The following is a 57,671-nucleotide window of genomic DNA, read 5'->3' as shown; positions in this document are numbered from 1 at the left end:
TGTATTATTCCGTGTTGGTTTTGACTATATTAAGACATTTCTTTTTGCCTTTACTGCTCAGGAAATAGGCAAAGATGTTCGTGCTGATATGCTAAAAGGACTAATGAATACTGATATTGCTTATTTTAAGCAGGAAAAAGAAGGCGACATTATAAGCAGAGTATTAAATGAATCTGGAACTATAGAGAGTTTTTTATCTAATACATTACCAAATATGATAACTGTTCCTTTAACTTTAATACTAACATTAGCTGTATTACTCTTATTGAATGTAAAGCTTACTTTAGCTTGTTTTATAGCTGCTCCATTAATTGGATTAGGAATAGATAAAGTTTCTAAATTAATTAAAACAAGAGTTACAGCTCAGCAAAATTTATTAGGCAGTACAACTTCTGTTATACAAGAAGATATAAGAGGAATAGAGGTTATAAAAATATTTTCTAAAGAAGATCAAGAAGTAAAAAGATATAAATCTTTATATTCTGAATTAATTACTTTAATGAGAAAAATGATTTTGCTTACTTCTTTAAATAGACCTATGACAGAGCTTGTAATGATAGCTGCCATGCTTATAATACTTGCTTATGGCGGATTTTTAATTTTTAAAGGGGAGATGCCTTTTGAGTTTTTGTGGGGATTTTTGCTTTATATGCTTAATATTTCAACTCCTGTAAGAGATTTATCTGGAATATTTATAAATCTTCAAATGACAAAGGCAATAGCAGGAAGAGTATTTGAAATTATAGATTTACCACCTGAAAATGTAGATGATCCTACTAAAAAACAAATGAAACCAATAGAGCATTCTATAACTTTTGAAAATGTTAGTTTTGAATATCCAAAAAGAAGCGATGCCCAGCCTTTCCATTTGGGACCTATTAGTTTCAATGTAAAAAAAGGAGATGTAGTTGCTTTTGTTGGTAATAGCGGCGGAGGCAAAACTACTTTAATAAGTCTTATACCTAAATTATTTATACCTTCTGAAGGTGTTATTAGATTCGATGGTATAGATATTAATGAACTTAATACAAGAAGTGTAAGAAATCAAATTGGTGTGGTATCTCAAGAAAATATTTTATTCTATGGTACTGTAAGAGAAAATATACTTTATGCTAATCCTGATGCTACAGATGACGACTTAGTGAGAGCAGCAAAAATAGCGCATGCTGATGAATTTATACTTAAATTACCTAATGGCTATGATACTCATATAGGTCCAAGAGGAGTAATGCTTTCTGGCGGACAGCGTCAGCGTATAGCATTAGCAAGAGCCGTTTTAAAAAAGCCTTCTATATTAATACTTGATGAGGCTACAAGTGCATTAGACACAGAAAGTGAAATGTATGTGCAAAAGGCATTAAATGAAATTATTAACCTTCAAACTACATTCGTAATTGCTCATAGATTATCAACAATAAAAAATGCCACTTATATATGTGTTGTTGAAAATGGAAAGATTACAGAAGCTGGAACGCATGAGGAGCTTATGAAAAAAGGCGGAAAATATCAGTATTTGTATTCGCTTCAGTTTAGGGATTAGTATTTATGATAAATAAATTAGTAATAGCTACTGCTAATAAACATAAATTAATTGAAATACAAAATATATTTAAAGACTCTGCAAAAGAGATATTACCAATGCCTGCTGATATTGGTGAAATAATAGAAGATGGAAATAGCTTTATAGAAAACTCTTTAATAAAGGCAAGGGCGGTATATAATCATACAAAACTTCCCTCTTTGGCAGATGATTCTGGGATTTGTATAAATGCTCTTAATGGTGAACCTGGGATATATTCTGCAAGATACGGCGGAGAAAATTTAGGCTACAAAGAAAAGATGCAGATGATATTAGATAAATTAAAAAACAAAAAGGATAGAACTGCATATTTTATCACTTCTGCTGTATGTGTATTAGATGATAATTATTATATAGCTTTAGAAGGAATAGTTGATGGAGTTATAGTGGAAAACCCTAAAGGATTTGATGGATTTGGTTATGACCCTATATTTAAGCCTAATGGGTATAATATTACTTATGCTGAGATGACTTTAGAGCAAAAAAACTCCATGAGCCATAGAGCAATAGCTATGAATAAAATGAAAGAAATATTACATATTATAAACACATTTAATAATAAATAATAATTATTATTAAAAACTTATATTAAAAATATGTGAAAATAAAGTATTTAAAGCTTTCAAAAATGTCAAGAAAAACAATAATAAATAAATTGAATTATTCTTATTTTTTTATTATACTATACCCTATCTAAGCATATTATTTTAAGGAGTTTTTATAATGAAAGCAGAAAAAAGTAATCTTTTTACACCTTTACAAATAGGTAATATAGAAATAAAAAACAGAGTTGTAATGCCTCCAATGTGTATGTATAGCGCTGAAGATGGATATGTTAATGATTGGCATATACAGCATTATGTTACAAGGGCAATAGGAGGAACTGGTTTAATAATAGTAGAAGCTACTGGAGTTTTACCTTATGTAAGCAATATAACTGATAATGACTTAGCTATATGGGACGACAAATATATAGACGGTTTAAGTAAATTAGTAAATGCAGTTCATGCTAATGGAGCTAAAATCGGCATACAATTAGGACATGCTGGAAGAAAATGCGAATCGACCAAAATAGATAAAATATATGCTCCAAGTGCTATAGCATTCAATGAAAAATACAGAACTCCTGTAGAAATGACACAATCAGATATTAACGAAGTAATTGATGCTTTTGCTAATGCTGCATTAAGAGCTAAAAAGGCAGGATTTGACATCATAGAACTTCATGCTGCTCATGGCTATTTAATTTCTACTTTCTTATCACCATTATCAAATAAAAGAACAGATGAATACGACAAAAACAGAGCTAAGTTCTTAGAAGAGATACTAAGAAAATGCCGTGAAGCAGTAGGAAGCGACTACCCTATACAAATAAGAATATCTTCTTATGACTGGAAAGAAGGCGGAAACACTGTAAAAGATTTTGCTGAAATGCTAAAACCTTTGGAAGAAGCTAAATTAATAGATTCTATAGATGTTAGTACAGGAGCAGTTACAGCAGACGGTAAGATTATTCCTTATGAAGGTTATCAAGTACCTTTCTGCAGAGAATTAAAACAGTATATGACTGTGCCTTGTATAGGAGGAGGTCTTATATATGACCCTAAAATGGCTAATATGATGGTTAGAAATGGTGCTGCTGATGCAATATACATAGGCAGAGAATTATTAAGAAACCCTTATTGGGCATTACAAGCTGCAAGAACTTTAGGTATTGATGTACCATTCCCTAAACAGTATGAACAGGCTAAAAGATAATTAATAATATATAGTATTGTCCTTCAGAAGTTATTTCTATTGCTCTGAAGGACTTTTTTATTTAACTTAAAAAATTATTTATATGTATAAAAAAATAAATCTCAAATAAAAAGTTTTCAATATAGTTTTTCACAAACAATATTTATTATACAAAAAATATGCTAAATTAAAAAATCAATTATATTTTTTTAAACTTAAAATAGGAAATATTTTCAGCTATATGCTCTGTTTTATCTAATATTTCTCTACTAGATGTAGCACTATCATTTGCAAGAGAAGTATTTCTTTGTGTAATATTATTAATAGAAGAAACACTTATATTAATCTGTTCAATATTATCTTTCTCTTCCTCTGCTGCATTTGATATATTAACTAATGAATTTGATACTTCTGTAACAAAATTATTAATTTCCTCTAATATAGAAGATGATTCTGACACTGTTTCATAACCTGAATCTATTTTTTGAATCGTACTTTCTACTATATCTGTAATATCATCAGCAGCCTTGGCAGAAGTTTGTGCTAAATTTCTAACTTCACTTGCTACAACTGCAAATCCTTTACCTTGTTCACCAGCACGTGCCGCCTCAACAGCTGCATTAAGAGCCAATATATTAGTTTGAAAAGCTATAGACTGTATCATTTTAATAATTTCTGATATATTTTTACTTGCCTCAGATATTTCAGTCATATTTGATAATGTTCTTGATACGATATCAACTCCCCTACTAGTATACTCTAATGCTTTCTCACTTATCTCTTTAGCTTTATTTGTATTAGCATAAGTTTCTGTAATTGAAGAAGATAATGATTCTATAGAACTTGCTAATTCATTAACTGAAGATGATTGAGAAATAGTTTTGTTTGATAAATCATCATTGCCTAAAGATATTTTCTCCATTTCACTATTAATAGAATCAATATCAACTTTTAACTTATAAATTACAGAACTAATATTTTTCTGCATTTCATCTATAGAAGAAGACAGAGCATAAGCTATATTACCATGTTTTTTTGAAGCATTTTCTTTTATATCAAAATTACCTAAAGCCATATTATCTATATGATTTATAGCCTCATTTAAAGTATTAGTAATAGGTATAGTAATCAAAGTTACTAAAAGAGTTTCTAAAATAAGTGATAATAATATTATAAGTATCAAATAAAAAATTAATAGATTTGTTTTATCTCTTAATTCATTAATATTTCCTTTAGCTACTATATACCAAGGGAAACCTTCTATCTCTTTAATTCCATACCACTGATTGTTTATTATAGAAACAGCTCTTCCATTATCCATTTTATTTTTCATATCTGAAAACTCAGGCATATTAAATGCACTATAATTTTCATTTAATAAATAATTCGCATCACTATGGTTGAGATATTTTCCATCAGAAAGAACCACATAAAACTCATAACCTTTATCATTTTTTATTTCATTCATTATATTATTGATTTTTGAAAAGTATACATCTAAAGCGGCCACTCCTTTAATACCAGCCCCATTTCTAACAGCAATTGCCAAAGTAATAACTGTAGAAGATGTTGAAACATCTGTATATGGTTCGCTTATATAAACATCATTTGTATTTATAGAATTAATATACCAATCCCTAGTAGTTTGGTCATAATCATCTGGTATAGTATCAGGAATAGCTGTTACAAAAAAACCTCCATTAGCATAAGGAATATCTCCTCCAAAATAAATATCAACTAATTCTTTATCTAATGATTTCATTTTATAAACGGCTGACATCATATCATTAAATGACATATCCGTCTCAAAGAAATTATTTACTGTTTGTAATTGAGTTTTATATTCAAATATCCATCTTGATATATCTAATGAGACATTGTCCATCATATCATTAATATTATATAAGAAATTTTCTCTATACTGCTTATAATAAGTTATATATACTGGTATACAAATTAAAACAAAAAATATAAAATAAGGAATAAGAAATTTTAATATTATAGCCCTTCTACTAACTCTTAATTTATCCATATGAAAGCTCCATATATACAAATTATCTATAAATAATATAGAAATATAATATTATTGTCAATCAGTTTTTATAGATGATGTTAAATATTATAATTAATAAATAGATAAAATTAGTGTTTATTTTTAATTATGATTATATAAATGTATATTAATACTAAAAAATAGAGTCTTTTAATTTATATAAAATATGTTATATTATATGCAAGTTTTTTAACAAGTTTTTTTAAGTCTTTTAATAGGAACATTTATGAATAATAATAATCAATATGATGAAAATAAAAAATACTTATTTAAAGTAATAATTATAGCATTAGCAATTATTTTTATATTATTAATTGGTGCAGGAATACTTGTCGGCACATTTTTATTTATAACAAATAGAGCCAATTTAAATAAAATGGCAGAAAATTATGAGATATATGATGAAGCCATATACAATAAAAAATATGGAGATAGCGTTGTAAAAGAGTTTGTAAATAATTATGGTGCTGATGTTAATGAAACTGATATAGAAAATAGAACTCCTCTCTATCATGCTGTGGAAGCAAACAATATAAAGGCTGTTAAGTTTTTAATAGAAAATAAGGCAGACACAGAAATATCAAGCGATGAAGGAATTACTCCTCTCATATTAGCAATAAAAAATAATAATAAAAAAATAGCAGAACTTTTAATAAAAGAAGGAAGCGCTAATGTGTATGGTTCTTATACTGGAGATGATATAAAAAATTATCCTATGTATTATGCAATATCCCAAACAAATAAAAATATGATAAAATTATTATTAGATAATTCATTTGATTTAAAAAGAGAGCCTGCTATTTTAAGTTATGCTATTGAAAATAGTGATAGAAGCATAGTTAAATATTTAGTAGATAATGGTGCGGATATTAATTATCAAAATGCTGATGGAAGCACTGTATTATATAATTCTATAGTATCATTAGATTATGATTTATTTAAATACTTTTTAGACAAGGGTTCAAAAATAGAAAATAATAGCTTTAATAAAAAATATGGAAATATTATAATGGCTGCTGCGGGTTCTAAGTTTAATAATACTTCAAGCAAACAGCCTGTGGATTTGGTGCTTCTTCAAAATGGTTCGGGGAACAGTGCTAAAATAATGAATGATATTATAACTAACTTTAATAAAAATGATATTAACAGTTATATAAATGGAATGAATGCTTTAATAATAGCTTCAGGCAATTCATATATAGACACTGTGAGAATACTTTTAGAAAATGGTGCTGATGTTAATTCCTATGACAATGATGGTTGGACTTCTCTTATGTATGCTGCTAATAACGGAGATATAGAATTAGCTAAGTTGCTTATTTCTAATAATGCAAATGTTAATATTCAAAGTTATGATTATAGTACAGCGTTAATGTGTGCTATAAAAAGCCCTATTATAAAAAACAGAATACCTATGATAGAGTTATTAATAGCAAACAAAGCTGATATTAATACAACAGATGCTAATGGGCTTGGTGCTTTAAATATTGCTATAATGAATAACGACATGGAATTAACAAAATTCTTTATCACTAACAAAGCAGATTTAAATAAAACAACTATGGAAGATGGAAGCTCTTTAATAGAATATGCTATTAATACTGATAATATAGACTTGCTTCAGCTTTTAGTTGAAAATGGTGCTGATATTAACAGAGCAAATGATATATCAAGTTTAACGCCATTAATGAGAGCTTCAAGAACAGGACTTGAAAATATCGTGAGAATATTAATCTCAAGAAATGTAGAATTAAATACTGCAGATAAATATGGAAACACTGCTTTGCATATGGCAGCCGAAAACTCTCAATTAAATATTGTAAAACTTTTGCTTAATAAAAAACCAGAGCTAAACATACAAAATCAATATGGAGATACTCCTTTGCATAATGCTGTTAGAGCTGGAAGCGTTGATATAGTAAGCGAACTTGTTATAGCTGGTGCTGATATTAATATAAAAAACAACAATGGAAAATTGCCTATAGATATAGCAAGAGATAATAACAGTTTGGCTATATATGAAGTATTAAAGCAAGCTGAAGATAATAAATAAGAAAAATATATAGATTGTAAATTTTTTATAATATATTATAATTAACATAATATTTAAGGTAATAATATATATGTCAATTATATTAAAAGTAGAAAATCTCAAGATGTATTATCACACATCTAAAGGCAATGTAAAAGCTATTAACGATATTAGTTTCGATATAGAAGAAGGAGAAACTTTAGGCATTGTTGGAGAATCAGGCTGCGGAAAAACATCTCTTGCCACATCTCTTTTAAGAATGCCCTCCCCTCCCGGAAAATATGAAGGCGGAAAAATTATATTAGATGGTGAAGATATAATACCGCTTAAAGAAGAATATATAAGAAAAAATATAAGATGGTCAAAAATATCTATGGTTTTTCAAGGAGCTATGAACTCTCTCACTCCTGTATATACTATAGGATATCAAATGCTTGAAACATTAAATAGGCATATTGATATGAATAAAAATGATGCCTATAAACTTATAAAAGAATATTTAGGATATGTTGGTCTTCATCATAGCGTAATGGATAGATACCCTCATGAGCTTTCTGGAGGAATGAAGCAAAGAGTTGTAATAGCAGCTGCATTGTTTTTAAAACCTAAATTAATAATATTAGATGAACCTACCACTGCATTAGATGTTATAGTGCAGGCTCAAATAATAAATCTATTAAAAAAACTAAAAAAAGATTTTAATTTATCATTTATATTTATTACTCATGATTTAGCATTAGAAGCAGAGATATCTGATAGGGTTTGCGTAATGTATGGAGGAAAAATAGCAGAACTTGCAAAAAGTGAAGATATTTATAATAACCCAAAACACCCATACACAAAAAGATTATTAGCAGCAACTCCAAGACTTAAAACAACTGTTGCTAAATTAGATTTTATAGAAGGCACTCCTCCTGATTTACTTAATCCGCCAAAAGGATGCATGTTTTATGACCGATGTAAAGAAAAAATAGATAAATGCAAAAATGAAGAACCCATATTAAAAAATATGGGAAATAAACATTTATGTGCATGCCATTTGATTAATTAGTTATTTCTTCTTTGTATGTTATATATTGTTCATTACTATAAATTATAAACATACTATTATTGAAATTCGTGTCTCCAGGCTTTATTATACTATATTTAATATTTGAGTTAGTATCTAATATAAAATTAGGATTTTCAATTTTCATTAGTACATAAGAATATTTATCCGAATCATACAAATTAAAACAATTAGTATTTGAATCTTTAATTATGTTTTCTATATGCGGCTGCATAAAATTCCAGCCTATATCTTTTATATCCTTATATTCATTATATACTTGAAAATTAACAGCAAATAAATTCATTATTGCAAATATCACTATAAAATTAAAAAATCTTCTATTCTCTAACCTTTTTATCAAATAAATTATAGGAATAAAAGTAAAAGGGTATATATTGTAAAAATATCTAGGTCTTCCGGCACCTAAATTTAATATCATAAATATAGCTATAGTTGCTATAATATATACAAAATATATTATAGCAGATTCCTTAAATATTAAATCCTTATTAATTTTTTTTCTAAATAAATCCGCAATAAGAATGATAAAAGAAACCACCCCTATAAGAACAGATATAATATAAAATATAAAACTAAATACCAATTTAATATCACCATTAAACCAACGAGTAAATATAGCCGCTACTCCATTGCCATAATTATGATTGGGTTCATTTGTAGGAAAAAATAAAATAGACCATATTTGAGGAGGCTGTATTATAGGTTTTACAGAATTTTTTAAATTAACAACATTCATGAAATTAGGAAAACCATTTTGTATTTCATACACAATATAAGGCATATATAATAAAAATGATATTAAAACACCTATAGATAGAGGTACAATATATTGCTTTGTTCTTTTTCTTCGTATTATTAAATATATAATAAATGCCAGAACTATACTAAAAAATACCGCAATATGACACATAGATTCCAATGCTAAAATAGGAAATATAAAAATACTTGCAATATATGAAGCTTTATTATCTGATGATATATATATTAATATTAAAGTTATTGAAAGAAATGATAATATAAAAACGGTATCAGGGTTATATATTTCATTTTGAAAATGTAAAAAAGTAACATTCATAAATAATATTGAAGTTATTATCGACATTATTTTTAAGCCGAATTTTTTTAATATAAAAATTAAAAATACTAAAGGGGAAATAGTAATTAATATATAATTTAATAACCTTGCTATTTCAATATTATCACCCGATAAAAAATACAATAATATATACTGTAAATAAAATAGACTTCCAGGTACTCTTGGAACATTCTCTTCATACACATTTTCAGAACCTATTAATAATATAGGAGATACTAAATATACTCCCATAACAGGAAACTCCTTATTATCATAATTTTTTCTCATATGATAATAATGTTCCAAAGAATCACCGCTTGTAATATTATATTTATCATATAATTGAATTCTTGTTATTATACCTATAAATATTGATAAAATGATTATTAATATATAAATTAAAGAATTGTTTTTCATGTGCTACTCTACAAAAAGACAATATATAGTTATTCTAATATAACCTTATAAAATAAATAAAAAATCCATTTGTTTTATAAGATTCATAATTATACTATTATAAATATAAATAGTCAAATTAATACTTTATTTATTATTAAAAAAATAAATACTTGATTTCTACATTATAATATATTACTATTATAACTAATAAAAATATATGCCAAGGTATTTGATTCTAATGGATAATAATGTAATATTAAAACTTGAAAATGTAAAAAAATATTTTAGGCCTCATAGCAATATAATAGAAAGTTTAATAAAAAAAACAAAAGAAATTAAAGCGGTTGATGATGTAAGTTTAGAAATAAAAAGAGGAGAAATACTTGCCATTATAGGAGAATCAGGAAGCGGGAAAACAACTATTGGCAAATTGATAATGAAATTAATAGAACCTACTTTTGGAAATATTGTATTTGAAAATGAAAGCATTAATAATTTTGATAAAGAAAAAATAAAAAAATATAGACAAAATGTACAGATGATATTTCAAGACCCTTATGCATCAATGAATCCAAGATTTAAAATAAGAGATGTGTTAAAAGAGGCACTTTATATTCATAATATAGAAGGAAATGAAAAAGATTATGATGAAATGGTAATAAAGGCTTTGCAAGATGTAAAGATTAATCCTCCTGAAGAGTTTATGGATAGATATCCGCACATGCTTTCTGGAGGGCAGCGTCAAAGAATTGCAACTGCACGTGCTTTAATACTTAATCCGAAATTAATTGTAGCAGATGAGCCTGTATCTATGATAGATTTGTCTACAAGAGCAGAAATACTCTATATGATGAAAGAAGTGCAAATGCAAAAACAATTAAGCTATATTTATATTACTCATGATTTGTCAACTGCTAAATATTTTGCAGATAGAATAGCAGTAATGTATTTGGGAAGTATTGTAGAGATAGGAGAAGCTAATGAAATAATAGAAAACCCTAAACACCCATACACAAAAGCATTAATCTCGGCAGTGCCAGATGTTTCTACTGGAAGGGCAAATATTATTAAAGAACTTCCAATAAAAGGAGAAATTCCTAATGCATCAAACATACCAACTGGATGCAGATTTCACACAAGATGCATATATGCAAAACCTGAATGCCAAAATACAAAAGTGGTATTAAAAGACGTAAACAGCAATCATCAATCAGCTTGCCTATTTTTCGACAGCATATAAAACTTATACACCATTCCAAGAAGCAGCATTACCTTGATAAGCCCATTGATACGAATCATTAGCTCCTATTAACACTTTTACTAAACCAGTGCCATTATAAAATATATAAAGCCCATTAACTAAATACGGAGCATCATTATCAAAAGCATTCATATTAGTAACAACAACCACACTATTAAAATTAGTCTGATACCCAAAATATTGAACTTTCCAGGCACCAGCAACATCAATCATATTACCATTCCTTGTAGCAACAGTTCCAACTCCTGTAACATTTATATTATTGGCAGCGTCAATAGTTCCTGTGCCCTCCGGTCTTGGTATCACGGGTACCGCTGTATTAATCTTTGTCTCAATATATTTTTCTTCTATAAGTTCATTTGTACCGTATGCTGTTACTGTTATAAAATATTTTGTACCATTGACAAAACTATAATTTGGAATATCTATAACAAAATTAGTACGGGTATGATTTGTACCCTTTATAGTTGGAAGCATTTGTTCTGAATCTTTAATAGCATCATCTGGCTGATTCATATTTTCTGAAGTTTTGGCATATATATTAAATCCTGCAAAATCTGATGCTAATATTCCTGACCAAAAAGATATACTCACCTTACTATCTCCAGGTATAGCTTTTATTTCATAAGGCATATTATATTCATCTATTATAGTAACAAGCTCTTCAGCACAGGAACTGAAAAATATAGTAAATAGAATAAGCAAAAATATTTTCTTCATCTTTAATAACTTAATATGTCGGCACTAATTTGATAACAGTAATCTGCTACTATGCTATTAACACCGTTAACACTCCTTACAAATATCTTGGCATAATAATTTGCATTATTTTTATTAATCTTTATTAAATATAATCTATCAGCAATAACCTCCAAACTCTCTGTAGTATATCCTTCAGTTGGAGGAACTACAACATCATAAAGAGAAGTACCAGCCACTCGCTGCACAGACCATGTTTCATTTGCTGCTTGAGGACTAGAAAAATAAAGCTTATTATTATTTAATGTCAAATTGGCTAAATTACCCTCTGAAAAAACTATAGTAGTATTAGCTGTGACAGTTTGATTTAATGCTTCTGGCCTTGGTGTCGCCATCTTTACATAATTATCATAATAATAATAACTTTCATTTTGAGGCGTTATTTGATAAGAACTCACCCACACATATATAGGTATGCCGTTTCTTATCTCAGTTTCTGGAAGAAGTGAAATTTCTGTAACATTACTTCCTGTATAATAAATATTTTTTTCTATCGTAAAAGTAAATGTTTGCAAAGTTGTGCTTCTTGTACTTACTATAGTAGGAATTGTTTTTTGCTGGCTATAAACTCTATATATCCTCGGATTAACACTGTCTCCAAAATATATATTGTATCCGCTAAACGCTGGTTCATTATTTTGCGCTTGAAACTCTATAACTATTTTTCTATCCATTGGCGTGATTTTTGTTATAAAAGGCTGATTCATCTCTTGTGTAATGCTGGTAATATCCGGAAGTCCGCAAGAAACAAAAATAATTAAAAATAAAACATACACAATAACTTTAACAAAATAATTCATAATATGATTGTATAATTAATACAAAATAATATCAATATAAAACTTAAAAAGCTTTTCATTCTTATATCTTTCATAGCATACAATCTTAAAATTTCAATAAAGAAATTAAAAGTTTCAATATATAATTAATATTAAATCATACTAATTAATAAAAAAGCCCCATAGATAATTCTATAAGGCTTTTAATAAAATTATAAATTAATAATTATTTAGCAGTATAAGCAACCATAGTCATCCAAGATAATGGTTTGTTATAGTGAGGAAGGAAGAAGAAGTCAGAAAGAGCAAACTCTTGAACTGTCATACCTTTTTGTATAGCAAGTGAGAATGCATGTATTGCTTCAGCATGATTATGTTTAGAAGCGATCTGAGCTCCTAACATACGTCCAGTACCTTCTTCATATACGATTTTTACTAATACATCTTCATAAGTAGGCATAAACTCTGGTCTTTCAGCATCTCTAAAGAAATTAGATTTTACTTTTAATCCTTTCTTCTTAGCAGTCTCTTCAGACCAACCAGTAGAAGCCATGTTATATCCAAATACGCAAATAGCATTAGAACCCTGAGTACCGCAATATTCAACATGTCTGCCTAAAGCATTGTTAGCTGCCACTATACCCATTCTAACAGCATTAGTAGCTAAAGCAATATATTCTTGTTTTTCAGAAGCTCTTGAATATACTGTAGAACAGTCACCAATAGCAAACACATTAGGGTCTTTAGTTGTTTTCATAGTAGTATCTACAACTATAGCACCATTAGGTAAAGTTTCTAAATAATCTTTATAAAGTTCATTGTTAGGTCTGAAACCTACAGACATAACTACCATATCTACATCATAAGAACCTTTGTCAGTAATAACTTTTTTAACTCTGTCATCACCTTCAAATTTCTTAACAGTCTCACCTAAATGTACTTCTATACCAGCATCTTTAATTCTTTTTTCAGCTTCATCAGTAATCTCTTTATCAAAATAGTTAGCCATAACTCTAGGCATAGCTTCCATTAAGATAACTTCTTTACCATGATTTTTGAAAGCTTCTATAAGTTCAACACCTATATAACCAGCACCAACTACCATAACTCTTTTAATTTCTGGTTTAGCTATCTCATCAATAATTTCTTGTCCCTGCTGATAAAGTTTAGAGAAGAAAATACCTTTTTTAAGCCCATAAGTAGTGCCTTCTTGTTTTAAACCTTCAATAGGAGGTGTTACAGGCCAAGAACCAGTAGCAAGAATAAGTTTATCATAATTATCTTCAAACTCTTTACCAGTTTTTAATTCTTTAATAGTCATTTTTTTGTTAGCCCAATCTATTTTTGTTACTTCATGACCCATATGAACTTCTATTCCTTCGCTTTTCAAACCTTCAGGACTAGCATAAAATAAACCTTTAGGATCTTTTACTACACCGCCAACCCAAAGAGCGATACCGCAAGCTAAGAAAGATATATTATCATTTCTATCATAAGTTACTACTTGACAATTAGGATCTGTAGCTTTCAAAGTTTTTGCAGCCCATGTGCCGGCATGGTTACAACCTATTACTATTACTTTCATATAAATAACCCCTTTAATAATTAATTTAAATATCTTATAATTATAATACATTTATTATAATAAAAAAATTATTATTAGTCAAGTTATTGTATAAACAAAGATAAATTTCATTATTATATTGTATAATAATACGAACGAATTAAACATATTAATACCATAATAGTATAAAAAAAATATATATTAAATTACATAATATATTTTATATTTGACAAATATAATAATTCGAATATAATTATTAAAAAAACGGCTTTTAATATGAATAAAATTATAGCAATATCTGGAAATATATTAAATGAAAATAACAGCAAAAAAGCATTTGCAAATGATTCCTATATACAATCAGTTGTAAGGGCTAATGGAATACCTGTTATAATACCAATAATAAAAGATAAAGACATAATAAAAAAAACGATAGAAAATGTATCAGGCGTCCTTATGACAGGCGGGGTTGACATTCACCCATTCTATTTTAATCAAGAACCGCACCCTAAAATTGGAACTATATCAAAAGAAAGAGATGAGTTTGATTTTGCAGTACTCGATTATGCATTCAAAATGAAAAAACCTATCTTAGGAATATGCAGAGGATTGCAGCTTATTAATGTTTATTTTGGAGGAGATTTAATTCAAGATATAGAATCTCAAACCAAAAGCAATATACTACATTCTCAAACTGCTCCAACGGATGTTGCAACACATAAAATAAAAATAGATAAAAACTCTATGCTTTATGATTTATTAGGTGAAGAAAGTGAAGTTAATAGTTTTCATCATCAGGCAATAGGAAAAGCAGCTAAAGATTTTAATATTGCAGCAAAGGCTAATGACGGTATTATAGAAGCTATAGAATATAAAGACAAAAATCATTTTATATTGGCCCTCCAATGGCACCCAGAATTAATGTCTGAAAACGATATAAAAATGCAAAATATATTTAATAAATTTATTTTTATTTGTGAAAATAATAAATAAAATAGTATATTTTAATCATATAGTTATCATTTTTTTCGATATATGTAAATATAATACTTTTTATATTTTGGATTTTTTATGAAAAGAAATAGATTTTTGAAATTATTAATTATATTATTATCAATTTTATTTTTATCCTGCCACAAAGAGCCAAAAAAAATATTAAATGAAATAACTGTATCAGTTGGAGGAAAACCAAATTCAATGGACCCTTCAAAAACTTCTTCCATTAGCTCTATGATATATATAAACCATCTATTTGAAAATCTTACCATAAAAGATGAAAATGGAAATATAATACCAGGCTCAGCAGAAAAATGGATATCATCAAATAATAACACTATATATGTTTTTTATATAAGAACAAATGCTAAATGGGCTGATGGATTCGATTTAAAAGCTGATGATTTTGTGTATGCATGGCAAAGAATTGTTGATCCAAAAACAGAGTCCCCTTTAGCTGTATATTTAGAGAATATAAAAAATGCTCATGAAATAATAAATGGAAACATGGATAAAGAACAATTAGGAGTAAAGGCATTAGATGATGATACTTTATATGTTGAATTGGAATATCCTGTTCCATACTTTGATGAATTAGTATGCCATAGTGCCTACACTCCTTTGAGAGAGGATATAGTAAGCAAAGATGAAAATAATTGGTCTTTGAATGCTGATACTATGATTGGCAATGGCGCTTTTCAGATTGTGCGATTAGATAATTATAGACTTGTTGTAAGAAAAAATACAGATTATTGGAATTATACAAATATAAAAGCAGATATAATTAATTTTGAGTTTATAAATAATCCTAATGAAGCATTAAGCTTAATAGAAAAAGATGAATTATATTTTTATAATAATATACCTATAGAAAAAAAAGATGAATTGTTTGAAAAAAATATAGCAAAGAATGCAGCAAAAACTTCATTATATTTTTATGAAATAAATAATGAAATAAATCCGCTTTCAAATCCTATGGTGAGAAAAGCAATATCATTAGCTATAGATAGAAACTATATAATAGAAGAAATTGTTAAATCTGATGATATAGCAGCATCAGCAATAGTGCCGTATAATATAAAATATAATAGTAAAGATTTTAGAAAAGAAGATACAAACGATTATTTTTCCACTAAAGATTATAACAACAATATAGAATTAGCTAAAAAGTTATTAGAGCAAGCAGGATATAAAAATACCGATGATTTTCCTGTAATAAATCTTTTTACAGATTATGGAGTTCATTTAGAAATAGCTAATGCAATTAAAAAAATGCTCAAAGAAAATCTAAATATAGATACAATAGTCATTGCAAAACCATTTAATGAGTTTATAAAAATAAGAAGAAGCGGCAATTTTGATATGGCAAGACGCAGTTGGGCTGGCGGGTATAATCACCCTATGTCATTTTTATCATTACTACAAAAAGATTATATACTAAACGAAGGAAAATATTATAACCCTTTATATGATGAAAATATAAGGAACTATTTAACAACTCAAGATATAAAATATTTGCATTCAGCAGAAAAGATTGCTATAGAAGATATGGCTATAATACCTTTATTTTATTATAACAGCATAGTTATGCAAAGCCCAAAACTTATTAATGTTACATGCGACAATTTTGGTGTATACAATTTTAAGAATGCTGAGATTATTGAAGATACAGATAATTAATTTACAGGTTTGCCTTCTACGGTTCTTAAACTGCTAATTGGAATATCATTATATTTTTTTGCTTCTTCTTCGGATAGCCTTGTCCATTTTACGCTTGCTCCAACTACTCCGCCTTTATCTAATGAAGCTTTTAGAGATAATGATTTTTTATCATCAGACAAAGTAATTTTAGCATAATATGAGCTTCCTTGGTCTGTATGATATATTCTTCCAGTTTGCCACTCACCATCTTTAAACTCTACATCATAAATAAATGTAAGCCCTCTAAGGTCTTTGTTTCTAAGAGTTTTATCTGGATTATGAATATCGAGAGTAGTTTTTACATCATCTTGAAAATCAATCGCATAGGCATAAAGTTTATTATTAATTACTATTATCTTAGCTACTTTCATTCTCCCTTTAGGCTTATCAGGCATAGCCCAAAAACCTTCAATATCTTTAGCATTATTTGCCGCACATAAATATGAAGAAAATATAATAATTAATAATATAATCTTTTTCATTATTTTATCCAAATTATTAATAATTTTTTATTATCTAATAAACTTATTAAAATCGAGTGTATAAGAAATATAAGCCCCTATACCAAAATAATATCCGCTAGCAAGCTGTTCAACATAAGGACTGAAATTGATAGATAAACTTGCATCGCTATTAAGCACCAAATAAACACCAAGCCCTAAATGATTTAATCCAAGCATAGCTTGATTATAAAAATCATAAGCTAAATGATATTCAAGATATATGCCAGCAAGTGAAAAACCAAATAAAGAACCAGGATAAACCCCAATAGCTGTTTTAAGCCTTATATAATTAACAACACCTCTCGGGTCATTAAAAAACATAGGCACTTCCAAATTGGCGTACATAGTTAGAAAATCGCCAAGCCCTATTAAATAATGTATCTGAGGATTTAATCCGAATTTCTGCTTTGAAGAACCAGGAAATAATACCTCAACTGCACCTATAAATCCATTAAAAAATTGAAATCTCGGCATTATAGAAAATTGAGGCTCTCCTTCAACACCAACACCCACTTCTGGAATATAAGTAAGAGGAAGCACTCTTGCAAATACATCAAAATTTTTTAATATACCAAAATTAAGCATGATAGGACTTGATAAAGTATATTTTTTATTCCCTATTCTCATATTATCTAAATACAAAGTGCCGCCCAAACGAAGTGCACCTGTCATTCCAGTGTACATATTATATGGGAATGAATATGCTAAAGAAGATATTAGTATAAAGAGTATAACAATTTTTTTCATAAACACTCTTAAATAAATATATTATTTTCTTATAAAATATAATACATTCTATAAAAAATATCAATAAAAAATATACAAAAAAAGCCAAATAAGAATTACTTCTTAAATGGCTTTTTATATATATGAAGATTATTTATTTATTTTATATTAACTGCATTTCTTGATAAGAAGTTTTTTCTATCATCAGCATATTTTGTTTTTGAAGTGTTAGGATATTCGCTTAAATATTGATTATATGTTAAATAAGCTTTATTAAAATCTCTTACATTATTATTGCCTGTTTCATAAATCTCTGCAAGAAGAAGCATTGCATCTGCTCTTTTAGCGAATTTCTCTTTTGAAGATAATGATTTCTCTAACATATTTAATCCGTCAGAAATTTTACCCATTTGCTTTAGACTATCAGCAATTTCATATACAGCATTTCCATAAGAGTAAGTATTAGGATATTTAGCTATAACATCATTAAAATATTTCATAGCTTCCGCATCATTATTTTCAGCTTTTCTCACAACTCCCATTGAGTATAAAGCAGCAGCCTTTTGATTGTTGTTAGCGGTTTTTAATTCAGAAGCCTTTTTGTATGTATCAAAAGCATTAGTATAATCTTTTTTCAAATTATAAATATCACCTACTCTAAAATAACTATAAACTGCATATTTTGAATCGGGATATTGAGAGATTACATTATTATAAGAGCTTATAGCATTATCATAATCTTTCATATTTTTAAGCTCTTCTGCTGATTTAAATAATAAAGCAACTTCAGAATTATCTTCTTTTGGTGTTGTTTTAGTTATTGATGCAGCTTTTGCAGCATTATTATTTGCAGCAGCGTTTGTTGCATTTGTAGCTGTTGTATTAGTTTCTACAGCATTTGTAACTGATTCATTTGTGCTTATTGTATTTGTAGCTGTTTCGTTTGTATCCATTATCATATCGTTTGTAGTAGGTGCTTCATTAGTAGTTTCTGCATCAAACATTGTAGAATTAGTGTCTGTTATAGGCTCTCCGTTAGTTACATTAATTGTATAAATATATCTTCTAATGATATTATCTTCTGTATCTATTTGGAAATTAAGTTTTGCTATGCCCGGTGTTAATGTAGCAAAAGTGAGAAATGCATTAGTTTTGTCTCTCGTAAATCTTACAAAGTCCAAATTTGTAGAATAGCTTGTAATACGAATATATCTGTCAAAATTAGTAGCATTCAATTTAATAGAAAATAAACTATTAGCAGCAAAATCTATTGATTTAAGCAAATCTTTTTCTAAAGGCTCTCCCTTACGAGAAACTGGAACTTCATTAGTTACCACTTTATCGTCTGGCTGTACTGTGATTGTTTCTTGGGCAAATAATAGCCCTGTGAACATAATACAAGAAAATACACATGCAAATATCTTTAAACGCATATTTTTCTTCCTCCTAAAAGTTATTATTTATTTTTTCGGCTTTCTACATAATTCCTTGAGCGTTCTAATTCCTCAAAACTCAAATTATTTTTTGTTGAAAGCATCTCACCTTCTATAATCTTTTTATCATCATTTTTTATAATATCATTTGAAATCATAGCATTTTCTTCTTCTGGCGTCAAAGGAACTATATCAGGCTCTTTATTTAAACCTATAATAACCCCTATTAATACAATAAATACAAACCAAGAGGATAATATTATAATAAATAATTTTCTTTTCTCTGCATAAAAATACTTTATTTTATCAATAATTTTTTTAGACATTAATTTATCCAAATAAATATTATGTTAATTAAAATTATAAAATGAAAAAAAAATTTTGCAATCATAATTTTAAATTATATATATTACTATAACATATATCATTTAATTTTGTAAATTTTGAATATAACAATAATCAATAATAAAATATCATAAAACTTGACTTTTTTTATAATTCTATTATCATGAATAGTCAATATTTTAATGTATATAAAAATAGTATTATAAGCTTATTTAAGGATAAAAGCTAAAAAATGGCAGGAAAACTAAAAAAGAAAGATATTAAAGATAATAACGAAAAATCTAATACCCTCTTAGATTATAGCAACAATGAAGAAGATAATACTAATTTTAACATAAAAGATGTAAAAATAATAAACGATGAAAGACAAAACTGGCTATACTACACGCGTGCACCTCTGATGGATAATTATAGAGATAATCTTTATAGAGAATACTTTAGCATCTCAGTATTATTGTCATTACGCGGTGAAGGAAATGAAAAGAGCTTAGGGCTTTCACTCAAACTTATAGACATAGAGAAAAAAAAGCAATTAAGAATCGTAGAGCTTGAGAGTTTTTTATTTTCTTGCGTTACCGGTGATAAACAAAAAATAGAAGATGAAGAATATAGAATAGAATTAGAAGATTTTGGCAGAGGCGAAGCTAAATTAATAAGGTTTTTAAACAATTTATATGCTGATGCTTTACAAAATCAAGAAAACGGCAAATTGTGGTTTAAAGATTATAATGCTTATCAATGTTTAACTATGCTTAAAGAAGTAGCAAATATTAGATTAGAAAGCAAGGTTATAACATTCAGCGATGAAGTATTAAATATTATCATAGAAACCTACTACAATGAAAACAAAGATTTAGTATTAGATATAAATATAAAAGATGTAGAGCTTAACAGAGTATATACATTTGGGGAGAATTGCGATTATATATTATATAAAGATATTTTTTATGAAACTAATCCATCATACCCAAAGATTAAAAAACACATATTTAAAAAACCTATAACTGTTAATAGAGCATATATTAAAGATTTTTGTTCAAGGGTCCTTCCAAACTTAAAAAAAGATTTCCATATCGAACTTCCTGAAAACATAAAAGAAAATGAAATATTAGCATTCCCGGCACAGGCATTATTATTCTTGGACTATGACGGAAGCAATGTATTTTCCACTATAAAATTTAAATACGGTTCTTTTACTGTTGACCCTTATACTAATAAATTCACAAGCAGTAATATGTTTGACAATGAAGTAAATGAAATATATAGAGACAAAGAAAAAGAGGAATATTTTTGTAATACTTTATCTAAATATTTGGATAAGGTTGGAGATTATACTTTTGCTTCATCAGATGATGAGAAGATATTTTATTTATGCTATAAAATTTTACCTATGCTTCAGGATAAAGGCTGGACTTGTTTTTACAGTGAATCTTTTAAGTCCCTTAAATTAAATGTAAAACCTCTCAAAATGAAGGTATCTCTCACTAAAGACATTAACTTCTTTGAAATTAATTTTTCATTTGAAGGAGTTAAAGAGATACATGATTTATCAGATATTATAAGGGCTGTAAAAGTAGAAAATAAAGAATATATAAGGCTTCAAAACGGTTCATTTGTGCCGATAGATTTAGAGGTTATTGATTATATAGCAAAAATGCTTAAAGATAACCCTATAGAAAATAATGAAGATAATAGATATTTGCTTCCAATGTTTAGTGCTCCATACTTTGCTGATATGCTTGAAAAACATAGCGGTATAGAATTAGATTTAGATGACAGTGCAATAGAGACAATATCAAATATAAAAAGAGTTGATTATGATGAAGAGCCTCCAAAAAACATAGTTGGAGAGTTTAGAAATTATCAGCTTATAGGCTATAAATGGCTTAGAAAACTTGCGGACATGTCATTAAACGGCATACTTGCAGATGATATGGGTCTTGGAAAGAGTTTTCAAACTATAGCAACAATATTAAAAGAAAAAGAAAACGGAGAGAAACTCACTTCTTTAATAATAGCACCAACTTCCTGTGTTGCCAACTGGTATTATGAAATAAAAAAGTTTGCCCCATCTCTTGAAGCAATAGTTTTAACAGGAAGCTTAAAATCAAGAATGAAAAAGATTAGAGCTGTAAGCAATTATGATGTAGCTATAATATCCTACTCTACTTTAAGAAGAGATGTAAAAGCACTTAGCGAAAACGAGTTTAATTATGTGATACTTGACGAAGCACAGCATATAAAAAACGCCAACACACAAAATGCAAAAACAGTAAAAAGCTTAAAATCATTAAAAAGGCTCGCTCTAAGCGGTACACCTATAGAAAACAGCATAAGCGAAATGTGGTCTATGTTTGATTTTTTAATGCCTGGATTTTTGGGCAAGCATAAAGACTTTATTGAAGATTATGAAGCTCCTATTTTATCAGGCTTGGAAACTTCAAACGAGGCTTTGGATAATCTCAAAACAAGAATAGCACCTTTTATATTAAGAAGACTTAAAACTGATGTGCTTAAAGATTTGCCTCCGAAACACACGGTTGTAAATTACTGCGATTTAACTAAAGACCAAAAAGAGCTTTATATGTCAATACTTGAAGCTGCAAGAATAGAGATATTTGAAACAGTAAAAAGAAAAGGTTTTGCACAGTCTCATATAGAAATATTTTCAGCTCTCACAAGGCTAAGACAAGTTTGCTGCCACCCAAGACTAATGCATCATGATTTAAGAGGAGAGAGTCATACAAGCGGTAAGTTTAATATGTTTATAGAAATGATTAGAGAGGCTATATCAGGAGGGCATAGCGTATTGGTATTTAGCTCTTTTACAAGAATGCTTAATATTATGAGAGATGCCTTCAACAAACTCAATATAAATTATCTTTATTTGGACGGCACCACAAAAAACAGAATGGATTTAGTGCATAGATTTAATGCAGGAGAAGCTCCTATATTTTTGCTTAGTTTAAAAGCAGCAGGCACAGGACTCACACTCACACAGGCAGACACTGTTATACATTATGATTTATGGTGGAATCCTGCAGTTGAAGACCAAGCAACAGACAGAGCATATAGAATAGGACAAAAAAGAGTGGTAACCAATTATAAATTAGTAACAAGAGGAACAATAGAAGAGAAGATTTTAGAGCTTCAAAACAAAAAAAGAGTGCTTATTGATACAGTAGTAGGCGATTCAATGGGCGACATTAATAAACTAAGCTGGGATGAAGTGAAGAATCTTATTAATTAAATTTTAGAATATATACAGCAGCTAAAAATTATTTTAGTATATACTTAAAATTTTATATTTGCTCAAAATTTATTTTTTTAATTTTAATTATTTTGCAGGGCTTTGCCCCGCACCCCACTTCTTTTGTTGCCACAAAGAAGCAAAAAGGCTGCATATTTATCTAAAAATATGAGTATTATATTATATTTAATAGATATTTCAAATATATAAAGCTAAAGAAATTGCACTTTCGCGAAGCGTACCCGTAGGGTAAAAACTTTGACGAAGTCCGCACCGCGACCGAAGGAAGTGCCTGCGACTGAAAGAAGTACCTTTAGGTATGGGTGCAAGCTGCAAGAAAAAGAACAACAAAAAATTGACAAACTTTAAAATTTTTAGTATAGTTCATTCTATGCTATCAGATAAAGATTTTAATAAAATTATTTCTTGGGCTTTGGAGTTAAAAATAGAAAATTTCCCAAGAAGCAAAGAAGAATTAGAGAATATTGAAGAGCTTGATTTGTATGGATTGCCTTGTAATTTATTTTTAGATGAAATTTCTAAATTAAAATCATTAAAAAGAATTTGGTTTATGTATAATGATTTTGATGAAATACCGAATTTTATTTATAGTTTAGAAAATCTTGAAGAAATAAATTTATCTGGAAATAATATTAGTTTTATTGATGATGGAATATCAAATTTGAAAAACTTAAAAATCTTTAATATTTATGAGAATAAAATAAGCAGTATATCAAAAGAAATTATAAATCTAAAAAAATTAGAAGTTCTTAATATAAGCGAAAATAATTTAAATAATATTCAGGAAGAAATTTTTTATTTAGAGAATATAAAAAATTTAGATTTAAGTGCAAATAAAATTACTAATATTGATTTAAAAATTTCAAATTTAAAAAATATAAAAGCTCTTGATTTATCGAGCAACAATATAGAAATTATACCTAAAGAAATTGCTTATTTAAAGAAGCTTAAATATTTAAATATAAGCTATAATAAATATAAAACTCTTCCTGAAGAATTATTTAATTTAACAAATTTACAAACACTTTTAATAGGTTCTAATAATTTAAAAGAACTTTCTGATTCTATTTGCAAATTAAAAAATTTAGAAGAATTACATATTCTTTCAAGTTCTATAAAAAAACTTCCTGAATTAAAAAAGTTGAAAAAATTAAAAGAATTAATTCTTATAGATACTAAAATAAAAAATAAAAATATTTTTGATAATAAATTTTTTAAGTCTGTCAAAATTATATTTTGAATTTTAATTATTTTGCAGGGCTTTGCCCCTGCGAAGCGTGCCCGTAGGGTAGCACCCCAGTTCTTTTATTGGTATAAAAGAAGCAAAACAACTGCATTTTTAACTAAAAAACAATTATTATATAATATTTTATACATATTATTAGAATTCTAACAATTGCACTTTTTGCAACTTTTTGCGGCGGGAAAAAGTTGAATAAAATAAAAACTTTTATGACAAAATATAATTTTTTAGATATATTAAAAAATCAATTAAACTTCTTTATCTTATCTATACAAGATTTGTATTCTTCGTCTGTAATCTCATCTAATATATTAACATAAGGGTTTAACTTCTGATGTAGCTTTGTAAAATAACTATTATCCCATTTTATAGGTTTTGTCCACATGCCTTCACTGTCCATTATAATAATAGGAGTGCCTTCAATTTGAGGTATATCTTCTGGAGAAATATCGCTATGCAAAATATTATCCAAATCAAGCTCTCCATTATCATCTTCTATTTTATATGAACCATCATTTTGTAAAGCATATATTGTATAGTATTGCTGATGGGCATTTGTTTCAATAATCTCTTGAGAATACTCCTCTCCTTTTGCAACTTTGTAAACCAAATCATTAAACTCGAAATTATCTATTCCATATCTTTTTAATAATTTTTTATTGTAAATCTCATTTTCAAGGAGAGTAATTAAATGAAAGCAATTATTAGTATCAGCAGTTTCAATAAAAAATCCCCTCTCAACCTTTGGAGATAATACAAGTATTTTAGTCTTTAATGAAGCATCAATTCCAACATGCAAATATCTCATACTAGGAATATAAGTTTCTATATACTCTATATATTCAGTAGGCTCTAAACTTCTAAAATATTCACGAAGATTAAGATTGCCGCATGTTAAAGTCATAATCGCAGGTATCATAGTATCAATACCAGTAAAAGAAGCAAGTGCCTCATAATCTATTCTATACATTATATCAATATCTAAATTCTCTATATCATCAGTTGTTAAATCATCTTCATCTATATTGTATGCTAAAGCAGCATCGTTTATATATTTGCAGGCATAATAAATATTTTTGTAAAATAAATCTATTATTCTTTTACCAATCTCTTCGTCAATATTATCATCATGATAAAATGAATGTGCAATAAAATTAGAAGCACTAAAAGATTTTAATATATCCATATCATTAAGTGAAAGAGAAAGCTCTTTACATATTGCAGGCATCTCATCAGAATGTTCTAATTCTTTTAATTTTAAAAACTTTTCATTTTTTTTAATTAATTTTGTATCTTGAACTTCATCTATATTAGATTTTTCTTTAGCATATTCCAAATAATCTTTTAAAATAGTATTCATAAATAATCCTAATAAAAATTGAAAGTATTTGGATTATATCATAAAAAAGGAATATATGGTATAATTAAAACTAAAAAAATAGCATAAATCAAAGCAGGCAAAAAATCCCCAGTTTTAATCTTTGTAATATTTAGAAGATTAAGCCCTATCATCATAACCGTAGCACCCCCAACAGCAGAAACCTCATTAAGCATAGTCTGAGAAACATAAGGCTCTAAAAAAGAAGAAAGCAAAGTTAAAGCTCCCTGATAAACAAATATGCTAATTACAGAAAAAGCAACCCCTATTCCATAAACCGTTGTCATAAATATAGCAACAAAACCGTCTATCACGCTCTTAGTAAATATTAAATCGTAATTACCATTAGTGCCAGCCTGAAAAGAACCTACTATAGACATAGAACCAGAACAAAAAAGTATTGATGATGTTAAAAAACCTAAACTAAAATTCCCAGCATTATCTTTAAATGAAAAAGTCTTTTTTATAATTTTACCAAAAGATTCAATTTTCTCTTCTATAGAAAGCATAGTACCAGTAAGTCCGCCAAGCATAATAGATATAGCAAATATAAGTATATGCTCAGTTATAATAGCCATAGAAATACCTATAGTTAAAGATATAATACCCGCAGAAATAAATACAACTCTCTCATATTTTTTTGATAAATTATTTTTAAATATTATTCCCACAATAGAACCAATAAAAACAGCAATCATATTAACAAATACAGCCAACATATTTTTATCCTCATAAAAAATAATAAATTAATATACACTAATAAATTTATAAGTTTCTTAAAAAATTATAATCTTACAAATTACACCAAATATTCAAAAAGTTTTTGTTACAGTAAAAATCTAATATAAGTTTTGCAAAAAATACAGATTTAAAAAATATAATTCTTTAGCATATACAAATAAAAAAGGGCTCAACTTAATTATTTAAGTTAAACCCTTTGATATTTAAATCAAAATAATATTAGCTCCAAATAATAAGCTTCATATCAAATTTGTAACTCAAATCTTTATTGTATGGATACATCCTTATAGCAAAACCGCTCTGTCCGCTATTGTTGCATACTAAAGCTCCGCTAAATGAATGTCTTCCATTACCTAAATCAGCAGAATGTTTCATTTCAATTATAGAAGGCTCTATAATCTCTTCTTTCATGCTTAATTTACCATAATAAAGCTCAACTCTCACAGAATCAGGTGCTATATCTCCAAGATTTACTATAGTTTTTATTTCAAATTTGCTTCCAACTTTCAAATTTCCTGAAGGCATTTCAGAAATAGTATTTTCAAAAGAAACCTTAGACCATTTAGAATATATATTTTCTTTCCATTCTTTTAAAGCTTTAGGCTTTTCAAAGTCATTTTTAATCATATGCAAATATCTCTTGCTTGCTTTATTATAAAACTTATTATAATAATCAGCAACCATTCTATTTGTAGAAAATACAGGACAAACAGTTTGCATACTCCATTTCATAGCAGCAACCCATTCACGAGGTATATCATCTCTTCCTCTGTTGTTATAATAAAGAGGAATAATCTCATTTTCTAATACATTATATATAGCCTTGCTCTCAACATCATCTTGATACTCTAAATCTGAATACTCTTCTCTATTACCAATAGCCCAACCATTTTGAGCGTCATAAGCCTCATCCCACCAACCATCTAATACGCTGAAGTTCAAACCACCATTAGGCGGAACTTTCATGCCGCTTGTACCGCTAGCTTCTAATGGTCTTCTTGGGTTATTAAGCCATACATCAACCCCCTGAACCATATATCTTGCTACATTAATATCATAGTCTTCTAAAAATACTATATGGTCTCTAAAATCTTCTCTTCTGCAAATTTCAGATATCTCCCTAATAAGCTCTTTACCGCCATTATCGTGAGGGTGTGCCTTACCAGCAAATATTATCTGCACTGGCTTATCTTTATTATTTAATATCTTTTTTAATCTGTCTAAATCTCTAAATAATAAAGTACCTCTTTTATATGTAGCAAATCTTCTCGCAAAACCAATAGTTAAAGCATCAGGTGACAATATTTGGTCAGCATGCTCTATTTCATTTTTTGTAAAGCCTCTGTTTGTAATTTGAGATTTTAATCTAGTTCTGCAAAAATCTATTAATCGCTCTTTTCTTCTCTCATGAGTTTTCCAAAGTTCAGCATCAGGTATTCTTTGCACCCTCTCCCAAACCTCATGCTCTAAAGGCTTAGTTCTCCAACGAGGACCTAAATATCTATCTAATAAGTTTTGCATATCAAAAGATATCCAGCTTAATGTGTGAATACCATTAGTAATAGCATCAATAGGAAGCTCATTTTCTGGCACCCCTTTCCATATATCTTTCCACATAGCCCTTGAAACATGACCATGAAGCAAACTTACTCCGTTATTTTCAGCAGACAAATTAAGTGCTAAAACTGTCATACAGAAATTTTCTTTATTGTCATCAGGATTAATTCTTCCAAGTCTTAAGAACTCATCCATAGACATGCCAATATGTTTAACATACTCGCTAAAATATTTCTGTACCATATCCATAGGAAATACATCGTTACCAGCAGGCACAGGTGTATGTGTTGTGAATACGTTAGAACTATAAACAACCTCTCTTGCAGCATTCTTATCAAGATGATTGTTTTCCATAAGCTGTCTCATTCTCTCTAAAGAAAGAAAAGCACTATGTCCTTCATTCATGTGATAAATAGTAGGTTTTATTCCAAGTTTATTTAATGCCTTAATACCTCCAATACCAAGAAGTATCTCTTGCTGTATTCTTGTCTCTAAATTACCGCCGTAAAGCTGAGCTGTAATATCTCTGTCTTCTACACTATTTTCTTCTATATTAGCATCTAAATAATAAAGCTCTATTCTTCCAACATTAGCCTTCCAAATTTGAGCATAAACTTTTCTTCCAGGCAAATCAACATCAACTTTCATTGTCTCGCCGTTTTTATCTAACACTTTTTCTAATGCTAAATTAAAAAAGTCATTTTCTATATCATATTCCTGCTGCCAACCATCAGCGTTCAAATATTGTCTAAAATATCCTTTTCTATATAAAAGTCCAACAGCAACAAAAGGCAACCCTAAATCACTCGCAGACTTCAAATGGTCTCCAGATAATATTCCTAAACCGCCAGAGTAATTTGGCAAAGATTCATGCAAACCATATTCAAAAGAAAAATATGCAATCTTTTCATTTTTAGTCTTTTGAGAATCATCTAAACTATCATACCAAGTTTCTTGATTCATATATGTCTTAAACTCATCATAAACTTCAGCTAAGTTCATCATAGCTGCATCATCATGAAGCATAGTATCGAAACATTCCTGTGAAGATTCCCCTAAAAGTCTTATAGGGTTATGGTCTTTTTTATCCCAGTTATCAATATCTATGTTCCTCAATAAATTAATTGCTTTTTGATTCCAACACCACCAAAAGTTTTTAGTTATCTCCATTAATGGCTCTAACTCTTTTGGTATAGAAGGTGAAACCATATATTTACTTACTTTCATAAATATTACCGCCCCTTAAAATTTAGATATTTCATTGTATAATATTTTATAATAAAAGCAATGTATTTTTATACATAGCTGTCATTAATAAAATACATATCTAATATTATCGCATTAATATGAAAAAACAAAAAATATTTTTTTATAACTTTTAGTTTTTTTAATAAATAGTTCTTTACTGCTATTCTATAATAATAAATATAATTTCTCATTGACTTTTATTCTTGCTCATTTATAATCAACTTTCATTACATATACCATTATAGGCTATATTTATTTTAGGATTTTAAAAATGCAAGAAAATAATAAATTAATAAACAATATAGATAATATAAATACTAAAATAAGAAAAATATTAGAAAATAATTTAATAGCAAATCTAATTATTATTGCTATAGGTTTTATCGCATCATTAGCAATGACTATATATTCTTATTTAAACATTGTAAATATTGATAAATTAATTGATAGTATTTATAGTAATTTTAATATTTTATTTATAGAGAGTTTTTATTTTTATATATTTTATTTTTTCTGTTTTAGTTTAATATTCAATATTAATTCAAAGTTTAATTTAAGAAATATTGCTATAATATTTTTATCTTTTTTATTTGTATCAATTATCAATTTAAGCACTATTTTCTTTGCAGCAATTGGTACTATTGAAAACATAAGAGTATATTCACAGTTCTATTATATTAAATATATATTTTCTATTATCATATTTTTCATAATAATAGGTTTATCATATAATGGTTTTCAAGTATTAAATTCTAAAACTATTTCAGAGTTTTTTACATTTTCTGCAGATATATCAATATTTGCATGTTTAATAGCGGCTGTAATATCAACAGTATTTGGAATATTTGCAACTATAGTTATATTTTTAATAAAAGATATTTTTAATATTTTAGATGAAGAGATTATAATAAAATTAATATTATTATCCATATCATTTTTAACTTCTATATTTCCTTTTTTGGTATATATAGTTTACAGAAAAATGAAAACTAATATTTCTATATATTTATCAAGAATATTAATGCCTTTTAGTTTATTATTTATATTTATACTTTTGCTTCTTCTATTAATGCCAGATATAAGACCTTATGATAACAGAGTTACTTTTGTACTTTATAATATTATGCTTGCTGTAATTGTATTAAATATGTTCTTTGTAAGAGTTGATTATAAATCAAGTATATTTACTAAGGCTTTATATATCGTACTTCCTATAGTGGCAATATTGTTTGACATATTAGTATTAACTTCTTCTTTGTATAGATTAGCAGAGTATGGAATTACCCCAAACAAAATAACATTAGTAGGTACAAATTTGGTTATGCTTGGCAATTTAGTTTTTATAACATTTTTTAATATAAAATCTATTTTAAATATTTTTAAAAACAATGAAGATATAAAAGATATTAAAAACATCACTATAGGAGACACTAAAAATGTGCTTTATATATATGTTTACGGAGCATGGGCTTTTATAGTATGTTTTATAATGCCTTTATTTTATAATTTATTTAGCTGATATTTTTTATTAAATACAAATTACTTTCATTGTACTATTTTATATAATTGTTTACATAATATTTATATTTAAAGCTAACAGATGAATGACCGACAATAAATACTGCAAAGCATTGAGCTATGCAAATATTATAACTTTGAATAAGTTATTAATCTTTTGGAAATAATCTATTTTTTAAATAAATTATTTTAATAATTAAATTTTAACTCATTTTTATAAAAACAATAAAAGCCAAGGATTACAAATATGAGAACTAAAATATTTATAATTATTGCATCCGTAGTATTAATTTCAAATAATCTGTTTGCTGGATTCACATTAGACTTTCTTGCTAAACTTGGAGTTGTTGGAAGTTTTACAGATTTAACAGAGAGTGTACTTGAAGGAAGAGGTGATTTAAATTTACAATTAGGATATCATTTTCCAATAGGCAAAAAATTTAAAGGTATAGATTTATTATTTGATACAGGAATTAATTTTGGTTCTTTATCTGTGAGAAATAATCCAAGTGATAAATATAGCATAAACCAAATGGATATAATGAGCATCAATACTGGTTTAGCTTGTAAATTTGTAGTAGCTCCTATATTTTTTGAAAATGCAATGAATGTTAATCAATATAATGTATATGGTATTTCAACTGGTGCTAAATTCACACCTTTTATAGATGGTCTTAATGAAAAGCTTAATCAAGTTCCAATATCTTTATATGTAAACTTATCTGCTGAGAGAAGAATATACACTTATGATAATCGTGCTCTAGTAGTAGGCATTAATCTTTTTTATGAATATATGTTTTTTAATAAAAATGATGTATCAAAACTATTTGCTTCAAGAAGTATAAGTAAACATCATTCTATTGGAGCATTAATTAGTGTAGGATTTCATTTTGGAGAAAATTAAAAAATAAATAAAGGGCTTGTAAATATGCAAGTCCTTTATTTTTTATAACAATATTAAATATCATCAATTATCTGTATTAACTTTAAAATATTCTAATTCAGATGATAAATTATTAGCACCATTTACAACCTCTTTTCCTAAAATAGCACTTTGATTTGCCAATTCTGAATTCTCCTGAGTAATCTCATTTAATTCATTCATAGCAACATTGATTTGTTTTACACTATCTTCCTCTTCAGAAGCTGCTTCATATATATTAACTAATATATCAGAAACCTCTTTAGCAGATTTTTCTATCTCTAAAAGTATAGCTAAAGATGATTTAACCGACTCATCTCCTATTTCTATTTTAGAAACAGTTTTATCTATAATGTTAGTAATATTACCAGCCGCCTCATTAACATTTTGTGCCAATGCTCTAATCTCAGAAGCCACAACAGCAAATCCCCTTCCCTGCTCTCCAGCACGTGCTGCTTCAACTGCTGCATTAAGTGCTAATATGTTTGTCTGAAAGGCTATTGATTGTATTAATTTTGTAATATTAGAAATTTCTTTGCTTGACTCAGAAATCTCCATCATGTTATGTGATATTTCATTAACGGCATTAACTCCGTTTTTGGTAGACTCTGTAACTTTAGAACTCATATTCTTAGCTTCAAATGAACTTTTTGAAGTATTTGATATAGCCGAGAATAAATTTTCTATAGAACTTGTCATCTCCTCAACAGCAGCAGCCTGAGCTGAACTTCTATTCGATAAATCATCAATTCCTCCTGATATCTTTTCAGAAGAAGTATTTATAAGTGATATATTGGTTTTTAATTTAGAAAGTATTTCATAAATTATATTTTGCATATCATTAATAGAATTAGTTAAAACTCCTGCTACATCTTTTCTCGCTAAATCTTTTTTATTAAATTTATTATCAAACTTTCCCTCTTTCATAAGCTTCATTATATCAATAGCCCTGTATAAATTATTAGATAAAGGTATCACTATTTTTGCCACTAATAAACATTCCAAAATTATAAGGAGAACTATACATAAAAATAAAGAAAGCATTAAAAAATTAAACTGTGAATAAAACGGCTTAGCACTTCCTTTAAATACCAATAACCAAGGAGCATTATCTACCCTTTGAATAGAATACCACTCATCTTTTATTATATCCAAGTCCCCAATATGTGATAACAAGTTACCCTTAAAATTAGCAAAAGTCTTATAAGTAAATAAATTATTTGTTTCATTTAATATATAATTATCATTAGTATGAGTCATAAAAATGCCATTCTCAGAAACAATATAAACCTCTTCTTTAAAATTCTTTTTTAAGCTTTCTGCTATGCCGTTTATATTATCAAAATCTACAGCACATACACCTTTTAAAGAGTTATTAGTATAAACTGCTTTTGAAAATGTTACAGTAAGATTTTTAGATACATAATCGATATAAGGATTGCTTATCATTATATCATTAGTTGTAATAGATGCTCTATACCAATCTCTTGAAGTTTGGTCATACGTTGCTGGGAAATCTTCTAACGAATTTATAAAAATACCTCCCTGAGAATAAGGTACAGTATCTCCAAAATAAATATTTAAATAACCTGAATCAAGTTTTTGAACATTAGTTAAAAAATTACCAACTTCAACCAAATTAGGGTTAGACTCTAAATATGCCCCCATAACATATATGGTGTTTTTTAATTCATCAACATAACTTTCGGTTCTTGTTTTTGCTTCTAATAATTCTAAATACCTTTCATTTAAAAATCGTTCTCTATATAAGGGCTTATAAATAATAAAAATTGCTAAGAATAATAGTAATAAAAATATTATAAAAGGTGCTATAAATTTCACCATTAATAAATTTTTCATAAATAAACCCCTATATAAAATTAAAACCGTTAGGTTTAGATAATAACTGTTATTAGAAATAAAGTCAAAAGCTAAATAAATTTTTTTTAAAAAAAATTATTTTATAAAATGCCATACTATGTAATTTAGTAAAATATAATTAAATTACATATTTACAAAATAATTTTTAACTACTATAAAAAACTACTTACTGTATTTTTCTAACATATTTTTCATTTCATCCTCAAACTCTATATAGAATTCTAAATCTTCATTATTTATAGATGGGTCTGCTCCGTTTTTTAATAAAAGCTCAAATATATCATCTTTGTGATTTTTAGCAGCTACAATTAATGCCGTATTTCCTTCAGGGTCTGCAATATTAAGATCAGCATTATTTTCTATAAAGAATTCTACAAGATTGATATTATCTCTCCTTACAGCCATCATTAATGGAGTATATCCGTCCCTTCCTTTTTTATTAATATCTGCATTATTATCTAATAATATCTTTGCAATCTCTACCTTTTCTACAACAGTTAAAGCTGTAAGCCCGCCATCATCTTGAAAGTTAACATCCCCTCCTTCAGATATATATTTATTTATTTCATCAGTTTTGGAATATAAAACATCAAAAATAAATTGAGTATTTTTTTTATATTCATCATCATGATACTTTCTAAAAATTTCATACATCTCACCATTTCCATTTTCATCAGCATAATATGAACATCTTCTTCCATAACCATCTCTTGCAAATACATCGGCTTTATTTTTTATTAAAATTTTTACTATATCAAGATTATCATTAAGAGCAGCAAGAATTAAAGCACTGTAGCCTGATTTAGTTTGAATATTAATATCAGCATTATTTTCTATCAGCAAGTTTAATATTTTTTTAGCATTGCGGGAAGCAGCATACATTAAAGGTGTAGCATTTTCATTATCTAAAGCGTTTACATCAGCCCCCCTTTTTATAAACTCTAAAGCTATATCAAAGTTATCATCATTATTAGCAACATATTCTAAAGCTGTTTTATTTAAATAATTTTTAAAATTAACATCAGCATTATGCTCTAATAATATTTTTATTATTTCTTTATGATGAAACTGTGAAGCTAAAAGCAAAGCATTAGAACCTATTGAGTCATCTGATTCATCTATTGTGTTATTAATATCAATTCCCTCAGCAATATATTTTAAAACTTTATCAATATTATTTTCAGCAGCAGCATATAAAAATTGTATTTCTCTTGATGAAGCTTCTTTTATTAAATCTGTTATTTCTTTTACATAATTACTTCTACTGTATGCCATATCTAATGCAGTTTTTCCAAATTCACTTTTTAATGTTAAATCAGGATTATATTTAAGAAGAAGTTCAACAATATCTCTATTTCTTTCTTCTACTGCATGCATTAGAGGCGTTTCTTTTCTATGGTCTGATAAATTTATGTCGGCATTATGCTCTAATAATATTTTTACTATATCATAAGAATCAGCATCACAAGCTAATATTAAAGGAGTTTTTTTAAATTCATCTTGCACATTTATATTAGCATTATACTCAAGAAGAACTTTAACTCCTTCAATATTTCTTCGTTCGCATGCATTAAGTAAGGCTGTATTTTGATTGAAATTATTTTTTATTTCAGTATCAGCACCGTTTTCTAATAAAGTCCTCATAAAATCTTTTTTTTCTTCATCGTAAGAAGCAAGCATCAATGCTGTAGAGCCTTTGCTATTTTGAGCATTTATATCTGCACCATATTCTAATAATAATTTTATTATTTCTATACTAGGGTTGTTTTCTATAGAAATATAATATATAAACGCTGTTTCGCCTCTTTGATTTTTATAATTAGGGTCATAACCATTTTCAAGCAATATTCTAACTATTTCAGTATAATTTTGACTGCAAGCTATCATCAATGTTGTTAAATAATTTTTTTCTAATTTAGTCTCTATATACATATCTGCTTTATATTCAAGAAGAATTTTAACAACATCTAAATTGCCATAAATACATGCATATATCAAAGCAGTATAATTATAATTGTTAGTTATATCTACAGAAGCATTATACTCCAATAAAAGTTTTACTATGTCAGTATTTCCTTTATAAGAGGCAATCATTAAAGGAGTGTATCCTTCTTCATTCTTAAAATCAATTTCAATATCTTTTTTTTCAACATCTTTTTTTTCAATATCATTTTTATTATTTTCAATTAATATTTTTGCTATTCCAAATACATTTATATTTACATAATTATTTTTATTCAATAAATATTTTATTTGCTGAATATCGCCCTCTTCTACAGCATTGAAAAATTCAATTTTTTCTTTATTTGTAAACATCATAAATCCTAAATTTATAATTTTTTAAACAAAAAATAAAGTTGCATAATACTTATAGATAGTATATTAAAAAAGAAAGAAATATCAATAAATATATGTTTATAGACTAAAAAATACATAAAAAATCTTATAAATACATAATAAACATAACATTTTCCAAAAAATTATAAAAAAATATCTAAAGTTAATAAAAAAAATTAATAATTAATTGTCATAAACCGATAATATATACTAGTTCAAGGATGGACTAATAAACAATTTTCACGGAGGAACCATATGGTTATCAATAATAATATCAGTGCAATAAATGCACAAAGAACTCTTAAATTCCGCCAAGTAGATTTAAGAAAAGACGCAGCTCAAATATCTAGCGGTATGAGAATCAACCAAGCTGGAGATGATGCTAGTGGATTAGCAGTATCTGAAAAAATGAGAACACAAATCCGCGGTTTACGTCAAGCTGAAAGAAACACTCAAGACGGTATATCTTTCATTCAAACTACTGAAGGTTACTTGGAAGAAACTACTAACATCCTTCAAAGAATTCGTGAATTAGCTATACAAGCAGCTAACGGTATCTACACAGATGAAGACAGACTTTATGTACAAATCGAAGTTTCTCAATTAGTAGATGAAATCGACAGAGTTGCTTCACAAGCTCAATTCAACAAACTTAATATGTTGACTGGAAGATTTGCTAGATCTACAGGAGAAAATACTCCTACAGCTTCTATGTGGTTACATATCGGTGCTAATATGGACGAAAGAAAACGCGTTTATATAGGTACTATGAACAGCCAAGCTCTTGGACTTAAAAATCCAGTTGGACCTGCTACTACTGCTACTTTCATTAGTGTTTCTAACCCTTCTAAAGCTAACAGTGTTATAGGTATGGTTGATGAAGCTCTTCTTAAAGTATTAAAACAAAGAGCTGACTTGGGTGCTTATCAGAACAGATTAGAAATGACTGCTCAAGGCTTAATGGTAGGCTTTGAAAATATGCAGGCTTCTGAAAGCAGAATTCGTGATACAGATATGGCTGAAGCTTCAGTTAAACTTGCTAAAGACCAAATTCTTAACCAAGCTAACTTGTCTATGCTTGCTCAAGCTAATCAGTTACCACAAGGTGCTCTTAGATTATTACAATAATAATAGCCTAATAGCTTAAAAATAAAAAGGGTGTTGCTTTAATAGCTTCACCCTTTTTTATTATACTAAATTTATTTCAATTATTTACTTAATCCATAAAAAACTACAAATTATAAAAATACTATTTTAACAGTTTATCACCATCTTAAATTGATTCGATATCTCCTTCTTTATAGCCTGCAAACTTTGTGATATAGATGATTGACTCACATTAAAAATCTTCGCTAACTCCACCTGACTCTTACCCTCTGAAAATAATTTTAATAATTGCTTTTGCTTTGGTGAAAGTATCGCCACAACCAAATTTGAAAGCCTCTCATATTCTACATAACTTAAACTATTTGTATAAAGTATATTATCCAAATCCTTATCTGTTAACACCACTTCCCTACAATAATCTCTATTTTTCCTAAACTCTCTCTTGCCGTATCTAATCTTCTTTAACATCTCATCGCATAATTTTACACAAGTATTATATTTAGGACATAAATTACACATTATTAATACTCCTTTAATACATATAAAATATCTTCTAAAAGCATAGCTGAATATTCAATAGATGTATCAAAATTAAGCTTCTTTACAGCATTATCAACATCTACCCTCATTATAACCCAATCCTCCCAATTAACTTTTTTATTGTAAAAATAATCATCATCGTCAATATTATCTAGTATTATTTTTACAAGTTTTTTGTTATAATTTTTAAACTTTCTTGTTGGCGGTTTATTCATAATAGCTCTCCCAAACTAATGTATAGTAATATACTGTATATTACTATAGTAGTTTTATATACTATATACTCTTTTTTTTCAATAGCTATTTTGAAGTTTTTTAACATTTTTTTATATTTTTTATGTTTTTGATATTTTTTAGTTTTCTATTAGAATAGTTAATAAATTATATATAAAAGAGCTGTATGATGATAAAAGAAGAAAATAAATATGTATGTAAATGTAAAGAATTATCCATTGAAGAGATAGAAACATTAAAAAATTAATACGGATTAAAAACACTAAAAGATATAGTAAAGAAGACAAAAGCTGGTACAGCTTGCGGGGGATGCAGAAACCGTTTAAAGGAGCTATTTAAAGACAATTTAAGATAAAAATATTATAATTCTACATATCCTCTGTAGGCATATCTTGCTTCACCTTTCATAAAAACGCTATTATCTTTATAAGTTAATATCAAATCTCCCCCCAAAAGGTGATTGAGTATAATATTGTCAGTTCTTTTACTAATAAATCCAGCTACACAAACGGCAGAAGCTCCTGTACCGCATGCTAAAGTTTCAGCACTGCCCCTCTCCCAAGTTCTCTGTATAACTTCAGCCCTATTAATAACCTGTACAAATTCAACATTAGTTCTATTTGGAAATATATCATTATTTTCCATAAAGCTTCCAATATCATCAATTTTCATATTTTTAACATCATCTACAAATATAACACAATGCGGATTACCCATAGATACGCAAGTAAAATAATAAGTTTTTCCATTAAAAGTAATAGGTTCATCTATTATTGGAGTTTTATCTATAGTAGTTGGTATTTTTAATCCTTCAAGTATAGGAGAGTCCATATTTATCTCTACACTATCAACTTCACCATTCTTTATAAACAGATTAGCCTCAAGCACTCCCCTCAATGTTTCTATTTTCATAGGATTATTTTTTGATATACCATTATCATAAGCATATTTTGCTACACATCTTATACCATTTCCGCACATTTCAGACTCAGAACCATCATAATTAAACATTCTCATAGTTACATCAGCTATTTTACTCGGCATTATTAAAACAATACCATCAGCCCCAATAGAATAATGTCTATGACTTAAAATTGGAGAATATTTTTTGGCATCTTCAACGGTAAAATTCTCTTTAAAACAGTCTATATATATATAATCATTTCCTATACCATGCATTTTAGTAAAATTCAAAGTCATAACAACACTCCAAAAAACATTAAAAAATATTCGGCTTTTAGTAAAAAATTTTGCATTTTATTTCAATTTTCATACTTTATTATTTTCAGCTGCTGCTCCACAAAACATCTGCTTATTTTGCGACCTAAGGGAGTCCTTCAGGACAAGCGAAAGGAATACTTTAGTGCAAACTAACGAAATTTTTTTAGCCGTAAATGCATAAAAAAATTTAATAACATCTATATTGCAAAAACAAATGTATTTATTTCTGTATATATGTTATTATTTTACTTTAATTTCTATAGTTTTAGTTTTTACTCTGCCATTTGCAACAGTTACTGTTATAGAGCCTTTTTTGTTGTTAGATTTTACCCAGAAAGAGTAATATCCGCCCTCAAGTACAGGGTTATCATTTCCTATTAATTGTCCAGAGCCTTTAACATCTATTTTTATAGCTTCATTAATATATGGAAGTCTATTTCCTATTGCATCAACAGCTTTTACTGTTATTCTTGTAGCGTCCCAAGCAGAACCATTGCTTACAGCATTAATTTCTTTGTCATCAGCAGTTACTTCCAATTCCTTGAAAGTAGGATTTTTTAAGAAATGCTTCTCTATTACAGCATTACCGTCAATATATCCAATAACTTTAGCATCTTCCCAATTCATAGCACTAACACCCGGAATATTGCTTTCTATCTGCATAATAACAGGAGGATGTTTTAAACCTTGATATTTTCCAGAAGCAGGATACTCTTTTGCTAATAGTATATTTTTATAATAGAACTCCACATAATCACAATTTGTAGCAATCATTAAAGGAGATATTCCGCCTATAGCTCTCTCACCTCTTGCATATATAGTAATAGGCTCTAATACAACACCATTTTTATTGTTCATTTGCGAAGAGTATACATTTGCAGCTAATTTCTTATTTCTAAACATATCGCAAACACCATGGTAACATATTCTATCGCCTGAACCAAAATCATAATGCGTATGATAATCAAAAGCACACCATCCAGTAGAACCAGATATATGATTATCTATAGCAACAGCATTAATAACATCAAAATGTCTTTTAGTATGCTCTATCAAACGCTCTTCAGAGTCTTGCATCTTAGTAGGGAACATGTGACCATTATATTCTGTTATCATATAAGGCACATTTTTATCTAATTTTGTTACAAATTTTTGAGCTCTTATAGGGTCATTAATACCATCACAATTAAAATCATTCATAGTATATACATCTTCTAAAAGTTCGCTTCCCATTATATACCTAACACCGCCTGTTTGTCTTGTTTTGTCTAATTTGTGAGCTACTTTGTTAGTTTCTTTGTAAAAATTATGATTATCCTGACTCTCATTAATTCTCACTCCCCATATAATAATAGAAGCATGATGGAAATCTCTCTCTATCATATCTTTTACATTTTCTATAGCAACTTTCTGCCACTCTTTATCTCCTATATGCTGCCAGCCGGGTATCTCTTCAAAAACCATAAGCCCTATTTCATCACATCTATCCAAAAAATGTCTTGAAGCAGGATAATGAGATGAACGAACTATATTAAGTCCTAAATCAAATTTTAATATATCAGCATCTTTTTTCTGCATTCTTGCAGGCATAGCATAACCAACATAAGGAAAACTTTGATGTCTGTTTAAGCCTCTTAATTTTATTCTCTCTCCATTCAAAAAGAATCCATCTACACTAAACTCAACATCTCTAAAACCAATATTTACACTAACAGCATCTTCATTAGAAAGAGAAGCTTCTAATCTATAAAGCCTAGGGTTATTAACATTCCAAAGCTCTATTCTATCACTGTCAATATATTCTTTTATGTTTATATCAGTAAATAATTCATCTTTTTTCAAAGTAATTTCTTTCTTTATTTCGCATATATGATATTCTCTGTTATATAGATTTATAAATAAAGTTTCCTTTTTATCTTCTTTTTTACTGTTTCTTATTCTAATTTTTCCATTAATGTTTTGTTTGGCATCCCCTATCACCATAACATTCTCTATAGAAACTTCATCAACTATAATAATTTGCACTTCTCTATATATACCACCATAACATAAATAATCTATTTCATTTCCAAAAGGCGGAATATCTTTTCTCTCTGTGCTATCAACTTTAACGGATATAATATTATCTCCATCAACTAAAGAATCTGTAATATCATGAACAAAAGGTAAATACCCTCCTTTATGTTCGCCAAAGCTTTTTCCATTAACAAACACTTCCGCAGCAGCCATTACCCCTTCAAAGTTTATTAAAACTCTCTTATTTAAAAAATCATTTTTATTATAATTAAACACATTTTGGTATCCTGTAACAAGCCAAGTATCTTCTTCATAAAAATAATGAAGCGGTATTTCTTTTACAGTATGCGGCAAAGTTACGCTTGTTGATTTAATAATATTATTTTTTATATCATCGCTCCAGCTTTCTATAAATTTCCAATTAGTATTAAAATCAATTACTTTTCTCATAATAGTTTACTCCAATAAGGTGTATAAATTATATGATTTTTTATTTAAATAAGTAAAATAATCATAATTTTATTAAAAAATATGAATTATTGTATATTTTTTAGTATAAAAAAGCAAGCATTCTTTATATTAAAATTACCGCTATCCAAAAAAAATAGATAAAATAAAAAATTAAATATACTAACAAAGTATATTTATAAAAAATATAATAATAATCAAATAGATTTAAATATATATTTTATCATTAATGAAAGCCTTGAAAAATAATTATTTATGCTGTATTTTATAACAATTAACATAATAATTCGGAGAATAAAATGATGAGTAATGAAGATTTAAACGAAGAGATAAATACATCAGGTTTCGACGCTATCACAGAAACATTTGAGAAAATATATCCTGAACAAAAAGAACCTCTGCATTACAGACCTATAATAAGTTATATGCTAGGCGGAAAAGACCCTCTTGACGGAATAAGTATTTACAGAGGAAATGGATACTATCATTTTGTTACTTACGGATTCAGTGAACTTTATGAAAAAGAATCAGAGAATAAAGAGTATAGCGGATTTGGTTTTGAACTTACTTTCAAATTAAAAATGAATGAAAAACAAATTAATAATACAAAAGATGATGATACTCAAGATAATGAAATAAAAACTGCAGTAGGATTTTTACAGCAATTAGCAAAATATTCATTTGAAAGCGGTGCGGTTTTCAATCCTTATGAATATATATGGACTAAACAAAAAGAAGGAATTGATGCCGAACAGAAATCAAAAATCACAGGCTTTATCACTATACCAGATGAAGCAGGAGAAATAAATACTCCAAATGGAAAAGTTATTTTTGTTGAGCTTTTAGGGGCGACAGATGCTGAGCTTAATGCTATATATGATAAAAAAATTACAGTAAAAGAATTGGCTAAAAAAATAGGAACTGATATAACAGATTATAATAGAGAATCTTTATTATAAATTATAAAAATTGATTATTAAAAAACTAAATTATAATTTATCAAATATTAATAAGTATATACTAAAATTTTTTGAGTTTGTCAATTTTTTTAGTATACAGCAAAGAATTATATTTCGTCATCTAAGTTTTTGTTTTATTCAACTTTTTCCCGCCGCAAAAAGTTGCAAAAAGTGCAAATTATTTCACTTATTCGTATACATTTCGCAAAAGTGCAAATATTTAATTTTTATATCTAAGAAATATATAAAAATAATACAATATATTTTTAGATATACTTCATAAAAATGCAGTTCTTTTGGTTCTTTTATACCAATAAAAGAACTGGGGTGCGGGGCAAAGCCCTGCAAAAAATAATTTTGACAAACTTAAAAATTTTTAGTATATTACAAAATTTTTTATTTAATAGTAATTAAAACTTGAAAAATTGTTGTTTATATTATATTCTATATAAAATACTATTAATAATAATTATTAATTTTTATAAATAAATAAAATTAAAAAGGATAATATTATGAAAGCATGGAATGGACTTTTAAGAGAATATAGAGAATATTTACCTATTACAGATAAAACCCCATTGATAACCTTACATGAAGGGAATACCCCTTTAATAAAAGCTGAAAAGATAGGAAATGAACTTGGAGGAATAGAATTATATTTTAAATATGACGGACTTAATCCTACAGGTTCATTTAAAGATAGAGGAATGGTAATGGCAGTTGCTAAGGCACTTGAAGAGGGTTCTAAAGCTATAATGTGTGCTTCTACAGGAAATACTTCTGCATCTGCTGCTGCCTATGCTGCAAGAAGCGGTATACAATGTATAGTAGTTATTCCAGATGGAAATATTGCTTTAGGAAAGTTAGCACAGGCTTTGATGTATGGTGCTAAGGTTATAGCTATTAAAGGAAACTTTGATGAGGCATTAAAAGCTGTTGTTGATATTACAAATAAATATCCTATTACATTAGTAAATTCATTAAATCCTTTCAGACTTCAAGGACAAAAAACTTCTGCATTTGAAATTTGCGATACTTTAGGAAAAGCTCCTGATTATTTAGCTATACCTGTTGGAAATGCTGGAAATATATCTGCTTACTGGATGGGTTTTAAAGAATACAAAGAAAACGGAAAGGTATCAAACTTACCAAAGATGATAGGTTTTGAGGCTGAAGGCTCTGCTGCTATAGTGCAAAACAGAGTTATAGAAAATCCTCAAACATTGGCTACTGCTATAAAGATAGGTAATCCTGCAAGCTGGAAACTCGCTGTTAATGCTGCTAATGAATCTAATGGTTTTATAGACTCTGTTACTGATGATGAAATATTAGAAGCTTATAAAATGCTCACAAGAGAAGAAGGTATATTTGCTGAGCCTGCTTCTGCTGCTTCTTTGGCTGGAGTTATAAAAACTTATAAAGCTGGCAAACTTAAAAAAGGCGATGTTGTAGTTTCTGTATTAACAGGTAATGGACTTAAAGACCCTGATAATGCTATAAAAATTTGCAATGCACCTATAAAAGTAGATAACAATATAGAAGAGATAAGAAAAGCAATAGGAATATAATTATGGATAAATCTAAAAATAATAAATCTAATAAAAAATTAGTAACTTTCAAAATACCTGCTACTTCTGCTAATATTGGTTCTGGTTTTGACAGTGTGGGGCTTGCTTTAGATTTATATAATGAAATACATATATACGAAAATGAAAACTCTAAAAAAATAGAATTTGAAATAACAGGCGAAGGTGAAAAAGAGATATCAAAAGACAATAATATGATACTTGACGCTATGAAGCTCGTATATAAAAAATTAAAAGCAAAACCTGAAAAAGGATATATTATAAAATGTATAAATAGAATACCTCTTTCACGAGGGCTTGGAAGCAGTTCTGCTGCAATAATTGGCGGGCTTCTTAGTGCTAATTATATATTAGGAAATAAACTCTCTCTTGAAGATGATATATTAAATATGGCTGTTCAGCTTGAAGGGCACCCTGATAATGTTTCACCTGCCATACTTGGAGGAATTATATCTGGTGTTGTACGTAAAAATGAAGATTTTAAATATGTTAAAATTAATGCTCCAAAAAATTTAAAAGCAATAGTAGCTATTCCAAATTTTCATTTAAGCACTGAAATAGCAAGAAATGCTCTACCCAAAGATATAAGTTTTAAAGATGCTATATTTAATATTTCAAGAGCAGCACTTCTTACTTCTGCATTAGCTTCAAATAGGCTTGATTTACTTGAAGTAGCTACAGATGATAAACTACATCAAGATTATAGAGCTAAATTTATTCCTGGGCTTAAAGAATTATTTAAACGAACTAAAGAGTCAGGTGCTTACTCTGTTACTATTAGCGGAGCAGGTTCTTCAATATTAGCATTGGTTAAAAACGATGAAAATATTATTAAAAAAGTTTCTAATGCAATGAAAGAAAGTTTTGCTAAAAAGAAAATAGAATCAGAAATAAAAGTTTTAAATATTCCAAACAGAGGAATAATAGTTATTTAATAAAAATGCAGTTCTTCGCGAAGCGTATCCGAAAGATATAAGCTTCTTTTATACCATACCTAAAGGTACTCCTTTCAGTCGTCCTGAAAGAGCCCTTTGGTCATAAAAGAACTGGAGTGCTACATTACGTGCACGCTTCGCAGGGGCAAAATCATGAAATAACTAAAATAAAGGAGTTAAATATTTTTAATATATATTAAAAATATTATTTTCTATCAACTTTTTCCCGCCGCAAAAAGTTGCAAAAAGTGCAAGTATAAAATTAATACAAAGTCATAATAATTTTATATGCAAGATGAATTATTTAATTTAATCACATCTAAAGGTGGACACCAAAAAGTGCAAATGTTTCAATTTTATATATAGAAAATATAATAAAGGGGCTTTTTAAAAGCCCCTGAAAAGTTTGTTTATATTGCAAGCTAAGCCCATTATAATAAGAAGCGTAACAACACAACTTCAAATGTAGAATCTTTACTAAGGTATGCTTATTTTATTTTTTAACATTCTCCAAATAGCATTTTTCTATTGTCTATAATATATAGCTTTAATGTAATATTAATAGTAATGTTTAGTACTAATTTATTTATCCAAAAAAGTATATAATATTTACACCACTTAATATTATTTTAAGTAATCTAAATATGGTTTCTGTAATGCTATCATTCTATCTACCATCTCTTCAGTGTTTTTACATACATTAACTACAGGATTTGCAAGTATAGCTTGTATAGCATATTCTTTTTTATGATGTATAGCAGCTTCTGCAGTTAAATCATATACACTTACATAGTTTCTTAATAAAGATAAATAACCCTTAGGTACATTATTGAGTTTTACACCTTTAAGACCATCTTTACTTACTTCGGCAGGTACTTCTACTGCTATCCAATTAGGAAGGTCTTCTATTAATCCATCGTTTAAAATATTTACAGCCTCTTCTACATATTTATTGTTTGTAACTATACCATCTATTATGCTTGAAGCTCTCTCTTTTACTTTTAATTCTATTTTTGGCTCTGCCTGTGATAATACTGTCTTATATAAATCATAGAAATCTAATATACCCCTATGATCAACAACGTCCCAAGCCCAAGATACATATTCTCCAAAATGACTATCTACTGTTATAGGCAATAATTTATATTTCTCTAATATTACTTTTAAAAGTCTTCTGTCAGCCCATATAAACTCACCTTTTAATTTCTCTTCTATAGAATGGTCAAAACTCTCTGTTTTTGAGAAGGCATTATTTTCTATAGCATATTTTAATAAATCACTATAACCTACTTCATGCTCAAAATAACTATGTGCATTTTTTAATACTTCAGGATATAAATCTTTTCCTGTTTTTTTATCTTTTATCTCTAATAAACAACTAAAATGGTTAAGTCCGCCAGCTTTTATCTCAAAATCTTCATAATTCATTTTTAATATCTTTGGAAGCCATTTATGAAGCCAGCCTATCTCATGACACATGCCTATAAACTTAGCATTAGGATAAGCTCTCTTTACAGCTGTACATATAGCTGTCATAGGGTTAGAAAAATTAAATATATAAGCATTAGGACATATATCCATGGCATCTTTTACTATATCTAAAATAGGCGGAATAATTCTTAAAGAATGAAATACTCCTCCAGGTCCTCCATTTTCCCCATAAACTTGATGAATACCGTATTGCATAGGTACTTTCCAATCTTCATCCCATAATTTAAATCTATTTCCTACTTCTATAGAACTTATAATAAACTCTGCATTTTTAAAAGCTTCTTTTCTATCTGTTGTAGCATCAACAGTAAAATTTAAACTATTAGCTGCTATAAACTCTTTTACATAATCATATACCTTTTTCAAGGCATCAGGGTTAATATCAAGCAAAGTAATATGAGAACCTTCTAATGACTTTGTTGAAAAAATATCCCCAAGCATATCGCATCCAAATTGTGCACTTCCTGCACCTACTAAAACAAATTTCATATTTATATCCTTCATAATTAAATTTTATTTATATTATTTTGTTTTATACAAATAATATTATACTCAAAAAAATTATTATTTCAATAAAATGAAACTATTTTTTCATTTTTTATATAAAAAAATATCATTTTTTTGATAAAAAAATAATTATCAAAACCTCTTTTATATTGTTTATTATAAAAAATGTTTTATAATAATTCATTAGTTAATCATTTTAAGGAAATATAATGGGGCAAAAAGAAAAAATAGAAAATATTGCAAATATGCTCAATATTGCTGAAACTACTGTAAAAAGGTTTTTTTATACTCCAGAAAAACTACACACCGACACTTTCAGAGAAATAATGTCAGTTTTAGCTAAATATTATCCTGAAGATTTAAGGACTATTGTAAAAAAAGATTATAGAGATATATTATTTATACTTAGAGATCATAATTTAATGATAGTTTCTGACATTATAAAATATCTTCAAAAGATTTCTTTAAAATATAATATTACTATTAGATTATATGAAAATGCTGATAATATACCTTTAAATATATTACTAAAAAAAAATAAAAAAATATGGAATGATATCAGAGGTATAATTAGTTTGGCAATAGAAACAAAAGAAAGTACAAATGATTTTTTAATACCTACAGTATTTTTAAATATGCCGCAGCAAGAATACGGACTTAATATAGATGTTAATGATTATTTAGGCGGAAGGTTAGCTATTGAACATTTATACAAAAACAATTGGAAAAAACCTATATTTATTACACATTGTGATTTAAGCGGAGATGTAAAAGAAAGATATGATGGTGTAAAAATGGCATGTAATGATTTTAACATAGATTGCAAATTAATAACTACTAATAATTTTTCTATGGAAGAATCTTATTATGCTACAAAAAATGCTTTAAATGATAAAAGTATAGATTCTATATTTTATTTTTGCGATCAGATGGCTATAGGCGGAATAAAAGCAATAGATGAATTAGGGTATAAAATGGGTGAAGATATTGGAGTTATTGGATTTGATAATTTAGAGATATCTGAATTTTTAGGGTTAAGTTCTATAGACCAAAAATTGTATGAAAAAATATTGTATAGCGTAGAATATATACTGTTTGGGAATGGACAATTATTTACAGAAAAATCTTCAAAAATAATTTATAACCCAGAAGTCGTAGAAAGAAAAAGCTCTATAAAGACGGTATAGACATTTATTTATATTAAATCTTTTATTATATTTGGATATTTTATCTCTGTAATTTTTGTCTTTTCTGCCGAATCATCAAATATAGTTGTATGCAGTTTTATAGGAGATATTTGATTTCTAATATAGGCTATAACTTCGTTTTGCACAAATATATCTTTTTTTATGTTTATAACTATAAATGGTATTTTAAATCCTCTTTGATGAAAAAGTTCTACTTGTTCAAAGCTTGAGTGAATTACATTTGTATCATATTCTACTATAGGTATAATATGCAATTCATTATTATATCTTTCTATATCTGTAATTAAATCTAAAAAATTATAATTTTCTTTTATTGGGTCATAAAGGCATAAGGATTCTAATACCATATAATCATAATTTTTTTTACATTCATCTATCAAATCTGTAATCTCTCTCTCATCTATTTTTGTGTTTATACTATGAAGCGGAGAAAGATTACCATTTGTAGCATAAGAAACAAAAATGTCAGAAGCATTTAATGTAGTGGTATTTTTTATATATTCGCAGTCAAATAGTTTATTATTTTTCACCTCCATTACAAAAGGCTTGTAATAACAAATACTTCTTCCCAATATTTTTATTGATTCTACAATATTAGAAGCTACATAAGTTTTACCGGAATGTTTTTTATTAGATATTATATAGAACAGCTTCATTTAACAGTTACCTTCTTTTTTCGTTATTTTAATTCTTCTATATAAGCTTTAATATTATATTCTGCTTTTTCATTTGGTTTTAAATTTATATCCTTACATAATACCACAGTTGAGTTTTGATAATTCATTTCAAGTTTATCAACAGCATCAGATATAGTATAATTTGGCATATATAAGAAATTTGTCTCTTCATTAGCTTCTAAGAATAATTTTATTTTTATATATCCTTCATCTGCCATACCAAATATTTTGCCTCTGTATTCACCTGTGCTTGACAAATTATCAGATATTCTATTATTTTCTCCAATATAATATCTGTCTTTTTCATTTCCAGCAAGCAAAGTAATATTATTTTCTAAAGCATAAACAAAACTTATATTTTCATTAGATTTGTTTAATATTGTTATGTTTATATTAAAACTGCCGTCTTTTTCTACAATATATTTTTTTGTTAAAAGAATTTCTTTGCCATTAACTAAACCATTTTTTTCAAAAACTATATTAGCATTATTTTTGTTTATATTGTTTTCAATTAAATTATAATAAGAATCAAAGAAATCAGCCTCTTCATCATACTTTAATAATTGAAACTCTTCAGCATTAGGCATTGTTTTTAAGAAATGATCAACAGCAAATACCTTTTCATTTTTATCAAACACCAAATATTTAGCAATATTATCATCTATCTTTTTAGCTATCTCGTGAATTGATACATGTTCATTTTCACTTGATTGTTTGCTTGCATTTCTAACAGCTGCAATATGATAAGCCTCTTCTCTTCTTTTTAAGCAGTCTATTAGGTTTATAGGGTTAGTAGTTTTTAAATCCCATTCTATAATTGAACCACTTAAAGTATGAAACACTAAACTTGATTTTTCTGAACTAACCACAACCTCATCTCTGCCGTCAATATCAAAATCCAAATCATAGTTCATAAAATAGCCGCTTCCATATTTCTTTTTTTCTACTATTGAAGTTGATTTTATAAGATTAGCATAAGTAGCATGCCTTAAATTATTTAAATAAAGTCCTCCAAATGTTCCATGCCAATAAGGACAGTTGCATTGCCCTTGTAATAAATAATCTAAAGCCTCTTCTTTTTCTTTAGACTTATCCAATTCGCTAACCATATTTGAAGCAAAAAGCATTCTTTTATTCATTCTATTGCTTTCAGAATATTTAAAGAAATAATTTCTCCAAAAACCTCCGCGCATGAACCTTGTTACTATTTCATTTTCTTCTTGCTTTTTTAACTCTTCCTGTTTTGAATGAAACTCATCTTGCACCTTAGCAGGAAGAACCCATGTAAGCATCTCTTCATAAGAACCTGTAGGTATATATATTTTTGAAACAGGGGCATATTTTTCTATATAATCACTATAGGTAATAGTTTTTATAATATCTTTTTCTTTTGTGAGTGCCTCAAAAAACTTTTCAAGCCATTTATCTTCATAAACCCATTTTTTTGTTCCAGGCCAATCTCCATATTTTTCACCGTCATCATGTAAAACTACTACTCTGTCTCCTTCTTCTGTTGCTATAGATTTTAAATATTCAATTGATTTTTCTACTTCTCTAAATGGTATTAAATAACGAAGTTCTTGAGATATAGGAAATATATTAAGCTTATAAGATTCATCATCTGTTAAAAAATAGCCAAACATATTTTTTGTATCAATTCCTGTTGTAAGAAACTGAGAATCATCTATCATAATATATTTTATTCCATTTTTTGCCAAATGTTTTACAAGCGTAGGCTCCCACACTCTCTCTGCTATCCAAGCACCTTTGGGAGTCGTTTTGAACTTTTTTTCTATATATTTATTTAATTTTGTTATTTGCAAATCTTTATCTCTGTCTGGTATAGAAGGCATTATAGGCTCATAAAAAGCACCGCTTTGAAGCTCTATTCTATTTTCTGAAACAAGTTTAGCTAAAGCGTCCAAATGTTCAGGGTGATTTTTCTCTAACCATTGAAGCAAACAGCCTGTATAGTGAAAGTTAAATTTTATATCTTTATATTTTTCTAATATATCTAAAAAAGGCTTATAAGCATTTTGATAAGTATTTTCGCATACAAAATCAAAATTGCCTACAGGCTGATGATTATGATTTCCAAGTATCAAACTAATAGTTTTCATAGCAATTACCCATAAAAATAATATATAATTAACATAATTCTATACCAAATAATCATTTTTGTAAAGTTTAATTTGTGTTATATTGTTAATTTACTTAAAGTACTAAAAATCAATAAATTAATAATATGTTATTGTACTTGATATTTATTTTTAAACTGTTATAATATTCTAACAATGAAGGGTTATAGAATATTAATATTTTTCAAATAATATTATAGTCTGTTTTATAACATTAAACTAAAATAAATAATAGGAGATAAAAATATGTCTGACGATAAAACAATATGTTTCTGTATGGGTGTTAAGGAAAGTCAAATTATAGATGCCATAAAGAAAAATAAATTAAAAACAGTAGAAGAGGTATCAAAAATTACAAAAGCAGGAACTGGCTGCGGAAGTTGTATACCTACTATACAAAAGATACTCGACGATATTAATAAATAATTATTAGCGGAGGTAAAATATATGTGGGAATATACTGATAAAGTAAAAGACCATTTTATAAATCCGAGGAATGTTGGAGAGATAGAAAATCCTGACGCTGAAGCTATGACTGGAAGTATAGTTTGCGGAGATGCTTTAAAATTAACTCTAAAAATTAATAAAGATACTGAAGTAATAGAAGATGCTAAGTTTCAAACATTCGGCTGTGCTTCTGCTATAGCAAGCAGCAGTATATTAACAGAGATGATAAAAGGTAAAACTTTAGATGAAGCTAAAAAGATTACAAATAGAGATATAGCAATGGAGCTTGGAGGACTTCCAGAGGAGAAGATGCATTGTTCTGTAATGGGAATGGAAACATTGGAAAAAGCTATTAACAATTACAGAGGAATCAAAGTAGAAGAAGATGAACATGATGAGGGAGCTATAATTTGTAAATGTTTTGGTATAACAGATACTAAAATAAAAAGAGCCATAAGAGAAAATAATTTAACAACAGTAGATGAGATAACATTCTATACTAAAGCAGGCGGCGGATGCGGGGCTTGTAAAGTTAAATTAGAAGATATATTAAATGAAGAGCTTGCTGAGAGAGAAAGAGCTCAAAAGAATGCCCCTCTCACTACAGTTCAAAAGATTAAAAAAATAGAAGAAGCAATAGAAACAGTAATTAACCCTATGCTTAAAATGGATGGAGGAAGCTGTAAATTAGTGGATATAGAAGGCAACATAGTAAAAATATCTTTTAAGGGAGCTTGTTCTTCTTGTATGGCTTCTAAGAACACTTTGAAAGGCTTTGTTGAGCCTAAAATTAAAGAGCTGGTTGATAAAGATTTAGAAGTAGTAGGAGTGTAAATTATGCCTGAAAACAAAATTATATATATGGATAATAATGCCACTACTCGAGTATATCAAGAAGTTTTGGATGCTATGCTTCCATATTTCAAAGACCAATATTATAACCCTTCAAGTATGTATAGCCCAGCAGGTGCTGTGCATAAAGAAATGGAAAAAGCAAGAGGAGAGGTTGCTGACTTTTTAGGATGCGACCCTATAGAAGTTTGTTTTGTTTCTTGCGGAAGCGAGGGAGATAATATGGCCATTAGAGGTACAATAGAAGCTTACCCTACAAAGAATCATATTATCACTACCAGAGTAGAACACCCTGCTGTTATAGAAACTTGTAAATCATTAGAGCGTTTGGGTTATAGAATCACTCTTTTAGATGTAGATACTGATGGAAACATTAATATAGATGATTTGAAAAAAGCTATTAATGATAATACTGCTATAGTATCTATAATGTATGCCAACAATGAAACAGGTGTAATTTTCCCTGTAAAAGAGATTGGGGAAATAGTAAAAAATGCAGGTGCAGTATTTCATGTAGATGCTGTGCAGGCTGCTGGTAAATTGCCTTTAAACATGAAAGATGAGCCTTATATAGATATGCTTACAATAGCAGGACACAAAATACATGCTCCAAAAGGTATTGGTGCTTTATATATTAAAAAAGGCACTAAATTAAGAACAGTACAAACAGGCGGACATCAGGAGAGAGGACGCCGTGCCGGTACCGAGAATGTTCCTTATATAATAGGGCTTGGCAAGGCTGCTTCTATTGTAAAGGCTGAGCTTCCTAAATTTGTTGAACATACTTCTAAATTGAGAGATAAACTTGAAGAAGAGGTTTTAAAAAGAATTAAAGAAGTAAAAATTAATGGAAGAGGTGCTAAAAGAGTAAGCAACACTGCAAATATTAGCTTTAAAAATATAGAAGGTGAGGCTATACTTTTATTGCTTGACGGTTATGGTATATGTACTTCAAGCGGAAGTGCATGTTCTTCTGGTACTTTAGAGCCTTCTCCTGTTTTACAGGCTATGGGAGTTCCTTTTGAATATGCTCATAGTTCAACAAGATTCTCTTTATCATTAGATAACACTATGGAAGAAATAATGTATACAGCAGATGCTATAGAAAAAATAGTAGCAAGGCTTAGAGATATTTCCCCATATAGAGATTAAAAAATATAGAATATTATATTAAAAAGGGGCTTGATAATAAAAGCTCCTTTTTTATTTAATTATTAAATGTATTTTAGTTTATAGCTGTTGTTTAAAAAATATTAACGTAAATTAAAAATATATATCATTCTGGAGATTTATATGATAGCTAACAACATACTCGATTTAATAGGCAATACTCCTATTATAAGATTAAGCAATATAGAAACAAAATTTAATTTAAATAAAAATATAGAATTATATGGAAAAGTAGAAAAAAATAATCCTGCTGCTTCAATAAAAGATAGAGCAGTAAAACAAATATTATTAGATTTAATCAAAGACGGAAAAATAAAAAAAGGTTCTACAATTATAGAGCCAACTTCAGGAAACACAGGAATTGCTATGGCAGCTATTGGAAACTATTTAGGGCTTAATGTTATAATAGTTATGCCTTCTTCAATGTCTGAAGAGAGAAGAAAACTTATAAGAGATTATGGGGCAAAGCTGGAATTAGTTGATGGAGGAATGGATGCTACAGTTGAAAGAGCAAATCAATTAAACAGAGAAATACCTGATTCTATAATACCAGGTCAGTTTATTAATAAATCTAATTTTATGGCACATTATTTAACAACAGCACCAGAAATATATAAAGATATGGGAGATGTAGATTATATATTTGCTGGAATTGGCACTGGAGGAACTGTTACTGGAATAGGAAAGTATGTTAAAGACAATAATAAAAATACTAAAGTAATTGGAGTTGAACCTGAATCTTCTCCTCTTCTTACAAAAGGCTATGCAGCTTCTCATAAAATACAGGGAATAGGGGCTAATTTTATACCAAAAATTTTGGATTTAAAGGTGATAGAAAAAATAATAGATGTATCAGATGAGAATGCCATTAATACTGCAAGAGAAATATGTTTTACTGAAGGTTTATATGTGGGTATATCTTCGGGTGCTAGTGTTTATGCTGCAATTGATTTATCAAGACAATTAGATTTAAATAATAAAATAAAGATGCTTTGTATTTTACCTGATACAGGCGAGAGATATTCTTGGAGCTAAAGGATTATATTAATGAAACTTAAAACTTTTAATGAACTTCCTAATAAAAATGATATAAAAGAAATTGTAAAACTCATAAGGGATTATGTTTTTCCTAATTTTTTTAGAGAGACTCCTAATAAAGATATTATAGAAAAAAATATAATTGAACTTTATAAAAAAATAGTAAGTAATGATTCCCTATTATTAGATTTTATAGAAAAGCTTAAAGATATTACATCAAGTCTTGAGAAAGATTTAGAGTTTTTTTATCAGTCTGACCCTGCTTCAAAATCTTATGATGAAATAGTATTAACATATCCTGGATTTAGAGCAATTTTTCATTATAGAATAGCACATATATTTTATAATCATAAGGAGTATTTAATAGCAAGAACTATATCTGAATTTGCACATTCAAAAACAGGCATAGATATTCACCCCGGAGCTAATATAGGCGATTATTTCTTTATAGACCATGGTACAGGAATAGTTATAGGAGAAACTACCATTATAGGTCATCATGTAAAAATATATCAGGGAGTTACTTTAGGGGCATTATCATTAACTAATGGAAGAAGCTTGGAAGGTAAAAAAAGACATCCTACAGTTTGCGATTATGTCACAATATATGCTAATGCTTCGATATTTGGCGGGAACACTGTAATAGGTAAAAATACTATCATTGGTGCTAATTGTATAATTTTAGAATCTGTTGAAGAAAACAAAAAAATCACTTTATAGTTTTATACAATAACTTAAAACTGTTTTTGATTTTTATACTATATAAATTAGATAAAAAATGCAGCTATTTTGCTTTTTTAACTAATACCAAAATGTAGTTATTTCGCTCACTATGAATGGCTGCCTTTGGTCTCAAAAAGAAGCGTAGATTTGTGGGTAAAAATCCCATAAATAAAATCATTCTTTTATTGACTTTTGACTAAAAATAATTTATGATTCTTTAAAATTATGGGGATATAGCTCAGTTTGGGAGAGCATCACAATGGCATTGTGAGGGTCGTGGGTTCGAGCCCCATTATCTCCAAAAATCTCATTAACGCACGGTAAACCAAATTTCAAATATAATAAAATTAGAATAGTAAACAAGTTCATATTGTAAAATTCATTCTGCGTGCGGTTGAATAATAAAGAAAAATTTACATAAATAATTGTTGCATTAGAAATTAAGAACTAAATATTGTTTATATTTTTATATTTAAATGTATAATGAAGTATATAAATATGATAGGGTAAAAACATGTCTGATAATAATACCAACACAGAAAATACTAATAACAATACAAATAATGATAACAACAATACCAAAGAAAAAAACAAATCTAATAAAAAAAATATAATAATAGATTTTTTTAAAAGACATTTTAGTTTTATGCTATATTCTATAATATGCATAATATTTTTATTAATTTTGATATGCAAATATTCTAAATACACAAATGAAAGTAAAACCCTAATAGAAAATAGCATCAAACAGTTTGAACTAAACTCGCAAACGCAACTAAGCAATTATTATGAATTCCTAAAAGAAACAGTTACAAATGAAAGTTTTGAAAGCAAAGAGTTTATAAAAAATACACTCGAAGAAGCATTCAAACCCAACATTGATTTACTTAGAGAAACACTAAAAGATAGTAAAGACTTTTCAATAAATACAGTAACTTTCTGGCTAGCATTTTTGTCTTTAATAATGATAATATTTACAATATTAGGCATATACGCCAACAATAAAATAATGGAGAGCAACCAAAAGCAATCAGAATTGATTATAAACGAAACAGAATTAAAATCTAAAGAAAGCATAGAAAATATAAGAAAAGAATTATCAAAAGAAAATAAAGAATACATTGAAAATCTAAAATCAGATTTTGATAATATAAAAAATAATATACTCAATGAAATGAATACTATAAAAACTGAAGCAATAAATGCAAAAGATAATGCAATAAATGAAGTAAATAGCATAAAAGAAGAAATAAATAATAACAAATCAGAAGCTGAAAATTTAAAGGTTGAAATAGAAAAAATAAAAGAAGAAGCAGAAAAAATATTAGAACAATCAAATAAAAAAGCCCAAGAAATAGAATTAACATTAAAGAAAATAAAAAAACAAACAAAACAATCAGAAAATAATGCTAATAGAGCTAAAGTAAGTGAATTATTTAGCAGAGCTTTAACAGAAGATAATAAAAATAATAAAGAAGAAGCTATAAGGCTCTATACTGAAGCATTAGAGATAGATTCTAAAAATATAATGCTATTAAATAATAGAGCTATTTTATATTCAAAAAAATATGAAGAAACTAAAAAAGAAGAATATTTTAATAAAGCTTTAAATGATTATAATAAAGTATTAAATATTAATAATAATTATATTAATACTTTAACTTCTATAGGATTTTTATATTTAAATCATTATCAAATTAAAGAAAATAAAGAAAGTTTAATGCAAGCAGAAAAATATTTAGATAAAGGATTAAAGTTATATCCTAATAATTTAGAATTAATAAATAATTATGGTATATTTTTATATTTAAAAAATGATTTAAATAAATCTGAAAAATATTTGAAAAAGTCTATAAACAAAAGCAGAGTAAAAGAAAATTTAGGAGAAACCTACTACTATTTACATCTTGTATACAAAGAATACTCTAAACTTGACAACAATAACAGCGGTTACTCAAAAGATGAATGCAAAAAATTAAGCAATGAGTATTTACAAAAGTCAAAAGATTTAGGATATAAGCACTTTATGGACAAATAAAAATTATTCATTTTTATAAATATATTATCAACTTTTTTGTGTATTAAAATTTTTTTATCACTCGTTATGCTTTACTAAAGATGAAGTAAAAAACGCACTTTTTGCAACTTTGACGAAGTCCGCACCGCGAAGGCGGGAAAAAGTTGAATAAAATAAAAAACTTATATGACAATTTTTTTAAGTTTGTGATTTGTGGTGGCTTTGCC

The 57,671-nt window shown here is 27.7% G+C and carries 44 protein-coding genes, 1 tRNA gene and 1 pseudogene (1 of these 46 only partly in view); 25 read left to right on the top strand and 21 right to left on the bottom strand.

Annotated elements, in window-relative coordinates:
• From R4I97_RS11405 to R4I97_RS11395, 3 genes are all read left to right on the top strand, one after another.
• Positions 1-1,540: the 3' portion of an ABC transporter ATP-binding protein gene (locus tag R4I97_RS11405; RefSeq protein WP_335785160.1), read on the top strand. Its footprint begins 413 nt before the window's first position; 1,540 of the gene's 1,953 nt are visible here — the last part of the coding sequence; the start codon falls outside the window, past its left edge; it ends in the stop codon at positions 1,538-1,540.
• A gap of 5 nt (positions 1,541-1,545) precedes the next feature.
• Positions 1,546-2,145, top strand: a complete 600-nt coding sequence (rdgB, locus tag R4I97_RS11400) for an RdgB/HAM1 family non-canonical purine NTP pyrophosphatase (protein WP_335785159.1) — start codon at positions 1,546-1,548, stop codon at positions 2,143-2,145.
• Positions 2,146-2,302: 157 nt separating this feature from the next.
• Positions 2,303-3,337, top strand: a complete 1,035-nt coding sequence (locus tag R4I97_RS11395) for an NADH:flavin oxidoreductase/NADH oxidase (protein ID WP_335785158.1) — start codon at positions 2,303-2,305, stop codon at positions 3,335-3,337.
• A 178-nt stretch (positions 3,338-3,515) separates the two neighbouring features.
• Here the strand turns inward: R4I97_RS11395 and R4I97_RS11390 are convergent, their stop codons facing one another.
• Positions 3,516-5,348, bottom strand: coding sequence for a methyl-accepting chemotaxis protein (locus tag R4I97_RS11390; RefSeq protein WP_335785157.1), 1,833 nt, complete (start codon positions 5,346-5,348; stop codon positions 3,516-3,518).
• Positions 5,349-5,595: 247 nt separating this feature from the next.
• Here R4I97_RS11390 and R4I97_RS11385 point away from each other — a divergent pair, with 247 nt between their 5' ends.
• Positions 5,596-7,422 (top strand): ankyrin repeat domain-containing protein, encoded by a 1,827-nt coding sequence (locus R4I97_RS11385; protein WP_335785156.1) that lies wholly within the window; start codon positions 5,596-5,598, stop codon positions 7,420-7,422.
• A gap of 70 nt (positions 7,423-7,492) precedes the next feature.
• Positions 7,493-8,452, top strand: coding sequence for an ABC transporter ATP-binding protein (locus R4I97_RS11380; protein WP_335785155.1), 960 nt, complete (start codon positions 7,493-7,495; stop codon positions 8,450-8,452).
• Here R4I97_RS11380 and R4I97_RS11375 read toward each other — a convergent pair.
• A complete protein-coding gene (locus R4I97_RS11375) occupies positions 8,445-9,965 on the bottom strand; it encodes a hypothetical protein (protein ID WP_335785154.1) in 1,521 nt (506 codons plus the stop codon). The genes R4I97_RS11380 and R4I97_RS11375 overlap by 8 nt on opposite strands.
• A 220-nt stretch (positions 9,966-10,185) precedes the next feature.
• Here R4I97_RS11375 and R4I97_RS11370 point away from each other — a divergent pair, with 220 nt between their 5' ends.
• Positions 10,186-11,187, top strand: coding sequence for an ABC transporter ATP-binding protein (locus R4I97_RS11370; RefSeq protein WP_335785153.1), 1,002 nt, complete (start codon positions 10,186-10,188; stop codon positions 11,185-11,187).
• A 3-nt stretch (positions 11,188-11,190) separates the two neighbouring features.
• Here R4I97_RS11370 and R4I97_RS11365 read toward each other — a convergent pair whose 3' ends face one another.
• The 3 genes from R4I97_RS11365 to R4I97_RS11355 all read right to left on the bottom strand — a co-directional run bounded on the left by R4I97_RS11365 (position 11,191) and on the right by R4I97_RS11355 (position 14,331).
• Positions 11,191-11,928 carry a hypothetical protein gene (locus R4I97_RS11365; RefSeq protein ID WP_335785152.1) on the bottom strand — a complete coding sequence of 246 codons (738 nt, stop codon included), beginning with the start codon at positions 11,926-11,928 and terminating at the stop codon, positions 11,191-11,193.
• 2 nt (positions 11,929-11,930) lie between these two features.
• Positions 11,931-12,767, bottom strand: a complete 837-nt coding sequence (locus R4I97_RS11360; protein WP_335785151.1) for a hypothetical protein — start codon at positions 12,765-12,767, stop codon at positions 11,931-11,933.
• A gap of 205 nt (positions 12,768-12,972) precedes the next feature.
• Positions 12,973-14,331: an FAD-dependent oxidoreductase gene (locus R4I97_RS11355; RefSeq protein ID WP_335785150.1), complete on the bottom strand. Its 1,359-nt coding sequence runs from the start codon at positions 14,329-14,331 to the stop codon at positions 12,973-12,975.
• 255 nt (positions 14,332-14,586) lie between these two features.
• Between R4I97_RS11355 and R4I97_RS11350 the strand changes: the two genes are divergently transcribed.
• Both R4I97_RS11350 and R4I97_RS11345 read left to right on the top strand, forming a co-directional pair.
• A complete protein-coding gene (locus R4I97_RS11350) occupies positions 14,587-15,303 on the top strand; it encodes a gamma-glutamyl-gamma-aminobutyrate hydrolase family protein (protein ID WP_335785149.1) in 717 nt (238 codons plus the stop codon).
• Positions 15,304-15,381: 78 nt separating this feature from the next.
• Positions 15,382-16,986, top strand: coding sequence for a peptide ABC transporter substrate-binding protein (locus R4I97_RS11345; RefSeq protein ID WP_335785148.1), 1,605 nt, complete (start codon positions 15,382-15,384; stop codon positions 16,984-16,986).
• Here the strand turns inward: R4I97_RS11345 and R4I97_RS11340 are convergent.
• The 4 genes from R4I97_RS11340 to R4I97_RS11325 form a co-directional block, all read right to left on the bottom strand.
• Complete coding sequence (locus tag R4I97_RS11340; RefSeq protein WP_335785147.1) at positions 16,983-17,489, bottom strand: DUF2147 domain-containing protein; 507 nt, start codon at positions 17,487-17,489, stop codon at positions 16,983-16,985. The two genes, R4I97_RS11345 and R4I97_RS11340, sit on opposite strands and share 4 nt — an antisense overlap.
• Positions 17,490-17,519: 30 nt before the next feature.
• Complete coding sequence (locus R4I97_RS11335; protein WP_335785146.1) at positions 17,520-18,257, bottom strand: hypothetical protein; 738 nt, start codon at positions 18,255-18,257, stop codon at positions 17,520-17,522.
• 137 nt (positions 18,258-18,394) lie between these two features.
• A complete protein-coding gene (locus R4I97_RS11330; protein ID WP_335785145.1) occupies positions 18,395-19,669 on the bottom strand; it encodes a tetratricopeptide repeat protein in 1,275 nt (424 codons plus the stop codon).
• Between the two features lie 23 nt (positions 19,670-19,692).
• On the bottom strand, positions 19,693-19,995 hold the full coding sequence (locus tag R4I97_RS11325; RefSeq protein WP_335785144.1) for a hypothetical protein: 303 nt from the start codon (positions 19,993-19,995) through the stop codon (positions 19,693-19,695).
• A 251-nt stretch (positions 19,996-20,246) separates the two neighbouring features.
• On the opposite strand from R4I97_RS11325, the gene R4I97_RS11320 reads away from it, so the two are divergent.
• Positions 20,247-23,264: a DEAD/DEAH box helicase gene (locus R4I97_RS11320; RefSeq protein WP_335785143.1), complete on the top strand. Its 3,018-nt coding sequence runs from the start codon at positions 20,247-20,249 to the stop codon at positions 23,262-23,264.
• 319 nt (positions 23,265-23,583) lie between these two features.
• Positions 23,584-24,525, top strand: a complete 942-nt coding sequence (locus R4I97_RS11315; protein ID WP_335785142.1) for a leucine-rich repeat domain-containing protein — start codon at positions 23,584-23,586, stop codon at positions 24,523-24,525.
• Positions 24,526-24,772: 247 nt separating this feature from the next.
• On the opposite strand, the gene R4I97_RS11310 is transcribed toward R4I97_RS11315, so the two are convergent.
• The 3 genes from R4I97_RS11310 to glgP all read right to left on the bottom strand — a co-directional run bounded on the left by R4I97_RS11310 (position 24,773) and on the right by glgP (position 29,431).
• A complete protein-coding gene (locus R4I97_RS11310; protein WP_335785141.1) occupies positions 24,773-25,888 on the bottom strand; it encodes a hypothetical protein in 1,116 nt (371 codons plus the stop codon).
• Between the two features lie 38 nt (positions 25,889-25,926).
• Positions 25,927-26,625, bottom strand: coding sequence for a DUF554 domain-containing protein (locus tag R4I97_RS11305; protein ID WP_335785140.1), 699 nt, complete (start codon positions 26,623-26,625; stop codon positions 25,927-25,929).
• Between the two features lie 241 nt (positions 26,626-26,866).
• Positions 26,867-29,431, bottom strand: a complete 2,565-nt coding sequence (glgP, locus tag R4I97_RS11300) for an alpha-glucan family phosphorylase (RefSeq protein WP_335785139.1) — start codon at positions 29,429-29,431, stop codon at positions 26,867-26,869.
• A 292-nt stretch (positions 29,432-29,723) separates the two neighbouring features.
• Here glgP and R4I97_RS11295 point away from each other — a divergent pair, with 292 nt between their 5' ends.
• Together R4I97_RS11295 and R4I97_RS11290 are read left to right on the top strand one after the other, a co-directional pair.
• Positions 29,724-30,971, top strand: coding sequence for a hypothetical protein (locus R4I97_RS11295; RefSeq protein ID WP_335785138.1), 1,248 nt, complete (start codon positions 29,724-29,726; stop codon positions 30,969-30,971).
• A 246-nt stretch (positions 30,972-31,217) separates the two neighbouring features.
• Entirely contained in the window at positions 31,218-31,874 is a 657-nt protein-coding gene (locus R4I97_RS11290; protein WP_335785137.1) for a hypothetical protein, read from the top strand.
• 63 nt (positions 31,875-31,937) lie between these two features.
• Here the strand turns inward: R4I97_RS11290 and R4I97_RS11285 are convergent, their stop codons facing one another.
• Both R4I97_RS11285 and R4I97_RS11280 read right to left on the bottom strand, forming a co-directional pair.
• Positions 31,938-33,752 carry a methyl-accepting chemotaxis protein gene (locus R4I97_RS11285; RefSeq protein WP_335785136.1) on the bottom strand — a complete coding sequence of 605 codons (1,815 nt, stop codon included), beginning with the start codon at positions 33,750-33,752 and terminating at the stop codon, positions 31,938-31,940.
• Positions 33,753-33,935: 183 nt separating this feature from the next.
• Positions 33,936-36,089, bottom strand: a complete 2,154-nt coding sequence (locus R4I97_RS11280; RefSeq protein ID WP_335785135.1) for an ankyrin repeat domain-containing protein — start codon at positions 36,087-36,089, stop codon at positions 33,936-33,938.
• Positions 36,090-36,365: 276 nt separating this feature from the next.
• Here R4I97_RS11280 and R4I97_RS11275 point away from each other — a divergent pair, with 276 nt between their 5' ends.
• On the top strand, positions 36,366-37,238 hold the full coding sequence (locus R4I97_RS11275) for a flagellin (protein WP_295298534.1): 873 nt from the start codon (positions 36,366-36,368) through the stop codon (positions 37,236-37,238).
• A gap of 126 nt (positions 37,239-37,364) precedes the next feature.
• Here the strand turns inward: R4I97_RS11275 and R4I97_RS11270 are convergent, their stop codons facing one another.
• Together R4I97_RS11270 and R4I97_RS11265 are read right to left on the bottom strand one after the other, a co-directional pair.
• The gene (locus R4I97_RS11270; protein WP_335785134.1) at positions 37,365-37,736 is read right to left on the bottom strand and encodes an ArsR family transcriptional regulator; all 372 of its coding nucleotides are present in this window, start codon (positions 37,734-37,736) and stop codon (positions 37,365-37,367) included.
• 2 nt (positions 37,737-37,738) lie between these two features.
• A complete protein-coding gene (locus R4I97_RS11265; RefSeq protein ID WP_013243180.1) occupies positions 37,739-37,972 on the bottom strand; it encodes a hypothetical protein in 234 nt (77 codons plus the stop codon).
• 188 nt (positions 37,973-38,160) lie between these two features.
• On the opposite strand from R4I97_RS11265, the pseudogene R4I97_RS11260 reads away from it, so the two are divergent.
• Positions 38,161-38,346: pseudogene (locus R4I97_RS11260) on the top strand ((2Fe-2S)-binding protein).
• 5 nt (positions 38,347-38,351) lie between these two features.
• On the opposite strand, the gene dapF reads toward R4I97_RS11260, so the two are convergent.
• Both dapF and R4I97_RS11250 read right to left on the bottom strand, forming a co-directional pair.
• Entirely contained in the window at positions 38,352-39,191 is an 840-nt protein-coding gene (gene dapF / locus R4I97_RS11255) for a diaminopimelate epimerase (protein ID WP_335785133.1), read from the bottom strand.
• 261 nt (positions 39,192-39,452) lie between these two features.
• Positions 39,453-41,678, bottom strand: a complete 2,226-nt coding sequence (locus R4I97_RS11250) for a glycoside hydrolase family 2 protein (RefSeq protein ID WP_335785132.1) — start codon at positions 41,676-41,678, stop codon at positions 39,453-39,455.
• A gap of 317 nt (positions 41,679-41,995) precedes the next feature.
• On the opposite strand from R4I97_RS11250, the gene R4I97_RS11245 reads away from it, so the two are divergent.
• From R4I97_RS11245 to thrB, 3 genes are all read left to right on the top strand, one after another.
• Positions 41,996-42,655 (top strand): suppressor of fused domain protein, encoded by a 660-nt coding sequence (locus R4I97_RS11245; protein WP_335785131.1) that lies wholly within the window; start codon positions 41,996-41,998, stop codon positions 42,653-42,655.
• A gap of 512 nt (positions 42,656-43,167) precedes the next feature.
• A complete protein-coding gene (gene thrC / locus R4I97_RS11240; RefSeq protein WP_335785130.1) occupies positions 43,168-44,223 on the top strand; it encodes a threonine synthase in 1,056 nt (351 codons plus the stop codon).
• Positions 44,224-44,225: 2 nt separating this feature from the next.
• On the top strand, positions 44,226-45,176 hold the full coding sequence (gene thrB / locus R4I97_RS11235; RefSeq protein ID WP_335785129.1) for a homoserine kinase: 951 nt from the start codon (positions 44,226-44,228) through the stop codon (positions 45,174-45,176).
• A gap of 624 nt (positions 45,177-45,800) precedes the next feature.
• Here thrB and R4I97_RS11230 read toward each other — a convergent pair.
• Positions 45,801-47,156, bottom strand: coding sequence for an alpha-glucosidase (locus R4I97_RS11230; RefSeq protein ID WP_335785128.1), 1,356 nt, complete (start codon positions 47,154-47,156; stop codon positions 45,801-45,803).
• A 227-nt stretch (positions 47,157-47,383) separates the two neighbouring features.
• Here R4I97_RS11230 and R4I97_RS11225 point away from each other — a divergent pair, with 227 nt between their 5' ends.
• On the top strand, positions 47,384-48,361 hold the full coding sequence (locus R4I97_RS11225; RefSeq protein WP_335785127.1) for a LacI family DNA-binding transcriptional regulator: 978 nt from the start codon (positions 47,384-47,386) through the stop codon (positions 48,359-48,361).
• Between the two features lie 8 nt (positions 48,362-48,369).
• Here R4I97_RS11225 and R4I97_RS11220 read toward each other — a convergent pair whose 3' ends face one another.
• On the bottom strand, positions 48,370-49,038 hold the full coding sequence (locus R4I97_RS11220) for an AAA family ATPase (RefSeq protein ID WP_335785126.1): 669 nt from the start codon (positions 49,036-49,038) through the stop codon (positions 48,370-48,372).
• A 23-nt stretch (positions 49,039-49,061) separates the two neighbouring features.
• Complete coding sequence (locus tag R4I97_RS11215) at positions 49,062-51,179, bottom strand: alpha-amylase/4-alpha-glucanotransferase domain-containing protein (protein ID WP_335785125.1); 2,118 nt, start codon at positions 51,177-51,179, stop codon at positions 49,062-49,064.
• Positions 51,180-51,443: 264 nt separating this feature from the next.
• Between R4I97_RS11215 and R4I97_RS11210 the strand changes: the two genes are divergently transcribed.
• The 7 genes from R4I97_RS11210 (at position 51,444) to R4I97_RS11180 (ending at position 57,465) form a co-directional block, all read left to right on the top strand.
• Positions 51,444-51,623, top strand: a complete 180-nt coding sequence (locus R4I97_RS11210) for a (2Fe-2S)-binding protein (RefSeq protein ID WP_335785124.1) — start codon at positions 51,444-51,446, stop codon at positions 51,621-51,623.
• Positions 51,624-51,644: 21 nt separating this feature from the next.
• Positions 51,645-52,478: a Fe-S cluster assembly protein NifU gene (nifU, locus tag R4I97_RS11205; RefSeq protein ID WP_014932918.1), complete on the top strand. Its 834-nt coding sequence runs from the start codon at positions 51,645-51,647 to the stop codon at positions 52,476-52,478.
• Between the two features lie 3 nt (positions 52,479-52,481).
• Positions 52,482-53,648: a cysteine desulfurase NifS gene (gene nifS / locus R4I97_RS11200; RefSeq protein ID WP_335785123.1), complete on the top strand. Its 1,167-nt coding sequence runs from the start codon at positions 52,482-52,484 to the stop codon at positions 53,646-53,648.
• Between the two features lie 141 nt (positions 53,649-53,789).
• Positions 53,790-54,701 carry a cysteine synthase family protein gene (locus tag R4I97_RS11195; RefSeq protein ID WP_335785122.1) on the top strand — a complete coding sequence of 304 codons (912 nt, stop codon included), beginning with the start codon at positions 53,790-53,792 and terminating at the stop codon, positions 54,699-54,701.
• A 12-nt stretch (positions 54,702-54,713) separates the two neighbouring features.
• Positions 54,714-55,424 (top strand): serine O-acetyltransferase EpsC, encoded by a 711-nt coding sequence (gene epsC / locus R4I97_RS11190; RefSeq protein ID WP_335785121.1) that lies wholly within the window; start codon positions 54,714-54,716, stop codon positions 55,422-55,424.
• 230 nt (positions 55,425-55,654) lie between these two features.
• Positions 55,655-55,728: transfer RNA gene (locus R4I97_RS11185), tRNA-Ala, on the top strand.
• A gap of 213 nt (positions 55,729-55,941) precedes the next feature.
• Positions 55,942-57,465: a hypothetical protein gene (locus R4I97_RS11180; protein WP_335785120.1), complete on the top strand. Its 1,524-nt coding sequence runs from the start codon at positions 55,942-55,944 to the stop codon at positions 57,463-57,465.
• Positions 57,466-57,671 lie beyond the last annotated feature (206 nt).

It is taken from the genome of Brachyspira pilosicoli, assembly GCF_036997485.1.
Taxonomy (GTDB): Bacteria; Spirochaetota; Brachyspiria; order Brachyspirales; family Brachyspiraceae; genus Brachyspira; species Brachyspira pilosicoli_C.
This window is presented reverse-complemented; position numbering and strand designations above follow the sequence as displayed.

Bases quoted from the DNA above. Each gene is read 5' to 3' on its own strand.
- glgP (WP_335785139.1), bottom strand. From the start codon at position 29,431: ATGAAAGTAAGTAAATATATGGTTTCACCTTCTATACCAAAAGAGTTA.
- R4I97_RS11370 (WP_335785153.1), top strand. From the start codon at position 10,186: ATGGATAATAATGTAATATTAAAACTTGAAAATGTAAAAAAATATTTT.
- R4I97_RS11280 (WP_335785135.1), bottom strand. From the start codon at position 36,089: ATGTTTACAAATAAAGAAAAAATTGAATTTTTCAATGCTGTAGAAGAG.
- R4I97_RS11365 (WP_335785152.1), bottom strand. From the start codon at position 11,928: ATGAAGAAAATATTTTTGCTTATTCTATTTACTATATTTTTCAGTTCC.
- nifU (WP_014932918.1), top strand. From the start codon at position 51,645: ATGTGGGAATATACTGATAAAGTAAAAGACCATTTTATAAATCCGAGG.
- R4I97_RS11250 (WP_335785132.1), bottom strand. From the start codon at position 41,678: ATGAGAAAAGTAATTGATTTTAATACTAATTGGAAATTTATAGAAAGC.
- R4I97_RS11345 (WP_335785148.1), top strand. From the start codon at position 15,382: ATGAAAAGAAATAGATTTTTGAAATTATTAATTATATTATTATCAATT.
- thrC (WP_335785130.1), top strand. From the start codon at position 43,168: ATGAAAGCATGGAATGGACTTTTAAGAGAATATAGAGAATATTTACCT.
- R4I97_RS11305 (WP_335785140.1), bottom strand. From the start codon at position 26,625: ATGTTGGCTGTATTTGTTAATATGATTGCTGTTTTTATTGGTTCTATT.
- R4I97_RS11180 (WP_335785120.1), top strand. From the start codon at position 55,942: ATGTCTGATAATAATACCAACACAGAAAATACTAATAACAATACAAAT.
- R4I97_RS11270 (WP_335785134.1), bottom strand. From the start codon at position 37,736: ATGTGTAATTTATGTCCTAAATATAATACTTGTGTAAAATTATGCGAT.
- R4I97_RS11295 (WP_335785138.1), top strand. From the start codon at position 29,724: ATGCAAGAAAATAATAAATTAATAAACAATATAGATAATATAAATACT.
- R4I97_RS11220 (WP_335785126.1), bottom strand. From the start codon at position 49,038: ATGAAGCTGTTCTATATAATATCTAATAAAAAACATTCCGGTAAAACT.
- R4I97_RS11385 (WP_335785156.1), top strand. From the start codon at position 5,596: ATGAATAATAATAATCAATATGATGAAAATAAAAAATACTTATTTAAA.
- R4I97_RS11380 (WP_335785155.1), top strand. From the start codon at position 7,493: ATGTCAATTATATTAAAAGTAGAAAATCTCAAGATGTATTATCACACA.
- R4I97_RS11275 (WP_295298534.1), top strand. From the start codon at position 36,366: ATGGTTATCAATAATAATATCAGTGCAATAAATGCACAAAGAACTCTT.
- R4I97_RS11290 (WP_335785137.1), top strand. From the start codon at position 31,218: ATGAGAACTAAAATATTTATAATTATTGCATCCGTAGTATTAATTTCA.
- R4I97_RS11330 (WP_335785145.1), bottom strand. From the start codon at position 19,669: ATGCGTTTAAAGATATTTGCATGTGTATTTTCTTGTATTATGTTCACA.
- R4I97_RS11340 (WP_335785147.1), bottom strand. From the start codon at position 17,489: ATGAAAAAGATTATATTATTAATTATTATATTTTCTTCATATTTATGT.
- R4I97_RS11215 (WP_335785125.1), bottom strand. From the start codon at position 51,179: ATGAAAACTATTAGTTTGATACTTGGAAATCATAATCATCAGCCTGTA.
- R4I97_RS11315 (WP_335785142.1), top strand. From the start codon at position 23,584: ATGGGTGCAAGCTGCAAGAAAAAGAACAACAAAAAATTGACAAACTTT.
- R4I97_RS11285 (WP_335785136.1), bottom strand. From the start codon at position 33,752: ATGAAAAATTTATTAATGGTGAAATTTATAGCACCTTTTATAATATTT.
- R4I97_RS11230 (WP_335785128.1), bottom strand. From the start codon at position 47,156: ATGAAATTTGTTTTAGTAGGTGCAGGAAGTGCACAATTTGGATGCGAT.
- R4I97_RS11360 (WP_335785151.1), bottom strand. From the start codon at position 12,767: ATGAATTATTTTGTTAAAGTTATTGTGTATGTTTTATTTTTAATTATT.
- R4I97_RS11320 (WP_335785143.1), top strand. From the start codon at position 20,247: ATGGCAGGAAAACTAAAAAAGAAAGATATTAAAGATAATAACGAAAAA.
- R4I97_RS11375 (WP_335785154.1), bottom strand. From the start codon at position 9,965: ATGAAAAACAATTCTTTAATTTATATATTAATAATCATTTTATCAATA.
- R4I97_RS11390 (WP_335785157.1), bottom strand. From the start codon at position 5,348: ATGGATAAATTAAGAGTTAGTAGAAGGGCTATAATATTAAAATTTCTT.
- R4I97_RS11310 (WP_335785141.1), bottom strand. From the start codon at position 25,888: ATGAATACTATTTTAAAAGATTATTTGGAATATGCTAAAGAAAAATCT.
- R4I97_RS11225 (WP_335785127.1), top strand. From the start codon at position 47,384: ATGGGGCAAAAAGAAAAAATAGAAAATATTGCAAATATGCTCAATATT.
- R4I97_RS11325 (WP_335785144.1), bottom strand. From the start codon at position 19,995: ATGTCTAAAAAAATTATTGATAAAATAAAGTATTTTTATGCAGAGAAA.
- epsC (WP_335785121.1), top strand. From the start codon at position 54,714: ATGAAACTTAAAACTTTTAATGAACTTCCTAATAAAAATGATATAAAA.
- R4I97_RS11245 (WP_335785131.1), top strand. From the start codon at position 41,996: ATGATGAGTAATGAAGATTTAAACGAAGAGATAAATACATCAGGTTTC.
- rdgB (WP_335785159.1), top strand. From the start codon at position 1,546: ATGATAAATAAATTAGTAATAGCTACTGCTAATAAACATAAATTAATT.
- dapF (WP_335785133.1), bottom strand. From the start codon at position 39,191: ATGACTTTGAATTTTACTAAAATGCATGGTATAGGAAATGATTATATA.
- R4I97_RS11265 (WP_013243180.1), bottom strand. From the start codon at position 37,972: ATGAATAAACCGCCAACAAGAAAGTTTAAAAATTATAACAAAAAACTT.
- nifS (WP_335785123.1), top strand. From the start codon at position 52,482: ATGCCTGAAAACAAAATTATATATATGGATAATAATGCCACTACTCGA.
- thrB (WP_335785129.1), top strand. From the start codon at position 44,226: ATGGATAAATCTAAAAATAATAAATCTAATAAAAAATTAGTAACTTTC.
- R4I97_RS11350 (WP_335785149.1), top strand. From the start codon at position 14,587: ATGAATAAAATTATAGCAATATCTGGAAATATATTAAATGAAAATAAC.
- R4I97_RS11355 (WP_335785150.1), bottom strand. From the start codon at position 14,331: ATGAAAGTAATAGTAATAGGTTGTAACCATGCCGGCACATGGGCTGCA.
- R4I97_RS11210 (WP_335785124.1), top strand. From the start codon at position 51,444: ATGTCTGACGATAAAACAATATGTTTCTGTATGGGTGTTAAGGAAAGT.
- R4I97_RS11195 (WP_335785122.1), top strand. From the start codon at position 53,790: ATGATAGCTAACAACATACTCGATTTAATAGGCAATACTCCTATTATA.
- R4I97_RS11335 (WP_335785146.1), bottom strand. From the start codon at position 18,257: ATGAAAAAAATTGTTATACTCTTTATACTAATATCTTCTTTAGCATAT.
- R4I97_RS11395 (WP_335785158.1), top strand. From the start codon at position 2,303: ATGAAAGCAGAAAAAAGTAATCTTTTTACACCTTTACAAATAGGTAAT.